Origin of the sequence: Rathayibacter sp. SD072, from assembly GCF_017355185.1 — a bacterium.
Lineage (GTDB): Bacteria > Actinomycetota > Actinomycetes > Actinomycetales > Microbacteriaceae > Rathayibacter.
Genome location: NZ_JADILJ010000036.1, coordinates 1 through 40,516, shown reverse-complemented (window position 1 = coordinate 40,516; position 40,516 = coordinate 1). Strand labels below are relative to the sequence as shown.

Genomic DNA, 40,516 nt, shown 5'->3' with positions numbered 1-40,516 from the left:
CCACCAGAAGACGGACCGCGACGCTTCGAGACCGCCCCGGACGGCGGGCGATCGTGGCCGTCATCGAGCGTCCAGCAGGGCACGGGTGAGGGAGGGCATGAGCAAGACGGTAGGTCCGCCGTCGCGACGTCGGCTATGCGCACTCTATGAGTCACTGATGAAAGCAGGGCCTTTGTCCTCGCATAGACGCCTCATAGGAAGATCATCGGATTGCCCTAGGCGAGCGCTGTTGTGTCGTCGTCATGGTCAGCACCTCCTCCCTCACCCAGTCCATCTCCCGCCGCGGGATCCTCGCCGGGATCCCCCTCGCCGCCCTGGTCCTCGCGGGCTGCACGACCAACGGATCCACCTCCACCGCGACCGGCACCGCGACGACCGCACCTACGGGCACTCCGGCGGCCGCCGGATCCGTCGCTGCGCTCGCGCAGGCGTTCCAGGCGTCCCTCAGCGCTGAGCAGCAGGCGACGCTCGTGCAGAGCTACACCCTCACCAACGCCGAGCTGTGGTCGAACTTCCCCCAGGCGCTCCTCAGCGGAATGGGCGGCGGAGCGGCTGGCGGCGCCGGCGGTGCACGGCCGTCCGGCGCGTCCGGGTTCCCCACTGACGCCGCTCGACCCAGCGGCGCTGCCGGCGGTGCAGGTGGAGGCGGCGCCCCCGCCGGTCTCGGCGGCGGCGCACGGCTGGGGCTGAGCATCGGGGACCTTTCCGACGCGCAGCTCGCCCTGTTCCAGTCGCTGCTGAAGGCGACTACCGGCACGGGATCCGGCGTCGGCTACGACGAAATCCAGCAGCACTTGAACGCGGACGACTACCTCGCGGACAACGGCGGCGGCGACGACTACGGCCGCTCCCAGTTCTTCGTCGCCTTCCTCGGCGTCCCCCAGGACACCGGAACGTGGGAGTTCCAATTCGGCGGTCACCACCTCGCCGTCGCGAACACCTACATCAACGGCTCACTCGCCGGCGCGACCCCCTCCTTCCGCGGCATCGAGCCGAACGGGGACTTCGAGTGGGACGGTTCCACGAACCACCCGATGGCCGCAAAGGAAGCCGCGTTCACCGCCGCGTTCTCCTCGCTCACGAGCGACCAGCAGGCGAGTGCGAAGCTCAGCGACGTCTACTCCGACCTCGTGCTCGGTCCGGGCAGCGACTGGGCGTTCCCGGCAACGAAGGAAGGCCTCCAGGTCTCCGGGCTCAGCGCCGACCAGAAGGCACTCGTTCTCGCCGCGATCGCCAGCTACGTCAACGACATCTCCGACGCGGAAGCGGCCACGATCCTGGCCACCTACAAGGCCGAGCTCGATGACACCTACCTCGCCTACTCCGGGTCGACCACCTTCACCCAGCTCAACGACTACTTCCGCATCGACGGCCCCTCCGTCTGGATCGAGCTGTCCCTGCAGAACGGCATCGTCCTCTCCGGTTACCACCCGCACACCGTCTGGCGCGACCACAACACCGACTACGGCGGCACCAAGTCCTGACCGCCCACCCAGTTCGGCAATCGAAGATCACGCCTGTCCCGGGCGGTGTCGGACCGATGAGAACGCGACGCTGTTGCGGCAGACCATCCCCGAACGGAACACCACTCCGCGCCGCTAGCGTGACGCCATGATGGGTCAGCGTGAGCGCAGAGTTCGAACGAAGGTTGAGCAGTTTGCTTGGGGGCTGACGGGCTTCATCGGCTTACTCGGCCTGTTTTGGGCACGGGTGCAGCAATGGTCGCTCAACTGCTTCGGCTACGAACTGGGTGAGTTCGAGAACTGGGATGCCCTCGCCGTTGCCAGCGGCACCCTCGCACTAATGGCTGGACGCCGCTGGTCCGCTTGGAAGAGGTTCTTTGTTGACTACTTGGGCCTCGTGCTCGTGATCGCGCCCCTGGCGGTTCCCCTCATTCCCGGTGTCTCAGATTTTTGGGAGCAGATGGCAAAGGCTGCTGTTGCGGCCGGAGTGTTGATTTTGCTCGCACGCTCATGGAAGGACCTGCCTGTCATATCCGACCAGTCTGTGCCTTGATGCATCTAGACAGTCGACGGGTGCACAGGGCGGAGGCTGAGCTACTTCCCTAAGCCGGGGAGCCCGCCGGAAGTGATCTGGGGTCGCCCGGTCGCGTAGATGCGTCGGTCGAGGCCGCGCGCAGCGCGGTCGGGATCTGGGTCCTTCTTGCGGTGTGTGTTCGCGTACTCGAACGCGGCCGCGAGCTCGGGGTCCATGTCCTTCTCTGGCCGCGTCTGCGCGCGCTCCGGTCGGGACCGCTGCGCGGCGCGCGGTCGCGGCTCAGCCGCCGGCCCCGGGCAACGTTGACCTGCGGCGTTGTCGTGAATCGACATTCGACCGTCAGGGCGGAGGGCGTGGTCCTCCTGGCATCCGGAGCAGAGCGCGAAGTGCAGCGGCATGACGGGCGCCTAGGTGAGCAGCTGGACGGGGACGCCGGCGGCGATGTCCTCGCCCTCAATGGTGGCGAATCCGACGGAGCCGATCAGGTCGACGCCGAGCGAGGAGTCCGGGAACCGGGCGACGAGGGAGGCGCCACGGTCGGTGACGTGGGTGGCGTCGTAGTTGGCCTGGGTGGCGCTCTGGAACTCGAAAACGAACGCCTTCGTCTCCTGCTCTGAGATGCGGACGCCGAAGTGCTTGACCGTGGCGCTGTCGGCGCCGGTGAGCTCGATGCCGTAGGTGAACCATTCGGCCGGCTGCGGCAGCTCGAGCGGATCGCCCAGGGTGAAGGTCGCGGTGATCCCGGCGGCGTCGACGGCGACGTGCACGGCGATCAGCTCGCGGGGTGTCGGTGTGCTCATGCGCACACCCTAGGGCGGCGCTCGATCCGCAGGGGCGGCGCTTGACGTGTTGCTCGGCGAGACCACCGGGAGGCACCCTCCGTTCGTAGGCTGAGCGCATGTGTGGTCGTTTCGTCGTCAAGGACTCCACGGCGGCTCTGCTGCCGGATCTCGTTTCGGCCGACTTCGGAGGGCTGCGGCCGAACTACAACGTGGCGCCGACGTCGCCGGTGACGGTCGTGCGTGAGCGCGACGGGGAGCGGTCGGCGCCGGTCGTGCACTGGGGGTTCGTGCCGGTGTGGGCGAAGGACTTCAAGAAGCAGCGGCCGCAGCCGATCAACGCGCGGATCGAGACGGTCGCGAGCTCGCCCATGTTCCGGAAGGCGTTCGCGACGTCGCGGGTGCTGATCCCGGCGGCCGGCTACTACGAGTGGACGGTGACGGAGACGGGGAAGCAGCCGCACTTCATCTACGAGCCCGACGCGGCCCTCGCAATGGCGGGCATTGTCTCGGCGTGGCCGGACCCGTCGAAGGCGGAGGACGATCCGGAGAAGTGGCGGCTGTCGACGGCGATCATCACCCGCGACTCGCATGTGGCGCCGGGTGAGGTCCACGACCGGATGCCGGCGTGCATCACACCGGACGGGTACGACGACTGGCTTGGCGGACACCTCGACGTCGACGCTCTGATGCAGCTCCTCGACCGGGAGTCCTACGCGGTCGCGCACGACCTGGAGCACTACGAGGTTTCTCGAGACGTGAACAGCGTCCGCAACAACGGACCCCACCTGCTCGATCCGCTCCCTCCGGCTATCGCCGCGAGCTGAGCGGGATGACTCTCGACCTCTCGGCGTTGCTGCTGATTCTCTTCCTGAATTATCTGCCGTTCATCGCGGTTGGCTTTGTCATCGTGTTCGTGATCGTGGGGTTTGTGATCATCGTTCGCCGTGAGGCGCGGCGGGAGAACAGGTAGGGGCTGCTAGAAACAAGCGATCACCGTTACCTGCTTGGAGACACCGAATGGCACAGAAGCTCACCCTTATCGATGACCTGGACGGCTCTCCGATCGAGAGTGACGGTGGAACCGTCACATTCTCGATCGACGGCGCGAACTACGAAATCGATCTGTCGGCGGAGAACACTGCCGAGCTGCGCCGCGTGTTCGAGAAGTACGTCGACGCCGGCCGCCGTGTGCGCCGGGACGGCAACGCCGGCGCCTCGACTCCTTCCCGGGCGAAGAGCGACCCGGAGCGGTTGAAGGCGATCCGGGAGTGGGCGGCGAAGAACGGACACAACGTGTCCGATCGCGGCCGCATCTCTGCTGATGTCCAGAAGGCGTACGACGACGCCCACTAGGGCGGCGTCGCCGTCGACGCTCGGATGAGCGTCGAGCTCGGCGGCGCCGAGACGGCGACGATCAGCCCGCCGCCTGACTTGTCTACTTGTAATCAAGTAAGCAAGTCGCGCGGAATCCGCCGCCTGGCGCAACTCAATCGAGATGCGGGCGTGTCGGGGTCAGTCCCAGCCTCAACTGCGAAGGTGAGGGCATGGCGACTCCCCGCACTCCTCTGGCTCGTGCCGCTCTGGTCAGCAACGGCATGGTCTGGTTCGGCCTGTCGTTGATGTTCGCAAGCATCGCCGGGGAACAGACGTACGCGGCGTTCACCGGGCAGTGGTTCAACGTCCTCGGTTGGGTGCTCCTCGTCGCGGTCGCGATTGGCCTGGCCGTCGTGGGCGTGATCGAGAATCGGAACATTCGGGCGGGGAAGACGCACAAGCCGCGCGCGCGCCGCTGATCGTTACTCGGCCGCGGGTTCTCCGGAGAGTTCGGCGCGGGCGCGCTCGATGTAGCTGAGGCCGGCGGCGCGGAGCGCGTCGATCGGGATCCTGTGTTCGTCATGGGGTACTCCGATGACGGGCAGGGGCGTCGTGAGCAGGGCGATGTCGCGAAGCTCCTCCGCGAGGGCTTCGTCGTAGACGCCGGTGTCGCGGTCAGCGAAGGCGACGACCTCGACGCCGGTGGTGAGCCCACGGGCGGTGAGGGTGTCGCGGACGACGGCGAGGTAGGCGTCCTGGTATGCGGCGACGTCGCGGTCCCAGACGACGTTGATGGCGTGGGAGAGCTGTTCCGTCGATCGGTAGCTGTCGTACCGGGGGTCGCCTGCCTCCTGGGCGCGGGTGAGGACTGCTTCGTGAATCTCACCGAGCTGCGCGTAGTGCTCGGCGCGCAGTTGCTCGGGGTCGGACATCTCAGCGGCGATCGCTGCGGTTCGGGCCAACTCCTCGGCGGTGGTGTGCTCCTGGAACATCGCCGCCGTCTCGACGTCGGTGCTGACGGAGAGGTCGATCTGGTCTTGATCCGCGAGGTCGAGGAGCCCGAAGTCCTCGAGGTCGGATTCGGCTGAAACGACGACGCGGACGGGTGCCGTTCGCCATTCCAGGGTCTTGAAGCCGCGAGCCATCTCCTGCGCGAAGTGCTGCTCGAGCAGCGCCGGGAGGCAGCCGCAGTCTTCGTTCTCGTCGTGGTGGTGGCCGATGCAGCGATCATCGGAGCAGCCGCACGCGTCGCCGCCCCACTCAGCGGCGGAAGGTGAGCCGTGCTCGCGCGCCCATTCGTCCGGGTCAATGCCCTGAGCCCGGAGGGTGTCGATCACGTCGGGAGAGAGCGTCATCGTGGTTGTCCTGTCTGATCAGGCGCGGCGGCCGGCGGTCGCGAGGGGCGGGCGCCTCCATCGTTGCATCCGGCTACGACACTGGCGGTGGTGGGGGGTCGAGGGGGCTCTCCCCCTCGTGCGGGCCGGCCCGTTTCGGGTCGGCCCGCACTCGCGCGCTCAGAGCATGTAGAGGTGGTAGCCGACCGCCACGCCCTCGCGGAGCGGGCCGAAGGTGTCGGCGTAGTCCTGCGTCTCGTGGCTGTTGGTGATGAGGTCGAGGGCGACGCGCTCCTCGTCGCTCTCGTCGCTCATCTCGTCGGGCTCGTTCTCCCACTCGCGCAGCACCCGGTGTCCGGCGTCGGTGACGCGGTAGAGCGCCCAGAAACCGGAGAACGTGCCCACGCTCTCGCGCTTGAACACGAGGGCCGTGGCGGTGGGCCAGGCGTGACGGGCGGCGGCGGTGAAGAGGACGCGGACGGCGGCGCGCAGCGCGCGGGCGTCGCCGGACTCGGCGGCAGCGTTCACGGCGTCCTGCGCGGCGCGCAGCTCGGGAGTGTGTCCCCACACGTCGACGTCGACGGCGGCGGGAGTCGTGGTGGTGGTCATGGTGGGCCTTTCTGCAGAGTCGAGGGAGGAGGGGCGGGGACCGGCGGAGGCCGGTCCCCGCGGAGCGGGCTAGCTCAGAGCCGCGGCGTCGGCGGCGGCGGTGTCGCCGGTGACGACCTGCTCGACCGGGGAGAGCGCGTAGCCCCAGGCGGCGAGCTGGCGGAAGTGGGCGGCGGCGCGGGCGTCGCCGCGGCGCCAGGACTCCTTGCTCGTGTTCGCCTCCTGCCCTGCGAGGACGATGGCCAGCGCGACCAGTCGCGCCTTCGCGGGGTTCGCCTCGACCAGCGGGGCCAGCGCGTCGGCGTGGTAGCCGGAGGGCTGGGTGACACCGAGAAGGGTGTGGGCGAGAGCGTTGCCGTTGCTCATCCCGCCCGACACGGAGGAGCGGTGCGCGGTGAGTCCCAGGGCGATGACGCGCTCGGCATCCTTCGGGAGCGTCTTGCGGGACAGGAGCGTCGCGATCCAGTCGCGGCGCACCGTCTCCGCGGCGATCCACGCACGGTTGTTGGCGAGGAGGATGCGGCGTTCAGCGGACTTCGCGGCCTTCTCCTTCTCCGTCTCGGGCTCGGCGGGCGCGTTGTAGGCGTAGCTGAATCCGTGGGCCGCGGGGTCCTGGATCGCGTAGGAGACGTGGGTGCTGCCGTCGTAGATGGTGCTGACCAGCACGCCGCGCGGCTCGATGGTCGCCAGGTGCTCGACGGTCACGCGCTTGCCGTCCTCCGTGCGCAGCGGCTCGATGCCGACCCACAGGCTGCCCTCCCCGTCGACCTGATCGCGGGTGAGGACGACGAATCCCGCGGCCTCCTGGTTGGCCTCCTCCGTCAGGACGGCGACGCGGCGGGCGCGAGCCTTGCGGTGGCGCTCCACAGTGTGGGTGAACTGGCTCGGGTTGGTGGTGGCAACGGCGATGAGGTCGGCGCGTACCTCCTCGTCGTTCTCGAAGTCGAGGATGACCGCGGCCTGGTCCAGGGTCAGCTCGTGCTCGTGCAGCGCGGTCCGCGCTACCGCGGACTCCTCGATCGCGAGTCCTGCCTTCACGGTCGCGGCCTTGGTGCCGGTGCGCTTGGCGATGGTCGCGGCCGACAGTCCCTCGAACGACAGTTGCGCCCATGCCGCGGTGCGGTCAGAGGTGGAGAGTTCGGCGCGCTGGTCGTTCTCGATGATCTGCTGCACGATCCGCTCGGCGGTCTTGTCGTCGCCCTCCACGACGTAGACGGGGATCGTCGCGAGGCCGATTTCCCGGCTCGCGAGGGTGCGGCGCTGTCCTGCGCGGACGATGACGTTGCCGTGCTCGTCGCGGCGTCCGAGGACGGGCGAGAGGATGCCGCTCTGACGGATGGAGTCGATGAACTCCTTCGTCAGCGGGGCGCTGGTGCGGACGTTCTGCTCGATCACGAGGGCGGTCGGGTCGATGTGCTCGATGGTCCCGTTTGCGGTGGTGTTCACGATGGTTTCTCCTCAATCAATGTGCGATCATTGAGGCGACGGGTCCCGTGGTTCTAGTGAAACTACGGGGCTTTTGTCGTCTTCCTGATCGTTTTTCTTTGCCTCTCCGGCGGGATGAAATCAATTGAGTGGAGTCGGCGGAGTGACGAGCATTTCGGGCGAAATAAGGGAGCTTGCGACCGCGTCCGAAATGCTCGGCACGTAGCCGACGGAGCGAGATAGATTGAAACCGCGGAGAGGTGAAGAAAACGGAGAAACAGGCCGCGTAGCGGCTTCCCCTCGGCGGTGCTCCGTCACCGCTGCGCGGGCGGAGCTCGCGCCCCCGGAACGGGGATGCCGGGGAGTGTGAGGGGGCAGCCCCTCACGGGCCGGCCCGAAGGCCGGCCCTCGCCCCCTCAGCTCGCCGCGGCCGTCTCCGCGACTGCCTCGCGGGCCGCGTCGAGTTCCGCGGCGGTGCGGTGTCCCTGCACGTCGGCGTAGGCCACGGAGTAGGGGCGCGTCCCGGCGTTCCAGTCCAGCGCGACGGTCACGGTCTTGGGGTTCACCCGGGTCACGACGCTCCACCCGAACCGGTGCTTGATCGCGTCGCCCTTCTTGATCGTCTCGCGGCTGTGGATCGTCACCTGTCCGGCGGCGGCCTGCGCGTCGCGGACCTCCGACCAGTAGTCGCGCTGGTCTTCGAGCTGCGCGCGCTCGGCGTGCAGCCGGTCGAGTCGGGCGCCGGTGGCCGGGGCGGTCGTCTCGATGTAGCCGCCGCCGAAGTTGTGCGAGCTGCCCTCGATCTTCCGCGTGCAGGCGCGGATGTCGGTGTCGAGCCGGTCGATGCGGCGCGCGACCGCGCGGGGCGCGTAGCGGGCTTCGGTGGTCCCGGCCGCGACGTCGGCGCGGGCTCGGGCGCGGGTGGCCTCGCGGTCGGCCTCGACGCTGCGACCCATCGCGGCGTCGGCCTTGGCGATCGCGTTACGGTGCCGCGTCTCCGAGTGGTGGCCGATCTTGATCGGCTCCCCTCCCTCGGGCAGGCGGCGGAGGGCGCGGCGGGCGGCCTCGTCCGCGTCGTCCGCCTGTTCGGCGCGACGGTCGGCCTTCGCGTCGAGCGCGTCGACGCGGGCCGCCTGGCGCTCGATGGTCCCCGCCTCCGCCTCGGCGGTGGGCCGGAACGTGTCTTCGGCGTTGACGGTGACCTCGTGCCCGGCCTCGCGCAGCGCGGTCGCGGCGCGATTGATGGTCCACCACTTCGGCAGGCGGTCGCGGGACTGCGGGACGTACCAAGCACCGATGGAGCGACCCCACCGCCACCCGGCCGCCTTCAGAATCTCGGCGGTGCCGTCTCCGCGGCTGGTGTCCTCGATGAGCGTTCCGGCCTCGGGGGTGTGGGTGATGGTGAGCATGTCGGTTCTCCTTCTCGCGTCGGGGGGGGGTCAGTCGTTGGTGGCGTAGTCGGCGGGCGTCTCGCTGCGGTCGTGCAGCGCGTACGCGGCGGGGAACAGGTCGAGCGCCCGGGCGACCGCGACCGGCACGACGACGTAGGCACCGGAGGCCATGTAGCCGATCCGCCCCTCCCCCGCCGGCTCGACGGGCTCGAAGTGCTGCAACGTCACACCGGTCAGCGACGCGCGGCCCTCGCGGGTGACCAGGTGCACAGCCGGGGTCTGGTCGGTCACCGGGTCGCTACCACCGGCGCCGACGATGACCACCTGGCGCGCGGTCCGGCTGATCCCCTCCGCCCCGGGTCCGTGGTATTCGCTCTTGATGACCTCGGTACGGGTGCCGCGCTGCTGGCTCATGGTGTGTCTCCCTCTGGCTGATCGTTTTTCTTTGCCTCTCCGGCGGGAAGAACCGTTTGAGTGGAGCCGGCGGAGTGACGCCGATATCGGGCGAAATAAGCCCGCAGGGCGCGTCCGATATCGGTGGCACGCAGCCGGTGGAGCGAAATAGGTTGAGACCGCGGAGAGGTGAAGAAAATGGCGAAACGGGCCGCGTAGCGGCCTCCCTTCGGCGGTGCTCCGTCACCGCTGCGCGAGTGCAGCTCGCGCCCCCGGAACGGGGAAGATCGGGGAGTGTGAGGGGGTCGCCCCTCACGGGCCGGCCCGAAGGCCGGCCCGCCGCCGCTCAGCTCTCGCCGTCCTCGCTCTCGTCCTCGTCGGCGTCGAGGATCGCGGCGATACGGTGCGCGGTCGTGAGCACCCGCGCCGCGGTCCCGCGGATCACGTCGGCGTCGCAGTTGCTCCAGCTCGCGACGTAGCCGACGCTGTAGGCGCTCGTGTCGAACCCGGCGAGTCCGGCGACGACGAACGCGACCGACTCGGCTTCGGTCTCCATCACTCCGCGGTGCTGCGCGTACTCCTCCAGGTCGTCAACGTGACCCATCAGCACGTGTGCCGTCTCGTGGATCAGGGTCTTCGCGGCCTGCTCGGGGGCGAGGGTGTCGCAGACGACGACGGTGCAGTCCTCGGGGCGGGCGTAGCCGTTCGTTCCCTGCGGGAGCGTGCGGCGCTCGACCGTCCACCCTTCGGCCTCGAGAGCGGCCGTCAGGGCCTCGATGACGCCGTGGTCCTCGGTCCCGGTGAGTTGCTGCGCGAGGTCGCGGGGATCCTCGGCGCCCTCCATGAGGTCGGTCTGCTCGATCGCGAACACGGACACGAGCGGGTAGTAGGTCTGGACCTTTTGCCCCTTCTCGTCGGTGCTGGTCGTGGTGCCTTCCTCGGCTTCCTCGTCGGCGGCGATCTTCCGCTGAGCGAAGCCGAAAATCTTGATCGCCTTCTCGCCCTTGCGCACCTGGCGGCCCTTCGCCTGCCATGCCCGGAACCCGGCGACGGCGGAGGCGTCGGGGCGCTGAGCGAGGATCAGCAGGAGGTTGCCCAGGCTGTAGCGGTGGAACGAGGACGCGAACGAGAGGAACCGGCGCCACTGGTCGGAGTCGCGCAGCGCCTCGACCTGCTCGGTGATGCTCTCGTGCAGCGCGGCGGCCTGCTCGCGGCGCTCCTCCGGCGTGGTCCGGGGTGCGCGCTTCTTGGTGGCGGCCTTGCGGGTGGAGGTCGTGCTGGTCATGTCGGTTCTCCCTGTGTCAGGATCGACGCGACGGGTCCCGTGGTTCTAGTGAAACTACGGGGCTTTCGTCTTGTCTGATCGTTTTTTTGTGCCTCTCCGGCGGGAAGAACCGTTTGAGTGGAGGCGGCGGAGTGACGCCGATATCGGGCGAAATAAGCCCGCAGGGCGCGTCCGATATCGGTGGCACGTAGCCGGTGGAGCGAAATAGGTTTGTACCGCGGAGAGGAACAAAAAACCTCAAAGCAGTGCCGCGAAGCGGCTCCCGGTCGCCGCAGGCGATGTGCGCGAAGCGCACCCCGCCCCGGGCGGAGAACCGGGGAGGGTGAGGGGCCGGCCCCTCACGGGCCGGCGACGCCGGCCCTCCCCCACGCCGACCGGAACATGCTGACTTGTAAACATGCCTACAAGTCAGCATTCGCGGCCGATGTGGCTCACAGGCACCAGTCCTCGGACCAACCGGAGGGCGGGATGACCGCGTGTGCCTCGCCGGTCCAGTGGAGGTAGTACAGGGTGCTGCCGTAGTCGTGATCCCCGGCGGTCACGTCCATCTGGCGGTTCTCCACGTCTGGCTCCGCGCTGTTCCACCGGGTCGAGACGTCCACCGCGCGGAGTTCCCCGGAGTCGGTCACGAGCGTCTGGCAGACAGGGCACCGGAGCGCTTCGTACGTCTCGCCGTCGTCGGTCACCGTCTCGACCAGAAGCTCGGGGGCCGCTGCCCACACCTGCTGGTGCAGCTCCTCGATCGTGGCGAGCAGCGCTTCCGCGCGGCTCCCCGGCGTCTCCTGCGTGGTGGCGGCGACGAGTTCGGTATCGGCGGTCATCGGCGTGGACTGCATGATGTGGCGCTCCCTTGTCTGATCGTTTTTTTGTGCCTCTCCGGCGGGAAGAACCGTTTGAGTGGAGGCGTCGCAGTGACGCCTATTACGGGCGAAATAAGGGAGCTTGCGACCGCGCCCGGAATAGGTGGCACGGAGACGACGGAGCGAAATAGGTTTGCACCGCGGAGAGGAACAAAAAACCCCGAAGCAGCGCCGCGCAGCGGCTCCCGGTCGCCGCAGGCGATGTGCGCGAAGCGCACCCCCGCTCCTCGAGCGGAACACCGGGGAGAGTGAGGGGCCGGCCCCTCACGGGACGGCACCGCCGGCCCTCCCCGCAGAGAGCTGAGAGCCGCTGTCGGCGCCGAATGGGACGATGGAGGCATGTGGGAGCTGGCACACCGGACGCGCGCGGAATTGGCATCAACGGTGGTGCGCAGCAGCGCGGCGACGAGCGCCGACGCGATCGCGGAAGTGCGCGCGGCGATCCCGGAGGATCACGTCATCTTGTACGTGCTCCGGATCGACGGCGGCTCGGAGTAGGGACTACTCCGTTGCGGTGCGCGCGGCGCTCTCGCGGTCGGTCGCGACGCGGACGATCCCGCGCAGCACGGGCAGCAGGCCTACCAGCAGAGCGACGTAGGCGACGGTCGCGAAGATGCGTCCGGGAAGCCAGTTGGTGCCGTCGACCCACATGGAGGCGATCAGGAAGCCGACGCCGACCTCGATGGTGACGTAGACGCGCACGAAGTCGCGCGCGTGCTTCTGGGTTCGGATCGGCAGGTGCCGGTTCGGGATGCGCGCCAGCAGCACGGCGCCGGTGACGAAGAGGGCGACGGCGATCACGGCGAGGACGTTGGGGAGGAGGGAGTCGTACAACATCGCTTCTCTCGATCTACTCGGCCGCGGGGGCGGCGCTGCGGCGCGGGGTGCGCTGCGCGGCCGTCGTGACGACGGCGGTCGCGCGGGTGAGGTTGGGGCCGATCGCGTCGGCCTCGATCACGCGTCCCGTGCGGCGGTTCTCTCCCTCACCCCAGGCGACAGTGTGCTCGTAACCCACGACAATCACGCCGTCGCCCTTGTGGAGGGAGGCGAGCACGTGCTCGCCCAGCTCGAACTTCGCTTCCACGAAGTGCGTCGTCGGGGCCTCGTGCGCGATCCACTCCCCTCCGCGGAACTCTCCGGTGTTCTCGATCACGCGCAACTTCACGATCTGCACGCGGCCCGCCTGCACCGCCTCGGGGTCGGTGGCGAGGTTCCCGGTGATCGTCCTGGTGCTCATTTGCCGTCTCCTGCTCGTTCGGTTCGTGGGTCGTCCCGTCGACGTCGGCGGGATCTCGTTCGCGGCGTCGGCCGCGGGGGTGTCGGTGGGGGGCGTCTCGATGCCCCAGGACGCGAGAGCGTCGCGTCGGGTGACCTCGACGGGCGGCTCGGACAGCGCCCTGCGCTGTTCGAGCTCGGCGCGCGTCACGGCGTAGGCCGGAAGACGCCGCTCGTCGCCGTAGGCGATGCGGTAGTACCGGTCCGCCTCGTTTTCCAGCCAGTCGACCTCGCCCTGACGGTCAGCGCGCCCGGCGAGGTACCCGGCCCGGTAGTCGTCGCCTGCGGCGTCCGGGCCGGTCACGCTGCGTGCTTCTCGATGAGGTCGGGACGGAACCCCGACCAGTGGTCCTCGTCGCTCGCGACGACCACGGGGGCGGCCGAATAGCCCAGCTCCTCGGTGATGTACACGAGCGCGGCCGGATTAGTCGTGATATCAACGGTGGTGTACTCAATGCCCTTCTTATCGAGCACCCGATAAGTCATGGTGCACTGCACGCACGCGGGCTTGGAATAGACCGTCAGCGCCATGCCGGACTCACCTCCCGCCAGTAGTCGGCGTGCTCGTCGAATTCGTCGATGTCGCCCTCTGTGGAGTGCACAAAGAGCCACCAGTCAGCCTCCTCGGGATGACCAGCCTTCTCGATCATCTCCGCGATCACCGCGACCTCACGGCACGGCAGGCCGGGGGCAACAGCCTTGGCGACGTCGAAGCTCGCGAGGGCTGCCGTGTAGGCGCGGGCGGCGGCCAGGTATGTGGCGACCGCCTCGATTTCCTTCTGCTCGCTCATCGCTCGTTCCCCTCGGTGGTGGTGTGGTGAGCGTCGCCCTCGTCGTCGTCGGTGGCGTGCTCCGCGATCCACAGGTCCGCGGCCTCTCCCCTGCCTGCGGCTCGCAGGAGTCCGGCGAGGGCGTCGACCTCACCACAGTTCAGCCGCGCTGCGACGTCCCCGGCAAGGTCCCAACTCGCGAACGTGTCCAGGAACGCCGCGAGGGCCTCCTCCACGCTCGGCGCCGGTACGGCGGGCTCCGCTCCCCCGGCGTCGACAGCGGGCGTAAGAAGGGCGATCAGCGCCTCCGCGAACGGGGACCCGTCCTGCTCGATCGCCAGCGCTCCGGGTGCGCCAGTCCCGGGCAGGCAGAGGGTGTTGCGGGCGTCCTCGAGGATTTCGGCGTCGGTGGCGGTGTCGTAGTCCGCGCTGGCCTCGCGCTGCGTGGTGCAGATGAGCGCGAGCTGCTCGGGGGTGGCCTGGCCTGTGGACGTGTTCGACATGATTCCCGCTTCTCCGGAACGAGACCGGGCCTCTCACCTGATGGTGACGCCTGGCTTATCCCTTGTCTGATCGTTTTTTTGTGCCTCTCCGGCGGGAAGAACCGTTTGAGTGGAGGCGGCGGAGTGACGCCGATATCGGGCGAAATAAGCCCGCAGGGCGCGTCCGATATCGGTGGCACGTAGCCGGTGAAGCGAAATAGGTTTGTACCGCGGAGAGGAACAAAAAACCTCAAAGCAGTGCCGCGAAGCGGCTCCCGGTCGCCGCAGGCGATGTGCGCGAAGCGCACCCCGCCCCGGGCGGAGAACCGGGGAGGGTGAGGGGCCGGCCCCTCACGGGCCGGCGACGACGGCCCTCCCCCACGACCGACCGCGACATGCTGACTTGTAAACATGCCTACAAGTCAGCATGTGCTGTGGATGGCTCGACCTTCCGGACCAGAGTTGCCGAACCGGGGCGACTCCCGATCACGGGGCCACCGCCGGATTGCGAGTGGCGGCCGGGAGGGCCGGACGGCCGCTCGGTTGGCGTGTAGGAAAGTTGACTTGATTACATGCTTACTTGTCATCGGCTTTGCGTCCCTCGTACTGCGCGAGGAGGAGTTGAAACGCTTCCGCGGCGAGCACCTGCACGGGGACCCCCTGCTCGGCCGCCAGGATCTTGACCGCTCGGATCGATTCCTGGGGGAGTCGGACGGAGAATACGGCGAGCTGGGTCGGCGGCACGAAAGTGCCTTCGCCCACCTGAGCCCTCTTCGGTCGAGCTGCGCGGCCCGCGGCCGCAAAGCGGTTCTCGCTCACTTGATGATCCCCTTCAACTCCGCGAGCACGTTTCGGTACTGGCCAGGATCGGTGATCGGCAGGCCGTACGCCATCGCGAGAGCCTGCGCCTGCGGAATCTCGCTCGTCAGGACGGGGACACCGAACGGTTCGAGAGCGTCGCGGATCTGTCCTGCGGCGACCGTGCGCTTGACCACTCGGGTGAGGAGAGTGAAGGCCGGCGCATCCGTGAGGGCCTGCACCTGCTCGATGAGGTTGACCGTCTCCGCGTACTGGGAGAAATCTCCGCTGGTGGGCTGGATCGGGATCAGGATCAGGTCAGCGGCTCGAGCTGCGGACGTGGTGATGCCCAGGTCGCCCGGGGGAGTGTCGATGAGGACGTTCTGGTGACTGCTGCTCAACCAGGGCTGCTTGTGGATTGTGTTGCGAGGCAGCCCGGTCGCGTCCCAGCCGAGGGTGTTGGCCCAGTCGAGCGCGCTGCCCTGCGGGTCGCCGTCGACAATGAGCACGCTCTCCCCGGTCTCGCGAAGCGCTGCTGCGAGATGGATGACGGTCGAGGTCTTGCCCGACCCGCCTTTCAGGTTCACTACCGCTGTAATCATGTTGACAAGTCTACCCGTCTGCATGCTGACATGTAAACATGCTGACGTGCTGACTTCGCGGATGCGTTGCTACTGGGGCCGTCGCTCGACGGCGGAGGCCCAGACCCACAGCCGGCGGCTGGCGTCGCGGTCCTGCCACTCGACCATGACGGCTCGGGCCGTCCAGGCGATGGCGAAGCCCTCGACGCGGACGGGAGTGCCGGGGTAGCGGACCCAGGCCCAGACGGGCAGGGGAGTGGCGGCCCAGGTGGGCCGCTGCCGGGTCTTGTCTAGCTCGTCGTCGGTCAAGCCGATGGGGTGGCCGCGGCCGGCCGTCTCCTCAATGCGTCGATCGATCTGCGCGCCGACGTGGCGCTCGTAGCGTCGATTCGTTCCCACGCCGCCAGTAGAACATATGTTCGAACGCTTGCGGTCGACGTCATGCGGCGGTCGAGGACCACCAGAGCGATCCGGGGGCGAGCATGCCGGTTCGTCCCCAGTGCAGCGCCTCGCGGTGGTCGCCGCGGCCGGCGGCGTCGCGGGGGTAGAGCGGCCAGACGCGCTCGCCCGCGGTGGTGTCCTCGAACAGAGGCCGGCTCGTGACGTGTCGGCGTCGAGGGCGTTCCCTGGGGGAGGAGGAGCGGTGGGTCAACTCGGCTTGCCACCAAGCCCACACTTCGCGCTCGACGTCGTAGCGGTGGGCTCGATCAATCAAGGCTCCGTCGACGCCGAGCGCGCGAGCTGCGGCGGTACGGCGATCGCGCTTCGCCTGAGCCCAGCCGGTGGTGTGCTTGACGATGAGCCGGTGCGTGCGGAGGCGGGAAAACGCGGTGGCGGCGGTGCGGGCGGTCACTCCCAGCAGCGTCGCGGCGGCGTCGACGGCGAGGGTCCCTTCGCGGCGCAGCAGCGCGTAGGCCTTTCCTGCCAGGTGTCCCAGGCCGGCACGGGTGAACAAGTCGTGCCGGGTGTCGGTGAGGTCGGCTTCGAGCATCGCGAGGAGCATGGTTCGTTCGGTGAAGAGCGGCCCGGGGGGGCGGGGGTTATTAGAGGTTGTGACCGGACATTGCAGAGGGGCTGTGGAAAAGTGCTCAGACAGTCGCCATTCGCTCGCGTTCGAGCCGTCCGCACGGACAACGAGCTGCACGTAGCCGTCCTCTCGCAGCGTCCGGAGCGCACTGGCCGCCGTGGTGCGGCCCAGGCCCGCCAGGAGGGCCAGGTCGCGAATGGACGCGGCGACGGTGCGCTTGCCGGTGTGCAGGGTGAGGTAGGCCAGGGCGGTGAGGATCGTCTTCTCCGACGTCGCCCGCTCGCTCCGACCCCACCGGCCCGGACTCACCCGGAACCGGTCCAGGAGAGCGCGGACGGCGCCGACGAGGCCCTCCAGCTCCACCAGGTCGCCCGGCTCACGCTCGGGCGGAAGGACGGCGTGCAGCGCCGCGTACTGAAGCGCCTTCTCCCACTGCCGCGCCAGGCGCTCCCCGGCCTCGTCGCGGGCACGAGGCCGGCGGTGGCCGCGGCCAGTGTTCTTCGTCCGGTAGTGCTCCATCCCGGGCGCGGTACGAGCGGCGTGCTCGACGTCGGTTAGGGACCAACCCGCGTGCGCAGCGGAGAGCAGGCACATGAACGCCGTCCACGAGGGATTCGCGCCGCCGCCCGCCGTGGCCATGTGAGCAGCGCCGGCAGCGCTCAGCGACCGGTGCGTTTGGTGCGCGGTGGGCGTGGGTACTGGGGGAGTGGCGTCGACGCGCAGCGGCGGCCGCGACGATTCCAGCGCGTTCGTCACAGCCTCGATCGCAGCGGCCGTGACGGTCGTGTCCAGCAGCTCCTCTACGCGGCCGCGGAGGACGCTCGAGAAACTGCCGTCGCGATGCGGGGACAGCGGCGGCCGGGCGGCGCCGGTGCGCGGGTTGCGGAGCATCCCGTGATCCAGGGTGCGGAAGTTCGCGCGAGCGGCGATCGCCAATCGGGCCACGAGCTCGGCCGGAGCGCCTTCCGCGAGAGCGACCCACAGGTGGCGGCCTCCGGTGCCGGAGGACTGGCAGACGATGTGGGCGACCTGGTGCGCGTCGAGGACGGCGGAGAGGGCGTCGCAGTCGTCTGCGGCCTGTTCCATGAGGTCGACGTCGACGCCGCGGGAGTCCTTGCCGTCGAAGTCGAAGCACAGCAGCCGGAACGCTCCGGCGTCATCGGTGAGGTAGATCGCCCACGGGGCGGTCGGAGCGACGGGGGAGACGGGGAACGCGGCCGGATAGGCGTTCTCGTCCAGGCGCCCGTAGGCGTCGGGGCGCATCGTGCGCACCGCGGCGCGAGGGCTCAGTCGGCGCGTCAGTGCCCAGGGCGCCGAGAAGGAGTCAACTTCGGCATTTTGGGCGTGCGCAGACACAGCAATGTGGCTTACGATGAGGTCACTTCTCCTCCCTCGGGGGGGATGGATGAGGCCCGGCCTGAGAAACCGGTCCTGATCAACTGCTTCACACCTGGTGCCCTGGTAAGCGATTGGTGTGAAGCGAGAGCTTCTAGGCCCGTCGCGTGAGCGGCGGGCCTAATGCGTTAAGTGGTGGTGATCGGCGGCTCCGATCGGGACGCGGTGACCCGCGGGAGCGCGCCGTACTTCGCGAGCAGCTCGCTGTAGAGCATGTCGACGTAGAGCGAGACGGTCACGCCGCTGGCGGCGGCAGCCTCGGAGACGGCATCACGATTGGTGGGCAGCACGCGGGCGTTGAGTTGCACCGCCGCCGCTCCATCGTTCCGTCGTCTTCTTCCCATGCGGCTCATCATGGTGTGAGTGCTAGCAGTATTCGGGGAGTGGTGCGGCGTGTCGAGTGTCATGGTCGTGGTCGCTGTCCCCTCTGCCTGCATCCAACGTGGGTGAGGCTGCGCGCTGATCTGCGGCACTCTCGACCTCTGACTAACGTAATCGATACTTCACCGTAGCCGTTAACACCCGTCATCCGACCGTAGGGCGGGCGATGCTGGCGATTGCGTTGGAGACGGCCGTCATGTGGCGGGCGCCGTCCGAAGCGACCGTGTTGGTGAGGTAGGCCACGACGAGCTGCGTGTCGGGGTCGGCCCAGGCGACGCACACGTTGGACCCGTTGTGTCCGAACGTTCGTGGGCTGGCTACCGATCCGAGCGGCGGGTAGAGGTTGGGGGTGCGACCGCCGAGCTGGAATCCGTGCGCCCAGAGGATCGGCGTGTGGGCGAAGCCGTCGACGTCGGCCTCGGTGGAGCTGGCGATCGTCGCCTGCGACAGGATCTTCGGCGAGACAACCTGCGTGCCATCGCGGCCGCGGCCATCGTTGAGCAGCATCTCGTAGAACCTGGCGACGTCGCGAGCGGTCGTGGAGATTCCGGCGCTCGGGATCACGGCCATGCGGACGGCGCGGCTGTTCAACGCTCCCGTGGCGAGAGGTACGGAGCTGCGGATGGGGACGCATCGGGAGAGGTCGTGTTCAGCGACGCCCAGCATGGTGTTGGTGGCGCCGAGCGGAGTGAGCAGCACGTCGTCCATGACGTCGCGGAGAGGACGCCCGGTCACTCGTTGGATCACCTCGCCCAGGATGAAGCCGTAGGTGAACACCTGGTACGAGGGAACGGCGCCCGGCACCGTCCTGAGCCGAGCGCTCTCGAGGTTTCGGATCGAGCTGCGCCAGTCGGTCATCGCCAGAGCATCCCCGATGAGCCCGCGCGAGGTCGAGAACCCCGCACGGTGGTGGAGAACCTGTCGGAGGGTGATCGATCCTTTCCCGTGACGAGCGAACTCCGGCCAGTAGTAAGACACTGCGGCGTCGATGTCGAGGAGCCCGTCTGCGGCCAACTGGTGCACGAGGATGCTCAGGTAGGGCTTGCTGACTGACCAGGACCAGAAGAGCCCATCGGGTCCGTGTCCCTGGGAGTGGTCGAGAAGAACGTCACCGCCCCTGAGGACGACGAGCTGCGCGGCCCCTCCTCGTTGACGAACGAGGTTGACGACGGGGGACAGTGACTGATCCACCCATACCCCCGGTTCTCGTGCCCGGAACTGGTCGAGGCCTGTTGAAAATAGCAGTGCTCTGTACGAGCGGCTACCGTGGTCAGCATGGCTGCGAGAACAGGTAACGGCGCGTCCGAGTACTCGATGCGCGTTCACGCGGCGATCAAGACGTTGATGGCCCGAGCCGGTCTTTCCAACGTCGACTTCGCGACGCGCACGGAAATGACGCTGACCTACTTCTACGCGCGGATGCGCGGCGACGCGATGTTCGACACGAACGATCTGGAGCGCTTCGCGCGGGTTCTGGGAGTCAAGGTCGCCACCATCTTCACGATGGCGGAGGAGTTCGGCGAGCCCACCGCGGACGTTGACGAGGTGGTCGTGCTCACGAACGGTGTCGAGTTCGCCCGACGCCTGAGCGTCCTCCTCCCGGCCGGCACGAGTGCGAGTGATGACATCGCGGGGATCCCGGCGTCGCGCCTGTCCGAGATGCTGCGCGCCACCGGACGATTCGGCGTGACTCAGGGCGAGCTCACTCGCCTCACCACCCACTTCCAGGTCCCGGAGGCGTTCTTGACGGAGCTGACGACCTCGGAGGACACCGCGATGATCGAAGCCGACCTCGAGCTGCGCCGAGCGCTCGCATCTAAGGGTGTCGAGTCGCTGGCGGCCCGGTCCCTCGGGGGAAACCTGTCCCCTGCTGCCATCCGAGGCATCGCCGCATCGATCCGCGAGCTACGCGAATAGTGGCTGTATCTGGGAGGGGGAACTGTGGACGATCCGTGGCTCGTAACTGAGCAAATTCGCCAGACCGCCGAACGCGCCTTCAAGGAAATCTTCACTGAGAATTATCCCGGTGAACTGTCGACCGAAGAAGCCATCATCCGTCGCGCTCAAGAAGTGCTTGGTGCCGATATAGAGGTGTATCAGGGCGGAGACGAGTCGTGGGAGAACTATCTCGCCCTGACTCTTACCGAGACAATCAGCGCGCTGATGCTTCCTGCCAAGTACATGATTCTCATCCGCAGCGATAAGAAGGCCTACTATCGGCTGTTCAACGTGTTCCACGAACTGGCTCACATCCTCTTGGGGCATCCTCCGAGTGAAGTCCAGCTCCCCCACGGTCTCAGCCTCGACAGCATGGGGCTGACGAGCGCAACGAACGCTGTGCGTCATGCCAAGCAGTTTGTTTTCGATGGCGACGATTCCTCTCGGACGCATCGGATCCGCGAGGGCGAAGCTGAAGAATTCGCGCGCCTCATGGTGGGGCTTGTCATGTACCCGCGATACCGGTCGGGTGAGAGGAAGTTCGGCTAAGTGAGTCCGATTGAGAGCTTCTTCTTCACCGCCTCCTTCCTCGCCGTCGCCGCCTACTTTGTGGGCTGGTTCATCGCCATCCTCGCCGGCCGACGACCGTTGACCCGCCCGTGGGTGGCAGCGGGCTTTGGATCGGTCGGGCTGCTCGCGCTGGGGGGCTTCCCCTGGCTGCCCCTCGATGAGGCGGACGGCCTGCTGGGAGGAACGAACGTCTACTACTGCGTGATGCTCGTCGCCGCCGGCACGGCGATGTGGCTTCTTGTGGAGGCCGTGATCGACGTCGGCCGAGTGCGCTTCCGGTCGGTCGTGCTGCTCGTGGCGTGGATCGCCGCGTACGTGGCCGCGTTCTTCGCGATCGACCGCCCGGCCACCTCGCCCAAGTTCTCGCATGAAGAGGTCGATCAGCTCCCGATGATTCTGTGCAGCGGAATCTACTTCCTCGGACTGATGGTGCTGTTCGTGCGGCTGATTGTGAGAGTCGCGAGGTTCCCTCGTCGCGCGTACTGGCCGTTTACTGTCGGCGGCGCGCTCATCATCGCGGGCGCCTCGGGCGAGCTGGCTGGAATGCTGGTAGCGCGATACGTGCCCGATTCGGCGGCGACGACGAATGTCCTCTATCTCGCCTTCACCCCGGGCTTCTTCGGCGGGATCCTGCTCTTCACCGCGGGCCTGTGCAGCTTCCCCGCTCGGCGTACGATTAGAGACGTCGCCGTCGACCTAAGTTCCCGAAAGCTCGTCACGATGCTGGCAGAGCGCGAAATCGCCGCCCCGCCCATCTCTTACGCGAGAGAAGGAACCGTGAGCGAGAAGAAGCTTGTGCGTCTGATGACGTTACAGGTGCGCGTCACCGATGCGGTGATGGTCGGTGCGATGAAATTGAGTAACAACGAGAACGGTGTCGTTCGTCGCGCAGAGCGACTGATCGACGGTGAATTGCTAGCAGCAGGTATGGGATGGAACGAATGAACAAGTTGATCGTTGGAGCAGCAGCAGCAGGCGGCGTCGCCGTGGCCGGCGCTATCGGCTCGATCTTCGCCGCTCGCCAGGTCGTGCTTCCCGTCGATCCGCCTCAGATCCCGATCCTGCGCCAGGACGGCAAGACGATGACGCTCGCCGTCGACGGCAAGACGATCGCTCCCGGCATCCTCGGGATCTTCCGCACCGATCGCACGGGTCACGCGACACTCAGCCGCCCGATTCACACCGACCCGGTGACCGGTGCGACCACCCGGCGCATCGAGTCGACCTGGGGCGCGAGCTTCGCTGGCGAGAAGGCCGTCATCTGCGAGGGCGACGTCTTCGCCGGACCGGAGGCGGTCGACCCCGACTTCGTGGAGGTCTTGGTCCCTGGTCCTCTGGGGGACTGCCCTGCCTGGCAGTTCGGGCCGGACGAGAACCCGGAGGGCACGTGGGCGATCCACGTGCACGGCATCCGCACCAAGCGGATCCATGCACTGCGCAGCGTGCCGGCGATGACCGCGCTCGGCTACACGTCTCTGGTCGTTTCCTTCCGCGGCGACGGAGACGGCCCCGCGGTGCCTCACAGCGCATCCATGCTGGGTCAGCGCGAGTGGGCCGACGTCGCCGCGGCGATCGACTACGCAGCCGCCCACGGCGCACGGAAGATCGTCCTCATTGGCTGGTCCCTCGGTGGCGGTGTGGCGCTGCTCGCAGCGGAGCGCACGAGTCGCCGCGACCTGCTCTCCGGCCTCGTGCTCGTCGGGCCGGCGCTGAACTGGAAGACGGCGATCGAGCAAGGCGCCGTCGAGATGGGATTGCCTCGTCAGGTCGCGATCCTCGGCCTCGTGGGCCTGCGCAGCAAGCTCGCGAGCCGTCTCGTAGGCCTTCCGGAGCCGGTGGACTTCGACGCGCTGGACTGGGTGCGCGAGCCGCGAGCCGCCGCCCTCGGATGCCCGATCCTCCTGTTCCACTCGGCTGGCGACACGACCTTGCCGATGGACGTCTCCCAGCGATTCGCGAAGCTGAACTCGCCGGCCGTGGAAGTGGTCGAGACCGCAGCGACCGCGCACAACACGGAGTACAACGTCGACCCGGAGGTCTTCGACTCGACCATCGCTCGGTGGATTTCCGAGCACCAGTAACGAAACCGCTAGCACTGACATAGTGTTAACGCCATGGAAGCCCTTCCTGGCGTCTCGCGAGCGGACCGTGCACTCACCGACGATGGCCGCGCCGCGGATCGACGGTGGTCGGCCGTTGTCCACTTCTTCCACCTGGGCAACAGCCACCCCGTCGACTGCGCGTGCCAGCGGTGCGTGGCAACTCGCGAGCCATCCATGGCCGATGAGGAGCTGGACGCGCGAACAGGGTTGGTGCGGCACTACCCGGTAGTGGAAATCGAGCAAGCCGCCGATGACGCGATCCTGCGGGCGGTGGCCCTGGAGACGTACTGGTTCGGCCGGGACGTCATCGCCGCCGGCTACGGGCTTCGCGCCGCGGAGCGGTTCGAGGACGTCGCGGTGACCTCTCCTGACGGGGATCAGTTCGCCGTCGAAGGATGGCTCGCGGGGGATGCCTTTGAGCTCCAGTTCGCGACAGGGCTACGGGCGATTGCAGACGAGAGCAAACTCCTGGCCCACCGATGCGTGGCGCTTCTTGAACGCATCCCAGCAGGAACAGGGAACGCCGCGTGCGTCAGATAGCCCGCGGTGGCTCCGCGAGGTCGATCTGGCCCTTCTGATACGCCCGGCTGACCTCGTGCAGGCGGTCGATCGCATCCCAGTCGACCTTGTACGTCACGGTCTTGCGGTGTCGAACACCGGGCGCGGGCCTTCCGACGATCGCACCAGCCTCCTCGAGGAGGTTGAGGTGGCCGAAGAGGGTCACCTTGTTCCGAGCCTCGGGAACCGCCTCGAGGATCTCCGACACCGTGGCCCCGTGAATGCGCGCCGTCTCCTGCGACAGGAAGTGCAGCACGCGATTGCCGATTTCACTGGTCGTGGCACGCATGTGCATCACCTCCCTGGACGGCGGAGGGATCGGGGACGACATGAGTTCCATTGTGGCGCACTGGCCGTTTCCCCTTCACGCACGGGAGCCCGGTCGGCTTGAACCAAGCCAACTCGTAAAGCTACCTAAGTTCACGTTACAGGAACTCAAAAAAACCTTATAGTGGTCGTAGCGCGCAACCGGGACGACCGGTTGCGGCACGAGCTGTAGGGGACACACATGGGGACGCCGAGTAAGGCAGCGCTGGTCGTAGCGTTCGCGCTCATTACCACCGGCTGCACCAGCTCGAGCACCGACGCCGCGTCACCCTCTACGGAGTCGACGGCTCCCGAGACACGTTCCGCTGAGGCATCGACTTCACCTGAGGCAGGGCCGACCGAGAGCACACCGCCGGCCTCCGCCGAACTCTCCGACGTGGAGCCGCAGCCGGAGCCGACGGTCGAGGGCGACACCGTGGCGATCGCGGTTGCAGCGACTACCGCCTTCTGCCGACCCGCCTTGGACTACGACACCTGGATCGCTGAGCTCTACCCATACCTGAGCCAGCAGGCAGCAGTCGCCTACGAGACCGTCGACCCCGCCAACGTGCCCTGCACGACCCTCACCGGCGCCGCGTCGGTGCGGGACGGGGACGGCGCATTCACGATGCGCATCCTGGTTCCCACGGATGCGGGGGAGTACTCCGTGTACGTCCACCGCACCGTCGAGACAGGTCCGTGGGCTGTCGAGCAGATCACCCCCCTGGCATCGGAGTAACCGGATGCAGAAGGGGGGACTGGGGGTGCTGGCGGCGGTCATGGTGCCCGTCGTCGCGATCGCGCTGCTGCTGTGGGTCCTGTTCTTCGGCGGCACGGCTGCCGCCGCGTGTCTGCCGGGCGGCGGACCGATCAACGTCTCCGCGATCCCCGCGGACGCGAAGGTCGGCGCCTACGGGCACGACCAGCTCGTCAACGCCGCACTGATCGCCAACGCCGGAGCGGCGAAGGGCCTGGGCGCTGACGGCCAGACGCTCGGCGTGCAGACGGCGATCGGGGAGTCCTCGCTGGTGAACATCAGCTACGGCGACGGCGCGATCAACCCGGACGGGTCGGTCGCTGACTCGATCGGCCTGTTCCAGCAGCAGTCGAGCTGGGGCACCGTCGAGCAACGAATGGACCCTACGACCTCGGCCGGCCTGTTCTTCGACCGCCTCGTGCAGGTCGAGGGGTGGCAGGCGATGGAGCCCTCCATCGCGATCAACAAGGTGCAGCGCAACGCCGACCCGAACCACTACACGAAGTACCGCTCCGACGCCGTGGCGATCATGACCTACCTCACCAGCCTCGGCAGCAGCACGAGCGCCCCGACGTCGACGGCACCGGTCGGCCTCCCGTCGACGCCGGTGGGCACGGCGCCCGCCACGGCCGCGCCGGTCGGCGGGTGCGTCGCCGTCTCGGGTGACGCGCAGGCCCTCGCCGCGAACCTCGTTGCCGCGATGGACGCCGGCAACCTGACGCTTCTCGAGGATCGGTACGCGCAGCAGATCCGCGACATGGCCGCGGGGACCGCCAAGGAGAACTGCGCGATCGATGTCCGCATTCTCCAGATCATCACGATCGCGCTGAACACGTTCGGGAAGGTCGGCGTCTCCGACCTCAACCGCCAATGCACCGGCTCGCTCCTGGGCGCCGGCACCGGGTCCTCGCACTGGATGGACGGCGGCGGCCACGCGGTCGACTTCTACTCCTTCGCCGGCACCGCCACGACGGGCTGCGACCCCAACGCTCTGCAACTCCTGACGGTCCTGGACCCGCAGGTGCCGATGGGCTCGCGCGCCGGCCAGATTCAGTGCCGCTCGACCACGTATCAGCACATCACGCAGTTCGGGGACACCCCGAACCACCTGCACTTCGACGTCGCCTACGCGGACGGCCCCCTCATCACCGGATAACCGGTCCTCTTCGGCGCCCCAACCGGCGGCACCGAACACCCCGCACCACCAACACGAAACGGAGCACACCATGTCTGCACTCGTCGCAGCAACCGAGTTCATCACGGCCGCCGGCAGCCTCGGCGCCGTCGTCCCCGACCCGGGCCCCGGTGGCATGCCCCCCGGATTCGAGTCCTTCACCGTCGTCATGGGCTGGGCCAAGTGGGTCGGCCTCGGCGTCGCCGTCGTCGGCCTGATCATCCTCGGCGTCACCATGACCGTCTCCGCCCGCCGCGGCGAAGGCGGAGAGATCGGCGGCTGGCTCGGCCGACTCCTCGTCGGCGTGATCATCGTGTCCGCCGCGTTCACGATCGTCGGGTTCCTAATGGGCGCGTAGCGTCCGGGGAATACCGACCGGCACCACCAACGAAAGGCATGACGTCATGAGCGACACGGAGTCTCGCAACCCGTTCACCAGTCGAGGATTCATCTTCGGAGCCATCATCTTCGGAGTCCTCGTCCTGGCGGCGATCCTCCTCGCGATCACGTCCCTGGGCGGTGGCGGCGGGCAGAACACACCCGCCGCCACCGCAACGCCGAACACCAGCTCCACACCGGACATCAACGCGGAGGCTGCAAGCGTCTGCGGGCTGGACGGCTACGAGACGACGGGCGACCTCACGTCCGCTCCTGACACGGAGTGGACCATCGTCGGCACGATGGCCGCCCCGGGCTCCGCCGATATCGGGCCTGGAACCACCGACGAGAACGGTCTCCGCCGGTGCTACGCGCACACCGTGGAAGGCGCCCTCTTCGCTACGGCGAACATCTGGGCGATGGGCACCAACGGAAGTCTGGGCGACTCCATCACGGACAAGCTCGCCGTCCCCGGGCCTGGCCGTGACGCGGCTATGGCCCAGGCGGCCACCACCACCGGCAACGGACTCAGCGGTCAGATCACTGGGTTCAAGACGCTGGCATACAGCGGCGACGCCGCGACGATCGACATCGCATTCACGCTGAACACGGGGGCACTAATGAGTATCGCCACAGAGCTGCGCTGGTCGGAGGGCGACTGGAAGGTCCAGCTCTCCGATGATGGCCAGGGCGCCTATCGACCGGTCACCTTGCAGAGCCTCGGTGGCTACGTCCCGTGGGCAGGAATCCGATGACGACAGTGGCGCCGGATGCGCCCTGCCCGTTCTGGGACTTCGGATGCCAGGCGGGTGTGGTCGCCGGTGAGGTCGTCTCTCAGGCGACGAACGATGCTTTGCAGGAGTTCGTCAACAACATCTTCGAGGGCTACGGCAAGGCGATCGCCACGCTCGGGACCCTCTGGGTCAACGTCCCGTCGCCGGTGACGGTCGTAGACCGCGGCGGCGGAGTGAACGGCGGCGGCACGCCGCCCCTCCCGGAGGCGTTCGAGACGATCCTCGGCTACGTGACGTGGGTGTCCGCGGGCATCGCGATCATGTCCCTGATCTTCGCCGGAGTGATGATGGCCTCCCGTCGCCGCCACGGCGACGGCGAGGCCCACTTCGGCCGCGTCGGCGTCATCATCTTCGCCGTCCTGCTGCTCTCCTCCGCCTCGGCGCTCGTGACCGGGTTCCTGCCGTTGGCGATGCACCTGAACGAGTCCTCCTCGGTCGTCGGCTGGGTGCAGGGACAGTTGCAGTGGTACACCGGCGGTCTCGCAGTCCTCTCCGTCCTCGTCGCGGCGGGCCGGATGGCGTGGACGCAGCGCGCGGCTCCGTTGAAGGAGCTGATGGGCTCCGTCCTGACGCTGATCGCCGTCGCCGGCGCGGGACTCGTCGTGATCCGCCTCGCCACACAGGCGGGCGATGCGTTCTCGGTGTGGATCCTCAACAACTCCACCGACTGTGACGTCACCAACGGTGAGAGCAACTGCTTCGGCACGAACATCACCGCGATGATCGGCCTGACCCTCACTTCACCGATCGGCCTGATCGGGCTGTTCTTCCTCGGCATGCTCGCCGTGGTCATGACCTACGTCCAGATCGCGCTGATGGTGTTCCGCGGCGCGATGCTCGTCGTTCTCGCCGGCATCTTCCCGGTCGCTGCGTCGTTCACGAACACCGAAATCGGTCGGCAGTGGTTCAAGAAGGCGATGGCCTGGACCATCGCGTTCATCCTCTACAAGCCTGCCGCGGCGATCGTCTACGCGATCGCGTTCCGGATGGTCGGCACCGACCTGTTCAAGTCGGACGGCACGGGTCTGTTCCAGATCATGACCGGGCTCGCGCTGATGCTCATCGCGCTCGTGGCCCTGCCCGCGCTGATGCGATTCCTCGTCCCGGCCGTTTCCTCGGTCGGCGGCGGCGGAAGCGCGGGCCTGCTCCTCGGCGCGGCAGCGATCGGCGGCGCGGGTGACATCGCAACGGGTGCGATCCGCGCCAGCAACAACGGAGGCGGCGGAGGCGGCGGAGGCGGCAGCTCTTCCACGGACGGCCCGACCGGCAGCAAGGCCTCTCCTGGCTCTCCTGCGTCATCGCCGGCAGCGGACCCGTCCGGGTCAGCCGCGACCAGCGGAGCCGGCGCGGGAAGCGCCACGACGAGCGGCGCGGGTGCCGCAGCGGGCGGCGGCGCGGCAGCAGGCGGCGGCGCGGCAGCAGGCGGCGCAGCAGCAGCGGCCGGCCCGATCGGCGCCGGTATCGCCGTCGCGACGAAGGCCGCCGAAGGCGCCAAGCACGCCGCGGAAGCCGTGAAGTCGGCCACTAATGACGCAACCGGCAGCAACGAGAACGGGAGCTAACCCATGAGCAGCACCGCAACCGCGACCGATCCGGTCAAGGCCCGCACCTACGGCAACTGGCGAAAGCCGCAGACCGCCGGCCTCGGCGGGCTCGGGCAGGTCGCCACCCTCGTGATGTTCGTCGGCATCTTGTCCTCGATCGTCGCGTCCATGTTCGCCGGCCTCGGGCCGGCTCTGATCGTCGCTGCCGTCTTCGGCGGCATCCTCCTGACCGTCTCGGTCAAGGACAAGCACGGGCAATCAGCCCTGGGAAGGATGGTGGTCCGCGTGAACTGGTGGCGTACCAAGAGCAAGGGAGCGAACATCTACCGCTCCGGCCCGATCGGCCGCGCGAAGTGGGGGACCTTCCAGCTCCCCGGCCTCGCGGCGGCGTCGCAGCTGACGGAGCACGAGGACTCTCACGGGCGCCGGTTCGCGCTGATCAGCACTCCGATGACGAAGCACTTCACCGTGGTTCTCGCGACGGAGCCGGACGGCGCCGCGCTGGTGGACCAGGAGCAGATCAACAATCAGGTCGCGGAGTACGGCATCTGGCTCGCGAACCTCGGAGACGAGCCCGGCATCGAGGCCGCCTCGGTCACCGTCGAGACGGCCCCTGACACGGGCACGCGCCTGCGCGGTGAGGTCGAGGGATCGATGGACCCCGACGCTCCGCTCTTTGCTCGAGCGATGCTGGCGGAGGTCGTGGAGAGCTACCCGGTTGGCTCTGCGACGATCCGGGCGTATATCGCGCTCACGTTCACGGCGACCGCGCGGATCAACGGGAAGCGCCGCAACGCGAAGGAGGTCGCCACCGACCTCTCCTCGCGCATCCCCGGGCTCACGTCCTCCCTCGCGGCGACCGGTGCCGGCGCCGCTCGACCGCTGAACGCTCAGGAACTGTGCGAGGTCATCCGCACCGCCTACGACCCCGACGCGGCGGTCCTCATCGACCAGGCCCGCGCAGCGGGCGAGGTGGCTGACCTGTCGTGGACCGACGTCGGCCCCGCCGCGGCGGAGGCGCACTGGGACTCCTACCGGCACGACGGAGCGGTGTCGACGTCGTGGACGATGACCGCTCCGCCCCGCGGCGTCGTGCAGGCCGGCATCCTCGCCCGCCTGCTCGCCCCGCACCGGGACATCGCCCGCAAGCGCGTGACGCTGCTCTACCGCCCCATCGACCCCGCCCGCGCTGCGGCGCTGGTGGAGGCGGACCTGAACGCTGCGCAGTTCAACAGCTCCGCGTCCACCAAGCCGACCGCTCGGTCGACGCTCTCGACCCGTTCGGCGCAGGCGACGGCGGCGGAGGAGGCCTCCGGTGCGGGGCTGATGAACTTCGGGCTGATCGTGACGGCCACGACGATGGACCGCACGCAGGAGCCGGAAGCGCGCGCCGCGATCGACTCCCTCACCTCAGCGGCCCGTCTGCGGATGCGGCCGGCGTTCGGGTCGCAGGACTCGGCTTTCGCCGCTGCCCTGCCGCTCGGGCTGGTCCTGCCGCGGCACCTGCGCATCCCCAACGAGATTCGGGAAGCCCTGTGACGGACACCGCCACCACCAGGACGGCACTGGACACACGTCCGGTGCCGTTCCGGCTTAACCGTCAGCCCTCGCCCGTCTTTGCCGTCGTTCCGTCCCCTCTTGGAGGCCCCCAGTGAGCATCACCACCAAGCTCTTCTCCCGCCACCGCGACACCGAGCCCGTCGACGTCCCCGCCCCCGTCGACAGGGACGAGCTGCCCACCGGCGCCGCCGACGTCGACCAGAACGAGGAAGCCGTCGACGTCGACGCCCTCGACTCGGCCGTGCCCACGGGCGCGGTCGGCGCCCCATCGACGGGCGCTGCGGCAGCGGCGACGACTGACAGCCGGGCCGTGTCCCGGCGGGCTCGGAAGGCGCAAGAGGAGAGCGCCGCGGCTCGCGCTGCGGCATCGCCGCTCGCCCGCGAGAAGCCCTCCAAGCGGTCCCGGAAGAAGCGGGCCATTCCGCACGAGGGCGGGAAGCAGAAGAGCGAGAAGGAGCCGACGCCCAAGCGCCCGATGCGGCCGACGTCGACAGGATGGCTCGGCCGCGGCGGCGGACAGGCCATCTCGATCCAGCCCGCCGATGAGTTCCGCGCGACGACCGTGCAGGTCTGCGGGCTCTACCCATTTTCGGTCGGCACCGGAACGCCCATGATCGGCGTTCCCCTCGGGAAGAACCTCGCCACGGGCGCGTCGGTCCTGTGCGATCCGATTTCGTGGTTCCAGCGGGCGCAGCTCATCTCCAACCCGTCGATGTTCGTCCTCGGCAAGCCGGGACTGGGGAAGTCCTCGCTCACCCGCCGCATGGCCACGGGGCTCGCCGGCTACGGCACCCTCCCGCTGGTCCTCGGTGACTTGAAGCCCGACTACGTGGACCTGATTCGCGCGATGGACGGGCAGGTCATCACCCTCGGCCGCGGCCGCGGGTACTTGAACATCCTCGACCCCGGCGAGGCGACCACCGCGGCAGCTCGACTCCGCGCCGACGCCGACCAGGCGCTCGAGCGGGCCGTCGAACTCGACGCCCGCGGGGAGGACTCGAAGGAGCTGCGCAAGCACGCCGTGAAGTCGCAGCGCCTCGCAGCTCAGGTGCTCGCGGATGCTCACGGCCGCCGGCACACGATGATCGCAGCGCTGCTGACGATCCTCCGCTCCGAGCCGCCGAGTGACCGGGAGGAAACGATCATCGACCGGGCGTTGAAGTACCTGGACGAGACGCACGAGGGCATTCCCGTGCTCGCAGACCTCCTGGCGGTGATTCAGGCGGCGCCGGACGAGATTCGTCAGGTCGCCCTCGACCGGGGCGAACTGAAGCGGTACAAGGAAATCACCGAGAACCTCGAAGCCTCCCTCATCGGTCTGACGACAGGTGGCCGGCTGGGCGAGATCTTCTCTCGCCAGACGACCACTCCGATGCGGCGGGACCGGCCGGTGGTCTATGACGTGTCCTCGATCGATGACTCTGAGGGCGATCTGCAGGCCAGCATCCTCCTCGCCTGCTGGTCCGCCGGATTCGGAACCGTCAACGTCGCCTCCGCCCTCGCGGAAGCAGGCCTGGAGCCCCGTCGGCACTACTTCGTGATCCTCGATGAGCTGTGGCGGGCGCTGCGCGCGGGCAAGGGCATGGTCGATCGCGTTGACGCGCTCACCCGCCTCAACCGTGCCCGCGGTGTGGGCCTGGCGATGATCAGTCACACGATGAGCGACCTCCTCGCGCTCTCGACCGACGAGGACCGGATGAAGGCCAAGGGCTTCGTGGAGCGCTCGGGCATGGTCATCTGCGGCGGCCTCCCCGGCGCTGAGATGCCATTGCTGACCTCGGCGGTGCCCATGTCGAACGCGGAACAGTCGATGCTCACGAGCTGGCAGGACCCGCCCGCCTGGGACCCGGTATCCGGACACGAGTCCGAGCCTCCCGGGCGCGGCCGGTTCCTGATCAAGGTGGGTGGCCGGCCCGGCATCCCAATCCGGGTGCAGCTCACCGCGGCCGAGCTGGACGTCAACGACACCAACAAGCTCTGGCACACCACCTCCCGCGCCGGTCGGGCGAACGAGCCGCTGGCGACCGATCCGGTCGTGGTGGAGATCCTGCCGTGAACCTCTGGCTGGGCTTCGTCGGGGTCGTGATCTTCGGCCTCGGCAGCATGTGTCACGTCGTGGTGCAGGGCACCGACGTGTGGACGCGCCGCGCGTTGACCCGGCCGCATGCGCTCTCGATCGTCGGCTGGCTGCTCACCGCAGCCGGCGCGACGGTCGTCGCCGTCGTGATGATTCCGGCTCTGCCATGAGCTGCGCGTCGACCGTCGTCTACGACGGCTACCTCTGGGGCTGCGCGATGACGACGATGCTGCCGCACACGGACCACATGACGGACCTGCCCGTCGAGTACGTCGACAACGGCCAGGCCGTCCTCACCTGGGGCACGAGCTGCGAGGCGGCGGCGGCCGATGCGACGCCGCGCTACGACGGGCCGATCTACGAGCGGTGCGAGCCTCGCCGGTTCCTGCCTGCATCCGCTCCGCTGCTCGAGCAGGCGACGTCGTGATCGCCGCCCACACCCGGACCGCGCTGCTACGGGGTCCGCTCGGCCAGGCCGGCGCGATCGTCGCACTACTGGCTGCCGCTGCCCTCGTGGCCACGGCCGCCACTCTCGCGTTTACCGCGACGGTGCAGCAAGCGATCCCCGCACACACCACTCTCACCAGCCCAGCACCGACCGAAGGAGCCACACCATGAGCAGGATGACCAGCAACCGCCGCCGGGAGCCGGGGAAGGCGGGCAACGAGACCGCGATTCTCGCGCTGTCGTTGACCGCGATAGGTGCCATCGTCGGCTTCGCGGTGTCGATGAAGCTGGGCTCGGACATGGACGGCATCAACCCCGGGATGACCGGCGACCCGTTCGCGATGATCGAGGGGCTGCGCAAGGGCACGTACACGTGGCCGACCTCGGGAACGACGGTCGCGATCGCTGTCGCGGTCGTTGTCGTCCTGGTCGGGGTGTGGGTGCTGTGGATGCGGTCGATGATGGCGCGGGGCGGGTCGCGCGCGGATCACGCCGCCCGGCACATGGCGTCCGTGAAGGAGATGGAGGGGTCGCAGCTGAAAGCAGCGACCGCGACGTCCGCGCGCCTGGGCGTGCAGGGCAACCCGGGAGTGCCGACCGGGGCGATGGTGCTCAACAGCAAGAAGACGCTGTACGCCTCGTTCGAGGACATGATGATCCTCATTGCCGGCCCTCGCGTGGGTAAGTCGACCTCTCTCGTGATCCCGGCGCTGGCCGCCGCTCCCGGAGCGGTGGTCACCACCTCGAACAAGCGCGACGTGCTCGATGCGACGCGGGACCTGCGCGCGCAGGTCGGGGACGTGTGGGTCTTCGACCCGCAGAAGGTCGCGCTAGAGGAGCCCACCTGGTGGTGGAACCCGCTGACGTACGTCACCGACGACACCAAGGCCGCGAAGCTCGCGCAGCACTTCGCCTCCTCCGTGACCGCCGCGGGCGCGAAAACGGATGCGTACTTCGAAGGGAAGGCGCAGAACCTTCTCGCGGCGATGTTCCTCGCCGCGGCGATGCAGGATCGGCCGATCACGGATGTGTACGACTGGCTGACGAACGTGGCCCGGACGGAGGCGTTGGAGTACCTGGAGGACGCCGGCTACCCGCGTCAGGCGGAGGCGATCCGGTCGGTGCAGCGCGGGTCCGAGAAGGCCCGCGACGGCATCTACTCCTCCGCGGAGCGGATGGCCGCGTGCTTGAACAACACGAACATCGAGCCGTGGGTGAACCCTCGACCCATCGCCCCCGGCACGGACTCCGCCGGTCCGGCCGCGGCCGGCGACCATGTGCAGGAGGCGACCGCGCATGCTGTCGATGGCGCATCCGTCGACGGGGGCGGGACGGCGACGGCGGTCCGGCCTGCGCCGGTCGATCCGCGCCGACAGTTCAACCCGCACGAGTTCGTGAAGGGCCACGGCACCCTGTACTCCCTCTCGAAGGAAGGCGCCGGCAACGCGACCGCACTCGTCACCGCGCTGACCGCGGCGACGATCGAGGCGGCGGAGGAGCTGGCAACCGCCTCACCCGGTGGTCGGTTGAAGACGCCGCTGCTGGGGCTGCTGGATGAGGCCGCGAACGTGTGCCGCTGGTCGGACCTGCCCGACCTCTACAGCCACTTCGGTTCTCGAGGAATCCCGATCATGTCGGTCTATCAGTCCTGGTCGCAGGGAGTGGCCGTGTACGGGCAGGACGGCATGAAGAAGCTGTGGTCCGCGTCGAACACGAAACTGTACGCAGGCGGCGTCTCCGACCCGGAATTCCTCGGCATGCTCTCCGACCTGATCGGCACCTTCGACCGGGAGACGACCTCGGTCAGCATGAACAAGGGCGTCCGCTCCACCACGACGTCGTTGAAGCGAGACAAGATCCTGGAAGTGCAGGAGCTCGCGGACCTCCCCCGCGGCCGCGCGGTGATGTTCTCCTCCGGTAACCGTGCCGTGATGCTGAAAACGGTCCCCTGGTTCAAGGGGCCGAAAGCGACCGTCGAGGCCATCAAGGCGTCGATCGCCGCGCACCAGCCAGGCCAGGAGAAGAACTAGCGATGAGCGACGGCCTCGATTTCAGCGATGAGGACGACCCGTCCGAGCCCGAGAAAGCTCAGGCGCCCGAGCCGGAGTTGTTCTACAAGAGCACGGATGAGTTCGTGCGGAACCATCTGATCTTCACCTACCGGCGCACCGTGGGCCGGCCGGGCCGCTCGGACTTCCGATGGAGGGGCGATTGGTGGCGCAGTGAGGAAGCGATCAGCCGCCTGGAGGCACTGTGGCGCTCGTGGGAGAACGCGCGGCAGGACCCGGTGCAGATGAACGACTGGTGGATCAACCAGTGCGATCGGCAGATGAGCATCCTCATGTCCACCACAGGTCCGTTCGCGGAATCGCAGGACACGAACAAGCCCGGCGATCCGCTCCCCTACACGCCGCCGCCGCCAGGCTTCTTCCCGCCTGTGACGCGCTGAGGTAACGCGACAGGACACACGAAAGGGCCGGCCCGCTCACTGCGGACCGGCCCTTTCGTGTGTGCGGTGTCAGCGGGAACGGTCGCCGCGCTCCGGCGTGCGCCCACCACCCGGCGTGCCGCGACCGCGGCCGCGAGACGGGGTGCTCTTCGCGAGCACGGCTTCGTGGGCCGGTCGGGCCTGGTCGACGTCGGCGCGCATCCGCACCGCAATCTCCTCCGGTGTCGCCTTCCCCTCCATGCTCTTCGCGAACGCCTCGCGCCGCTCCGAGCTGTCGTACTGCACGCCCGACTCTGCGCGTGCAGCGTCCGCGGCCGGCTCGGACGGCGAAGCCGACGACGAGTCAGTAGCCGGGCCGTCCTGGTGGAGCTGCGCCTGCGCTCGAGCGTCAGCCGCGAGCCCCAGCAGTTCCTCCGGCGTGCGGCCCTCGTCGCCGCCACGGGCCGCTGCGGCCTCGTACGCGAGCGCCTGCGCCTCCAACCCGCTCGCGACGTCCTGGCCGCTCTCAGGGCCATCCTGCGCGCGCGTGTCGGCGGCGCGGTCCAGCCGGTCCGCTTCCGCGACGAGCTGCACGGCCTCCGTGCGCTCCTCGCCGGCGCGGGCACGTTCGTCCGCGATGAGGGAGGACACGTCGACGCCGTAGCGCTCCTGTACCTCCCGGCCAATGGTCTCCATCGCCGCCGCCGCGCGCGGATCGAATCCGCGCCACGACTCGGCCGTCTCCGCCACCCGCGCGACGTCCTCGACACTCGCGTCCTGCCACCACTCGGGCCGGTTCACCACGTCGACCTGAGACATGGCCACGGCCCGCTCCGCCTCGAACCGCGCAGACAGCTCCCGCGCCGCGTCGGTGTCGCGGCGCTCCGCGTCGCGCGCCAGATCGTCGCGCAACCGAGCCATCTTGTCGGCCAGCTGCATGGCAACCGTCAGTGCCGTCCGCATGGCCGTGTCCATGTCCTCGTGCACGCCTCCGTCGGCGTCGTTGTGGTCACTCATCCGCTTACCCTCCCTCGGTCTTGATGATGTTCGGACGCCCGCCGGTCAGCGGTCGCGTCCGTCGTCCCGGCCCCGCTGCGGACCAAACGTCGGCGCGGGCTGTTCCACCCGCGGTGTCTCTGTCGGGCGCTGTCGCGGGAGCGGTGAGCCGTCCGCCCAGCCGCGATTCGCGGCGGCGACGCGCTGCACTCGCAACTCCTCCGCCGTCAGCTCGCGGTGCGGCTGCACGGCCTGATCCCGTGACGGGCCGGCGGCGGCGATCGCGGGCATGCGGTCGCGGACGACCGTCAGCCGGTGCTCCATCATCGACCGCACTTCTCGTGCCCGCCGTGCGTCCCCGACTGCCTTGTGCATGGAGTACAGGCTGCGACTCAGCGTCACCAGCTCACGGAAGATCAACGCCTCCGCGGCGGTCGCCTTACCGCTGCGACTGACCTGCATAAGCACCATCGCCTGCCCGGCCAACGACCGCGACGACGACGGCCGCGGCGTCGACTCGTGAGCGCGCAGATGCGCCGACTTCGCCAACGCTCGCGATGCGTCCGCGAGCGGCCCGGGTGTTGCCTCCAACCGGTGCGACCAGGCCGCGAACGCGCCCGACGCCTCCCGCGCTGCATGCGCCCACTGAGCCCGATCGGACGGCGAAATGCCCTTTACTCGCTCGTTCAACGCCGCGAGCTCGCGCGCGTAATCCGTCCACACCTCCGGCGTCACGTCGCGCGTCTCGCGGCCCGGTGCGACCGGCTCGTAGCGCCACGGATTCTTGGCCGTCGCCTGCCACTCCTGCACGGCCGCGGTCGCCGTCTGAGGGCTGTCGGGCCACTGCTTGCGTAGCTCCGGCAGCGTCAGGTCACGGGCGAGCTTCCCGCCGCCGTGCCACACCACCGGCTGATTCTTCTCCGGCCGCAACGCGACGGAATAGCCGGCGACAACATCGTCCCGGCCGGCCGCGTAGCGGGGTCGGATCAGCACGCCCGCCTGGCGCATCCGGCGCACGAACTCGCCCTCATCCACCGACGCCGCGGCGGAGGATCGCACGGCCCGCTCCAAACGGTGCGCGTCGACCTCGACCGCACCGCGGCGCTGCGCGACCTCGCGCGCTGCGGGCTGGATACCGCGCTCCCCCAGCTCACGCTCCGGCTCGTGCAGTCGCTCCAAGCCGTACTCGCGCTCCAACTCCCGGCACACCGTCTGCGACAGCTTCTTGTCCCGCGGGATGTGCGCCTTGGTGCCGTCCTCGCGCACCACGGACACGGCGATGTGGATGTGGTCGTTCCCGTTCGCGGAGAGCCCGTGACGCACAGCCACCCACTGGCAATTCGCCTTCCCTGACGACGGCCCGGAGAAGCCCATCCGATCCACGAAGTCGGTCGCGATCCGGCCCCACTGCTCGTCGGTGAGCTGGCCCTCTTCGGCCCGTAGCGACAGCGAGCAATGCCACACGTCAGACTTCACCCGTTCGGTGCCGGTCTGCTCCCCCGTCTCCCGGTCGAACACCTTCACCTGACGAGTGACGTCGACGCCGAAGAAGTCGCGGTTGTGTGTCAGTTTCCGCGCAATCTCTCGCGCCTCCGCACGATCCAGAACCGATTCGCCGTGCATCGCCATGATCGCCGGGTCCCCCGCGATCAAGTGCTGCTCGGTGTGCTCGTTGGTACGGCCCGGGCCGGCGAGGTACTGCACCAGGCCGCCCATGTCCCCGCCGTACGTGACGTTGGGGATCACTTGCCCTCCAACCGATCCAGCGCCGCATACACGCGAGGCACCAGCAGCTTGTACTCCGCCGCCAACCGCTCCGCCTCTACCGGGAACTGACCCTCAGTGTTCGCGAACCGCGCGAGCTGGTTCATGTTGTTCGAGATGAATCCCATCAGCGTTCGGATCTGCGCCAGCTCCGAGCCGACCGCCCGCCACTCCGTGTTCGTGCGTCGCTCCGCATCGGTCGCGGCCTCGAACATCAACCGCGGGACCGTGACCTGCATCACCTCGGCCCGAGCACGCAACGCTGCATCCTCGGCCGGCGACACCCGCACCTTGTACGTCTTCTCGCGGCGCTGCTCCGCCGGCACGTTCGCCCGGCGCTTGCGACCGAACAGGCGACCCTCGTTCGTCATCCCGTCCTCCGTCCCTTGGCCCAGCGCAGCGAACCCGCCTCCCGGCGGGGACCACACGTCCAGTGTGCACCCCGGCCCAGCGCAGCGCCAGGCCGGAAAACAGGTTAGGGGACCTAACCGGCCAGCTTGCTCCCCAAATCGTTCCTGACAGGCGTCGACACCGAAGGTGTTCCGCTGATCGATCCGGCGAGCCGGATCGGGGATGGCAGTCGCTCCGCGACTCGATTAACCTGACGGCATGGCAGACAAGAGAATCGACCCCGACACCGCAGCCGCCTCCGCACGCGAACTGCTCGAGCGATCCGTCGAAGAACGGGTCGCAGCAGTGCGCGTCCTCGTCGCGGCGACCAACGACGTCGACACCGCGGACCAGGCAGCGAAGGACGCCCGCGACGCGCACAGCAAGGCGTGGGACGCTGCCCTCGCCTCCGGATGGAGCGACAAGGAACTGCGCGCCACCGGAGCCCGCGCCCCTGGCACGATCGGCGCCGCTCCCCGCGCCCGACGCTCCACCCGACGCCCGGCAGAGGAAACGCCGGCCCCTGCCCCGGAGCACAGCGAATGATGCACGACGAGACCCGCGCCGTCGCCCAAGCTCTCGTCAGCTATGCGCAGGACCGACACGGCATCGGACGCGGAGCCGTCGAATCGAAGCAGGCATTCGACGCCGCGACCGCCGTCCTTCGCGAAAACGACGACCGCAACAAGCCGGGCCATTCCAACCCCGCGGCAGACTACGAAGTCGTACTCCTCGCATCCGCCAGCGCACTCGATTACCTGGCCATCGCGCTCGGGGAAGCGACCGGACAGACGCGCACAGAGGTCTACACCGACCTCCGCGAGTTCATCGCCCAACTCCCGACGCCTGACGCGCACTGAGAGGGCAGCTCGCGTTCCGGCCGTCCATCCGACGCGGCACTCTGGCCTCCGGTTCGAGACCGTCAAGAGCGCTCCGCGTCCCCTCCGGGGATGACCCTCCGGGCCACACTTGACGGCCTCGAACCTCCGGCCGGCGCTCTGCTTATCGGATGGATGGCCTCAGAGAATAGACACCAGCAGCAGTGCACCCGAAACGATCGGAAGCAGCATGACGAGCGCACACCCGGACGACGAGCTGCGCGCCTGGGCGGCCGGCGACAAGGGACGCGAGGCAGCAACCGAACTACTCATCCGCACCGGCCTCGCGAACGCTGACGAGCCGTGGATTCTGCACGACTCCGGGTGGGGTGTCTACGCCGTCGACTACGACCGCGCCCTCCACGGACGCACCGGCCTCACCAGCGCCGACCTCGCGATCCTCACCCTCGCCGCCGCCCTCGCAGAAGGCACCCACATCTCCATCCGCCACGTCACCCAACAGCTCGACTACGAGCACGCGCGACACGCTCTCACCGCGATCGCGCACGCCGCCGGCTACCACCAGCCCACCCGCACGATCGACAACACGGGACCCATGCCCCGCATCGCCCAACGTCCGCCGCTGATCGCCTGGGACGACGAACCGGACTGACCCGCAGACGTCGAACTGGGGGATCTGTACCGCCCCCGACCTCGCGAGTACCGTGACGGTGCGTGACGTCCCCCTCGTCGCGACGGAGGCCCCCGCTGAGCGTTCACGCTCGCGGGGGCCTCTTCACTTACGCCGCCGCCTCGTCGCGCGTCTCAGTGAGCGACAGGGCGAGCGATCCGTCGCCCTTCGCCTTCGCTCGATCGAGCGCCCGGTAGACCGTCGCGCGGCCCACGCCGTACTGCTCGGCCAGCTCCGCAACCGTGTGCTCACCGGTCCGGTACTCCGCCACCATGAGCTGCTCGAACTTCGCCGACAGCTTCGGCTTGCGACCCTTCAACCGACCCTTGGCCTTCGCGACCGCCATACCCTCGCGCGTGCGCGACCGGATCATCTCGGCCTCGAACTCAGCGACCATCGCGAGCATGTTGAACAACAGCCGGCCCACCGGATCGGTCGGGTCGTGCACCGCTCCCCCGATGCTCAGACTCACGCCTCGCTTCGTGAGCTCCGCCACCAGGTCGCGCGCATCCGGCAGCGACCGCGCGAGCCGGTCGAGCTTGGTGACCAACAGGGTCGAACCCTCATCGCACGCCGCCATCGCCTCGCGCAGCGCCGGGCGATCCCGGTTCGAGCCGGAGCGGCCGGCGTCGACGTAGATGCGGTCCAGCGGGACCCCGGCGGCGTGCAGCGCGTCGCGCTGCGCCGTCGCGTCCTGCTTGTCCGTCGACACCCTCGCGTACCCAACCAGCTTCGCCATGACGAAAGTGTCTCAGTAGCTACCCCGTCACCGGAATCAATTCCGGACGGGTCTATCGAGACGTTGACCGCGACAACCCTCTCGGCTGATTTTCAGTGTCCGCACTCCTCTGCACGAGCGCGCTGCGCCGCGCGATTGCGCGGAAGTGTCAGGTCCCAAGGTCCTCTGCACAAGTCGTCAAGGTCCTCTGCACAACGGTTGGAGTCTCGACGTCGGCCGGCGCTGCGCGAGTGTCCGGATAGCGACCGGCTATCGGACACGTGGCGACGACACTTCGATCAGGTTGAGACCACACTGGGTGAGTGGTCTTGCTGCTTCTCGCCTCGCTCCCCGAAGACCCGAACACCTCGACGCTTGACCCGACGCTGCAAGCGTTGCTGGCGAT

The 40,516-nt window shown here is 68.4% G+C and carries 50 protein-coding genes; 26 read left to right on the top strand and 24 right to left on the bottom strand.

Features of this window, described 5'->3' with window-relative positions:
• Positions 1 to 242: 242 nt before the first annotated feature.
• Both IOC53_RS13795 and IOC53_RS13790 read left to right on the top strand, forming a co-directional pair.
• Positions 243 to 1,484, top strand: coding sequence for a DUF3500 domain-containing protein (locus IOC53_RS13795; protein WP_207406559.1), 1,242 nt, complete (start codon positions 243 to 245; stop codon positions 1,482 to 1,484).
• A 127-nt stretch (positions 1,485 to 1,611) separates the two neighbouring features.
• Entirely contained in the window at positions 1,612 to 2,016 is a 405-nt protein-coding gene (locus IOC53_RS13790) for a hypothetical protein (protein ID WP_207406557.1), read from the top strand.
• A gap of 389 nt (positions 2,017 to 2,405) precedes the next feature.
• On the opposite strand, the gene IOC53_RS13785 is transcribed toward IOC53_RS13790, so the two are convergent.
• A complete protein-coding gene (locus IOC53_RS13785) occupies positions 2,406 to 2,798 on the bottom strand; it encodes a hypothetical protein (protein ID WP_207406555.1) in 393 nt (130 codons plus the stop codon).
• Positions 2,799 to 2,896: 98 nt separating this feature from the next.
• Here IOC53_RS13785 and IOC53_RS13780 point away from each other — a divergent pair, with 98 nt between their 5' ends.
• The 4 genes from IOC53_RS13780 (at position 2,897) to IOC53_RS13765 (ending at position 4,573) form a co-directional block, all read left to right on the top strand.
• The gene (locus IOC53_RS13780) at positions 2,897 to 3,604 is read left to right on the top strand and encodes an SOS response-associated peptidase (RefSeq protein ID WP_207406553.1); all 708 of its coding nucleotides are present in this window, start codon (positions 2,897 to 2,899) and stop codon (positions 3,602 to 3,604) included.
• A 5-nt stretch (positions 3,605 to 3,609) separates the two neighbouring features.
• Entirely contained in the window at positions 3,610 to 3,750 is a 141-nt protein-coding gene (locus IOC53_RS13775) for a hypothetical protein (RefSeq protein WP_207406551.1), read from the top strand.
• 47 nt (positions 3,751 to 3,797) lie between these two features.
• Positions 3,798 to 4,133 (top strand): Lsr2 family protein, encoded by a 336-nt coding sequence (locus tag IOC53_RS13770; protein ID WP_207406549.1) that lies wholly within the window; start codon positions 3,798 to 3,800, stop codon positions 4,131 to 4,133.
• Positions 4,134 to 4,324: 191 nt separating this feature from the next.
• Positions 4,325 to 4,573, top strand: coding sequence for a hypothetical protein (locus IOC53_RS13765; protein ID WP_207406547.1), 249 nt, complete (start codon positions 4,325 to 4,327; stop codon positions 4,571 to 4,573).
• A gap of 3 nt (positions 4,574 to 4,576) precedes the next feature.
• Here IOC53_RS13765 and IOC53_RS13760 read toward each other — a convergent pair whose 3' ends face one another.
• The 7 genes from IOC53_RS13760 to IOC53_RS13730 all read right to left on the bottom strand — a co-directional run bounded on the left by IOC53_RS13760 (position 4,577) and on the right by IOC53_RS13730 (position 11,352).
• Positions 4,577 to 5,449 (bottom strand): hypothetical protein, encoded by an 873-nt coding sequence (locus IOC53_RS13760; protein ID WP_207406540.1) that lies wholly within the window; start codon positions 5,447 to 5,449, stop codon positions 4,577 to 4,579.
• A 159-nt stretch (positions 5,450 to 5,608) separates the two neighbouring features.
• Positions 5,609 to 6,037 (bottom strand): hypothetical protein, encoded by a 429-nt coding sequence (locus IOC53_RS13755; RefSeq protein WP_207406539.1) that lies wholly within the window; start codon positions 6,035 to 6,037, stop codon positions 5,609 to 5,611.
• A 69-nt stretch (positions 6,038 to 6,106) separates the two neighbouring features.
• Positions 6,107 to 7,483: a ParB/RepB/Spo0J family partition protein gene (locus tag IOC53_RS13750; RefSeq protein WP_207406538.1), complete on the bottom strand. Its 1,377-nt coding sequence runs from the start codon at positions 7,481 to 7,483 to the stop codon at positions 6,107 to 6,109.
• 395 nt (positions 7,484 to 7,878) lie between these two features.
• Complete coding sequence (locus tag IOC53_RS13745) at positions 7,879 to 8,871, bottom strand: DUF3560 domain-containing protein (protein WP_207406537.1); 993 nt, start codon at positions 8,869 to 8,871, stop codon at positions 7,879 to 7,881.
• A 30-nt stretch (positions 8,872 to 8,901) separates the two neighbouring features.
• Entirely contained in the window at positions 8,902 to 9,267 is a 366-nt protein-coding gene (locus IOC53_RS13740; protein ID WP_207406536.1) for a hypothetical protein, read from the bottom strand.
• Positions 9,268 to 9,592: 325 nt separating this feature from the next.
• Positions 9,593 to 10,531, bottom strand: coding sequence for an ArdC family protein (locus tag IOC53_RS13735; protein ID WP_207406534.1), 939 nt, complete (start codon positions 10,529 to 10,531; stop codon positions 9,593 to 9,595).
• A 431-nt stretch (positions 10,532 to 10,962) separates the two neighbouring features.
• On the bottom strand, positions 10,963 to 11,352 hold the full coding sequence (locus tag IOC53_RS13730; RefSeq protein WP_207406532.1) for a hypothetical protein: 390 nt from the start codon (positions 11,350 to 11,352) through the stop codon (positions 10,963 to 10,965).
• Positions 11,353 to 11,730: 378 nt separating this feature from the next.
• Between IOC53_RS13730 and IOC53_RS13725 the strand changes: the two genes are divergently transcribed.
• Complete coding sequence (locus tag IOC53_RS13725) at positions 11,731 to 11,889, top strand: hypothetical protein (protein WP_207406530.1); 159 nt, start codon at positions 11,731 to 11,733, stop codon at positions 11,887 to 11,889.
• Between the two features lie 3 nt (positions 11,890 to 11,892).
• On the opposite strand, the gene IOC53_RS13720 is transcribed toward IOC53_RS13725, so the two are convergent.
• The 11 genes from IOC53_RS13720 to IOC53_RS13670 all read right to left on the bottom strand — a co-directional run bounded on the left by IOC53_RS13720 (position 11,893) and on the right by IOC53_RS13670 (position 19,291).
• Positions 11,893 to 12,228 (bottom strand): hypothetical protein, encoded by a 336-nt coding sequence (locus tag IOC53_RS13720; RefSeq protein WP_207406529.1) that lies wholly within the window; start codon positions 12,226 to 12,228, stop codon positions 11,893 to 11,895.
• 13 nt (positions 12,229 to 12,241) lie between these two features.
• Positions 12,242 to 12,970 carry a single-stranded DNA-binding protein gene (locus tag IOC53_RS13715; protein ID WP_207406528.1) on the bottom strand — a complete coding sequence of 243 codons (729 nt, stop codon included), beginning with the start codon at positions 12,968 to 12,970 and terminating at the stop codon, positions 12,242 to 12,244.
• Entirely contained in the window at positions 12,967 to 13,197 is a 231-nt protein-coding gene (nrdH, locus tag IOC53_RS13710) for a glutaredoxin-like protein NrdH (RefSeq protein WP_207406527.1), read from the bottom strand. Before nrdH ends, IOC53_RS13715 begins: the two co-directional genes overlap by 4 nt.
• Complete coding sequence (locus IOC53_RS13705) at positions 13,188 to 13,457, bottom strand: hypothetical protein (RefSeq protein WP_207406526.1); 270 nt, start codon at positions 13,455 to 13,457, stop codon at positions 13,188 to 13,190. Before IOC53_RS13705 ends, nrdH begins: the two co-directional genes overlap by 10 nt.
• The gene (locus IOC53_RS13700; RefSeq protein WP_207406525.1) at positions 13,454 to 13,939 is read right to left on the bottom strand and encodes a hypothetical protein; all 486 of its coding nucleotides are present in this window, start codon (positions 13,937 to 13,939) and stop codon (positions 13,454 to 13,456) included. The genes IOC53_RS13705 and IOC53_RS13700 overlap by 4 nt, the downstream gene beginning before the upstream one ends.
• A gap of 555 nt (positions 13,940 to 14,494) precedes the next feature.
• Complete coding sequence (locus IOC53_RS13695; protein ID WP_146078847.1) at positions 14,495 to 14,737, bottom strand: ribbon-helix-helix domain-containing protein; 243 nt, start codon at positions 14,735 to 14,737, stop codon at positions 14,495 to 14,497.
• Positions 14,734 to 15,342, bottom strand: coding sequence for an AAA family ATPase (locus tag IOC53_RS13690; protein WP_207406524.1), 609 nt, complete (start codon positions 15,340 to 15,342; stop codon positions 14,734 to 14,736). Before IOC53_RS13690 ends, IOC53_RS13695 begins: the two co-directional genes overlap by 4 nt.
• A 45-nt stretch (positions 15,343 to 15,387) precedes the next feature.
• On the bottom strand, positions 15,388 to 15,696 hold the full coding sequence (locus IOC53_RS13685; protein WP_104256214.1) for a hypothetical protein: 309 nt from the start codon (positions 15,694 to 15,696) through the stop codon (positions 15,388 to 15,390).
• Positions 15,697 to 15,736: 40 nt separating this feature from the next.
• Complete coding sequence (locus tag IOC53_RS13680; protein WP_207406523.1) at positions 15,737 to 17,680, bottom strand: hypothetical protein; 1,944 nt, start codon at positions 17,678 to 17,680, stop codon at positions 15,737 to 15,739.
• 167 nt (positions 17,681 to 17,847) lie between these two features.
• Positions 17,848 to 18,027 carry a hypothetical protein gene (locus IOC53_RS13675; protein ID WP_104224217.1) on the bottom strand — a complete coding sequence of 60 codons (180 nt, stop codon included), beginning with the start codon at positions 18,025 to 18,027 and terminating at the stop codon, positions 17,848 to 17,850.
• 217 nt (positions 18,028 to 18,244) lie between these two features.
• On the bottom strand, positions 18,245 to 19,291 hold the full coding sequence (locus IOC53_RS13670) for a serine hydrolase domain-containing protein (RefSeq protein ID WP_307786201.1): 1,047 nt from the start codon (positions 19,289 to 19,291) through the stop codon (positions 18,245 to 18,247).
• 84 nt (positions 19,292 to 19,375) lie between these two features.
• Here IOC53_RS13670 and IOC53_RS13665 point away from each other — a divergent pair, with 84 nt between their 5' ends.
• Genes IOC53_RS13665 through IOC53_RS13645 form a run of 5 tightly spaced genes read left to right on the top strand, consistent with a single transcriptional unit; the run spans position 19,376 to position 23,250 of the window.
• Positions 19,376 to 20,017, top strand: a complete 642-nt coding sequence (locus IOC53_RS13665; RefSeq protein WP_207406519.1) for a helix-turn-helix transcriptional regulator — start codon at positions 19,376 to 19,378, stop codon at positions 20,015 to 20,017.
• A 24-nt stretch (positions 20,018 to 20,041) separates the two neighbouring features.
• Positions 20,042 to 20,587, top strand: a complete 546-nt coding sequence (locus IOC53_RS19510) for an ImmA/IrrE family metallo-endopeptidase (protein ID WP_207406517.1) — start codon at positions 20,042 to 20,044, stop codon at positions 20,585 to 20,587.
• On the top strand, positions 20,588 to 21,553 hold the full coding sequence (locus tag IOC53_RS13655; protein ID WP_207406515.1) for a hypothetical protein: 966 nt from the start codon (positions 20,588 to 20,590) through the stop codon (positions 21,551 to 21,553).
• Positions 21,550 to 22,689 (top strand): S9 family peptidase, encoded by a 1,140-nt coding sequence (locus IOC53_RS13650; RefSeq protein ID WP_207406514.1) that lies wholly within the window; start codon positions 21,550 to 21,552, stop codon positions 22,687 to 22,689. Before IOC53_RS13655 ends, IOC53_RS13650 begins: the two co-directional genes overlap by 4 nt.
• A 33-nt stretch (positions 22,690 to 22,722) precedes the next feature.
• Positions 22,723 to 23,250, top strand: coding sequence for a hypothetical protein (locus tag IOC53_RS13645; protein ID WP_207406513.1), 528 nt, complete (start codon positions 22,723 to 22,725; stop codon positions 23,248 to 23,250).
• On the opposite strand, the gene IOC53_RS13640 is transcribed toward IOC53_RS13645, so the two are convergent.
• On the bottom strand, positions 23,243 to 23,557 hold the full coding sequence (locus IOC53_RS13640; RefSeq protein WP_207406512.1) for a hypothetical protein: 315 nt from the start codon (positions 23,555 to 23,557) through the stop codon (positions 23,243 to 23,245). The genes IOC53_RS13645 and IOC53_RS13640 overlap by 8 nt on opposite strands.
• A 219-nt stretch (positions 23,558 to 23,776) precedes the next feature.
• On the opposite strand from IOC53_RS13640, the gene IOC53_RS13635 reads away from it, so the two are divergent.
• The 11 genes from IOC53_RS13635 to IOC53_RS13585 all read left to right on the top strand — a co-directional run bounded on the left by IOC53_RS13635 (position 23,777) and on the right by IOC53_RS13585 (position 34,754).
• Positions 23,777 to 24,313: a hypothetical protein gene (locus IOC53_RS13635; protein WP_207406511.1), complete on the top strand. Its 537-nt coding sequence runs from the start codon at positions 23,777 to 23,779 to the stop codon at positions 24,311 to 24,313.
• 4 nt (positions 24,314 to 24,317) lie between these two features.
• Complete coding sequence (locus tag IOC53_RS13630; protein ID WP_207406510.1) at positions 24,318 to 25,487, top strand: hypothetical protein; 1,170 nt, start codon at positions 24,318 to 24,320, stop codon at positions 25,485 to 25,487.
• A gap of 70 nt (positions 25,488 to 25,557) precedes the next feature.
• On the top strand, positions 25,558 to 25,863 hold the full coding sequence (locus tag IOC53_RS13625; RefSeq protein WP_207406509.1) for a hypothetical protein: 306 nt from the start codon (positions 25,558 to 25,560) through the stop codon (positions 25,861 to 25,863).
• A 46-nt stretch (positions 25,864 to 25,909) separates the two neighbouring features.
• Positions 25,910 to 26,638, top strand: a complete 729-nt coding sequence (locus tag IOC53_RS13620) for a hypothetical protein (RefSeq protein ID WP_207406507.1) — start codon at positions 25,910 to 25,912, stop codon at positions 26,636 to 26,638.
• The gene (locus IOC53_RS13615) at positions 26,635 to 28,239 is read left to right on the top strand and encodes a hypothetical protein (RefSeq protein WP_207406505.1); all 1,605 of its coding nucleotides are present in this window, start codon (positions 26,635 to 26,637) and stop codon (positions 28,237 to 28,239) included. The genes IOC53_RS13620 and IOC53_RS13615 overlap by 4 nt, the downstream gene beginning before the upstream one ends.
• A 3-nt stretch (positions 28,240 to 28,242) precedes the next feature.
• Positions 28,243 to 29,760, top strand: coding sequence for an SCO6880 family protein (locus IOC53_RS13610; protein WP_207406503.1), 1,518 nt, complete (start codon positions 28,243 to 28,245; stop codon positions 29,758 to 29,760).
• 112 nt (positions 29,761 to 29,872) lie between these two features.
• Positions 29,873 to 31,837: an ATP/GTP-binding protein gene (locus IOC53_RS13605; RefSeq protein WP_307786200.1), complete on the top strand. Its 1,965-nt coding sequence runs from the start codon at positions 29,873 to 29,875 to the stop codon at positions 31,835 to 31,837.
• On the top strand, positions 31,834 to 32,028 hold the full coding sequence (locus IOC53_RS13600; protein WP_207406501.1) for a hypothetical protein: 195 nt from the start codon (positions 31,834 to 31,836) through the stop codon (positions 32,026 to 32,028). Before IOC53_RS13605 ends, IOC53_RS13600 begins: the two co-directional genes overlap by 4 nt.
• The gene (locus IOC53_RS13595; protein ID WP_207406499.1) at positions 32,025 to 32,285 is read left to right on the top strand and encodes a hypothetical protein; all 261 of its coding nucleotides are present in this window, start codon (positions 32,025 to 32,027) and stop codon (positions 32,283 to 32,285) included. Before IOC53_RS13600 ends, IOC53_RS13595 begins: the two co-directional genes overlap by 4 nt.
• A gap of 187 nt (positions 32,286 to 32,472) precedes the next feature.
• Positions 32,473 to 34,335, top strand: coding sequence for a type IV secretory system conjugative DNA transfer family protein (locus IOC53_RS18980; protein WP_242683331.1), 1,863 nt, complete (start codon positions 32,473 to 32,475; stop codon positions 34,333 to 34,335).
• A 2-nt stretch (positions 34,336 to 34,337) separates the two neighbouring features.
• The gene (locus IOC53_RS13585; protein WP_207406497.1) at positions 34,338 to 34,754 is read left to right on the top strand and encodes a DUF4913 domain-containing protein; all 417 of its coding nucleotides are present in this window, start codon (positions 34,338 to 34,340) and stop codon (positions 34,752 to 34,754) included.
• A 69-nt stretch (positions 34,755 to 34,823) separates the two neighbouring features.
• Here the strand turns inward: IOC53_RS13585 and IOC53_RS13580 are convergent, their stop codons facing one another.
• Genes IOC53_RS13580 through IOC53_RS13570 form a run of 3 tightly spaced genes read right to left on the bottom strand, consistent with a single transcriptional unit; the run spans position 34,824 to position 37,864 of the window.
• Complete coding sequence (locus IOC53_RS13580) at positions 34,824 to 35,750, bottom strand: hypothetical protein (protein ID WP_207406495.1); 927 nt, start codon at positions 35,748 to 35,750, stop codon at positions 34,824 to 34,826.
• Between the two features lie 45 nt (positions 35,751 to 35,795).
• A complete protein-coding gene (locus tag IOC53_RS13575; protein ID WP_207406494.1) occupies positions 35,796 to 37,475 on the bottom strand; it encodes a relaxase/mobilization nuclease domain-containing protein in 1,680 nt (559 codons plus the stop codon).
• A complete protein-coding gene (locus tag IOC53_RS13570) occupies positions 37,472 to 37,864 on the bottom strand; it encodes a plasmid mobilization relaxosome protein MobC (protein WP_207406493.1) in 393 nt (130 codons plus the stop codon). The genes IOC53_RS13575 and IOC53_RS13570 overlap by 4 nt, the downstream gene beginning before the upstream one ends.
• A 238-nt stretch (positions 37,865 to 38,102) precedes the next feature.
• On the opposite strand from IOC53_RS13570, the gene IOC53_RS13565 reads away from it, so the two are divergent.
• The 3 genes from IOC53_RS13565 (at position 38,103) to IOC53_RS13555 (ending at position 39,374) form a co-directional block, all read left to right on the top strand.
• Positions 38,103 to 38,429: a hypothetical protein gene (locus IOC53_RS13565; RefSeq protein ID WP_207406492.1), complete on the top strand. Its 327-nt coding sequence runs from the start codon at positions 38,103 to 38,105 to the stop codon at positions 38,427 to 38,429.
• Entirely contained in the window at positions 38,429 to 38,743 is a 315-nt protein-coding gene (locus IOC53_RS13560; protein ID WP_207406491.1) for a hypothetical protein, read from the top strand. The genes IOC53_RS13565 and IOC53_RS13560 overlap by 1 nt, the downstream gene beginning before the upstream one ends.
• A 208-nt stretch (positions 38,744 to 38,951) precedes the next feature.
• Positions 38,952 to 39,374: a hypothetical protein gene (locus IOC53_RS13555; protein ID WP_207406490.1), complete on the top strand. Its 423-nt coding sequence runs from the start codon at positions 38,952 to 38,954 to the stop codon at positions 39,372 to 39,374.
• 127 nt (positions 39,375 to 39,501) lie between these two features.
• Here the strand turns inward: IOC53_RS13555 and IOC53_RS13550 are convergent, their stop codons facing one another.
• The gene (locus IOC53_RS13550) at positions 39,502 to 40,131 is read right to left on the bottom strand and encodes a recombinase family protein (RefSeq protein ID WP_207406489.1); all 630 of its coding nucleotides are present in this window, start codon (positions 40,129 to 40,131) and stop codon (positions 39,502 to 39,504) included.
• Between the last annotated feature and the right edge of the window lie 385 nt (positions 40,132 to 40,516).

Excerpts from the sequence above, each read along its gene's own strand:
- IOC53_RS13755 (WP_207406539.1), bottom strand. The coding sequence starts at position 6,037 with ATGACCACCACCACGACTCCCGCCGCCGTCGACGTCGACGTGTGGGGA.
- IOC53_RS13625 (WP_207406509.1), top strand. The coding sequence starts at position 25,558 with ATGTCTGCACTCGTCGCAGCAACCGAGTTCATCACGGCCGCCGGCAGC.
- IOC53_RS13640 (WP_207406512.1), bottom strand. The coding sequence starts at position 23,557 with ATGCGTGCCACGACCAGTGAAATCGGCAATCGCGTGCTGCACTTCCTG.
- IOC53_RS13785 (WP_207406555.1), bottom strand. The coding sequence starts at position 2,798 with ATGAGCACACCGACACCCCGCGAGCTGATCGCCGTGCACGTCGCCGTC.
- IOC53_RS13585 (WP_207406497.1), top strand. The coding sequence starts at position 34,338 with ATGAGCGACGGCCTCGATTTCAGCGATGAGGACGACCCGTCCGAGCCC.
- IOC53_RS13635 (WP_207406511.1), top strand. The coding sequence starts at position 23,777 with ATGGGGACGCCGAGTAAGGCAGCGCTGGTCGTAGCGTTCGCGCTCATT.
- IOC53_RS18980 (WP_242683331.1), top strand. The coding sequence starts at position 32,473 with ATGAGCAGGATGACCAGCAACCGCCGCCGGGAGCCGGGGAAGGCGGGC.
- IOC53_RS13665 (WP_207406519.1), top strand. The coding sequence starts at position 19,376 with ATGGCTGCGAGAACAGGTAACGGCGCGTCCGAGTACTCGATGCGCGTT.
- IOC53_RS13690 (WP_207406524.1), bottom strand. The coding sequence starts at position 15,342 with ATGCAGACGGGTAGACTTGTCAACATGATTACAGCGGTAGTGAACCTG.
- IOC53_RS13620 (WP_207406507.1), top strand. The coding sequence starts at position 25,910 with ATGAGCGACACGGAGTCTCGCAACCCGTTCACCAGTCGAGGATTCATC.
- IOC53_RS13560 (WP_207406491.1), top strand. The coding sequence starts at position 38,429 with ATGCACGACGAGACCCGCGCCGTCGCCCAAGCTCTCGTCAGCTATGCG.
- IOC53_RS13760 (WP_207406540.1), bottom strand. The coding sequence starts at position 5,449 with ATGACGCTCTCTCCCGACGTGATCGACACCCTCCGGGCTCAGGGCATT.
- IOC53_RS13735 (WP_207406534.1), bottom strand. The coding sequence starts at position 10,531 with ATGACCAGCACGACCTCCACCCGCAAGGCCGCCACCAAGAAGCGCGCA.
- IOC53_RS13725 (WP_207406530.1), top strand. The coding sequence starts at position 11,731 with ATGTGGGAGCTGGCACACCGGACGCGCGCGGAATTGGCATCAACGGTG.
- IOC53_RS13705 (WP_207406526.1), bottom strand. The coding sequence starts at position 13,457 with ATGAGCGAGCAGAAGGAAATCGAGGCGGTCGCCACATACCTGGCCGCC.
- IOC53_RS13700 (WP_207406525.1), bottom strand. The coding sequence starts at position 13,939 with ATGTCGAACACGTCCACAGGCCAGGCCACCCCCGAGCAGCTCGCGCTC.
- IOC53_RS13720 (WP_207406529.1), bottom strand. The coding sequence starts at position 12,228 with ATGTTGTACGACTCCCTCCTCCCCAACGTCCTCGCCGTGATCGCCGTC.
- IOC53_RS13615 (WP_207406505.1), top strand. The coding sequence starts at position 26,635 with ATGACGACAGTGGCGCCGGATGCGCCCTGCCCGTTCTGGGACTTCGGA.
- IOC53_RS13775 (WP_207406551.1), top strand. The coding sequence starts at position 3,610 with ATGACTCTCGACCTCTCGGCGTTGCTGCTGATTCTCTTCCTGAATTAT.
- IOC53_RS13645 (WP_207406513.1), top strand. The coding sequence starts at position 22,723 with ATGGAAGCCCTTCCTGGCGTCTCGCGAGCGGACCGTGCACTCACCGAC.
- IOC53_RS13740 (WP_207406536.1), bottom strand. The coding sequence starts at position 9,267 with ATGAGCCAGCAGCGCGGCACCCGTACCGAGGTCATCAAGAGCGAATAC.
- IOC53_RS13780 (WP_207406553.1), top strand. The coding sequence starts at position 2,897 with ATGTGTGGTCGTTTCGTCGTCAAGGACTCCACGGCGGCTCTGCTGCCG.
- IOC53_RS13765 (WP_207406547.1), top strand. The coding sequence starts at position 4,325 with ATGGCGACTCCCCGCACTCCTCTGGCTCGTGCCGCTCTGGTCAGCAAC.
- IOC53_RS13550 (WP_207406489.1), bottom strand. The coding sequence starts at position 40,131 with ATGGCGAAGCTGGTTGGGTACGCGAGGGTGTCGACGGACAAGCAGGAC.
- IOC53_RS13580 (WP_207406495.1), bottom strand. The coding sequence starts at position 35,750 with ATGAGTGACCACAACGACGCCGACGGAGGCGTGCACGAGGACATGGAC.
- IOC53_RS13730 (WP_207406532.1), bottom strand. The coding sequence starts at position 11,352 with ATGACCGCCGATACCGAACTCGTCGCCGCCACCACGCAGGAGACGCCG.
- IOC53_RS13555 (WP_207406490.1), top strand. The coding sequence starts at position 38,952 with ATGACGAGCGCACACCCGGACGACGAGCTGCGCGCCTGGGCGGCCGGC.
- IOC53_RS13745 (WP_207406537.1), bottom strand. The coding sequence starts at position 8,871 with ATGCTCACCATCACCCACACCCCCGAGGCCGGAACGCTCATCGAGGAC.
- IOC53_RS13795 (WP_207406559.1), top strand. The coding sequence starts at position 243 with ATGGTCAGCACCTCCTCCCTCACCCAGTCCATCTCCCGCCGCGGGATC.
- IOC53_RS13610 (WP_207406503.1), top strand. The coding sequence starts at position 28,243 with ATGAGCAGCACCGCAACCGCGACCGATCCGGTCAAGGCCCGCACCTAC.
- IOC53_RS13650 (WP_207406514.1), top strand. The coding sequence starts at position 21,550 with ATGAACAAGTTGATCGTTGGAGCAGCAGCAGCAGGCGGCGTCGCCGTG.
- IOC53_RS13770 (WP_207406549.1), top strand. The coding sequence starts at position 3,798 with ATGGCACAGAAGCTCACCCTTATCGATGACCTGGACGGCTCTCCGATC.
- IOC53_RS13595 (WP_207406499.1), top strand. The coding sequence starts at position 32,025 with ATGAGCTGCGCGTCGACCGTCGTCTACGACGGCTACCTCTGGGGCTGC.
- IOC53_RS13630 (WP_207406510.1), top strand. The coding sequence starts at position 24,318 with ATGCAGAAGGGGGGACTGGGGGTGCTGGCGGCGGTCATGGTGCCCGTC.
- IOC53_RS13570 (WP_207406493.1), bottom strand. The coding sequence starts at position 37,864 with ATGACGAACGAGGGTCGCCTGTTCGGTCGCAAGCGCCGGGCGAACGTG.
- IOC53_RS13565 (WP_207406492.1), top strand. The coding sequence starts at position 38,103 with ATGGCAGACAAGAGAATCGACCCCGACACCGCAGCCGCCTCCGCACGC.
- IOC53_RS13790 (WP_207406557.1), top strand. The coding sequence starts at position 1,612 with ATGATGGGTCAGCGTGAGCGCAGAGTTCGAACGAAGGTTGAGCAGTTT.
- nrdH (WP_207406527.1), bottom strand. The coding sequence starts at position 13,197 with ATGGCGCTGACGGTCTATTCCAAGCCCGCGTGCGTGCAGTGCACCATG.